The organism is Kocuria sp. (assembly GCF_030538595.1).
Classification (GTDB): Bacteria; Actinomycetota; Actinomycetes; order Actinomycetales; family Micrococcaceae; genus Kocuria.
Genome location: NZ_JAUNTS010000017.1, coordinates 1 through 57671, shown reverse-complemented (window position 1 = coordinate 57671; position 57671 = coordinate 1). Strand labels below are relative to the sequence as shown.

General features: G+C 62.3%; 57 protein-coding genes (1 of these 57 running past the window's edge). 17 read left to right on the top strand and 40 right to left on the bottom strand.

Annotated features, from left to right (window positions below; all coding sequences use genetic code 11):
- The 4 genes in view from Q4G32_RS12785 to Q4G32_RS12770 are tightly spaced (each overlapping or abutting the next) and all read left to right on the top strand, a layout consistent with a single transcriptional unit that may run on beyond the window.
- Positions 1–19, top strand: partial view of a complex I subunit 5 family protein gene (locus tag Q4G32_RS12785; protein WP_303351941.1) — the end only. The gene continues 1487 nt to the left of window position 1, outside the view; the window shows 19 of its 1506 coding nt (coding positions 1488–1506); its start codon lies beyond the left edge, outside the window; the stop codon is at positions 17–19.
- On the top strand, positions 16–1536 hold the full coding sequence (locus Q4G32_RS12780) for a proton-conducting transporter transmembrane domain-containing protein (protein ID WP_303351939.1): 1521 nt from the start codon (positions 16–18) through the stop codon (positions 1534–1536). The genes Q4G32_RS12785 and Q4G32_RS12780 overlap by 4 nt, the downstream gene beginning before the upstream one ends.
- The gene (locus Q4G32_RS12775; protein WP_303351937.1) at positions 1536–3320 is read left to right on the top strand and encodes a proton-conducting transporter transmembrane domain-containing protein; all 1785 of its coding nucleotides are present in this window, start codon (positions 1536–1538) and stop codon (positions 3318–3320) included. The genes Q4G32_RS12780 and Q4G32_RS12775 overlap by 1 nt, the downstream gene beginning before the upstream one ends.
- Positions 3317–3814 (top strand): Na+/H+ antiporter subunit E, encoded by a 498-nt coding sequence (locus tag Q4G32_RS12770; RefSeq protein WP_303351935.1) that lies wholly within the window; start codon positions 3317–3319, stop codon positions 3812–3814. The genes Q4G32_RS12775 and Q4G32_RS12770 overlap by 4 nt, the downstream gene beginning before the upstream one ends.
- 18 nt (positions 3815–3832) lie before the next feature.
- Here the strand turns inward: Q4G32_RS12770 and Q4G32_RS12765 are convergent, their stop codons facing one another.
- From Q4G32_RS12765 to Q4G32_RS12725, 9 genes are all read right to left on the bottom strand, one after another.
- On the bottom strand, positions 3833–4090 hold the full coding sequence (locus tag Q4G32_RS12765) for a hypothetical protein (protein WP_303351933.1): 258 nt from the start codon (positions 4088–4090) through the stop codon (positions 3833–3835).
- A 50-nt stretch (positions 4091–4140) separates the two neighbouring features.
- Positions 4141–4629 carry a hypothetical protein gene (locus Q4G32_RS12760; RefSeq protein ID WP_303351931.1) on the bottom strand — a complete coding sequence of 163 codons (489 nt, stop codon included), beginning with the start codon at positions 4627–4629 and terminating at the stop codon, positions 4141–4143.
- Entirely contained in the window at positions 4626–5090 is a 465-nt protein-coding gene (locus Q4G32_RS12755) for a pilus assembly protein TadG-related protein (protein ID WP_303351929.1), read from the bottom strand. The genes Q4G32_RS12760 and Q4G32_RS12755 overlap by 4 nt, the downstream gene beginning before the upstream one ends.
- A complete protein-coding gene (locus tag Q4G32_RS12750; protein WP_303351927.1) occupies positions 5087–5563 on the bottom strand; it encodes a hypothetical protein in 477 nt (158 codons plus the stop codon). Before Q4G32_RS12750 ends, Q4G32_RS12755 begins: the two co-directional genes overlap by 4 nt.
- Complete coding sequence (locus Q4G32_RS12745) at positions 5544–5948, bottom strand: TadE family protein (protein WP_303351926.1); 405 nt, start codon at positions 5946–5948, stop codon at positions 5544–5546. Before Q4G32_RS12745 ends, Q4G32_RS12750 begins: the two co-directional genes overlap by 20 nt.
- The gene (locus tag Q4G32_RS14045) at positions 5945–6181 is read right to left on the bottom strand and encodes a hypothetical protein (RefSeq protein ID WP_441327513.1); all 237 of its coding nucleotides are present in this window, start codon (positions 6179–6181) and stop codon (positions 5945–5947) included. The genes Q4G32_RS12745 and Q4G32_RS14045 overlap by 4 nt, the downstream gene beginning before the upstream one ends.
- 228 nt (positions 6182–6409) lie before the next feature.
- Complete coding sequence (locus tag Q4G32_RS12735) at positions 6410–7351, bottom strand: type II secretion system F family protein (RefSeq protein WP_303351924.1); 942 nt, start codon at positions 7349–7351, stop codon at positions 6410–6412.
- Complete coding sequence (locus Q4G32_RS12730) at positions 7348–8208, bottom strand: type II secretion system F family protein (RefSeq protein ID WP_303351922.1); 861 nt, start codon at positions 8206–8208, stop codon at positions 7348–7350. The genes Q4G32_RS12735 and Q4G32_RS12730 overlap by 4 nt, the downstream gene beginning before the upstream one ends.
- Positions 8208–9602 carry a CpaF family protein gene (locus Q4G32_RS12725; protein WP_303351920.1) on the bottom strand — a complete coding sequence of 465 codons (1395 nt, stop codon included), beginning with the start codon at positions 9600–9602 and terminating at the stop codon, positions 8208–8210. The genes Q4G32_RS12730 and Q4G32_RS12725 overlap by 1 nt, the downstream gene beginning before the upstream one ends.
- Before the next feature lie 330 nt (positions 9603–9932).
- On the opposite strand from Q4G32_RS12725, the gene Q4G32_RS12720 reads away from it, so the two are divergent.
- Positions 9933–10448 (top strand): GyrI-like domain-containing protein, encoded by a 516-nt coding sequence (locus Q4G32_RS12720; RefSeq protein ID WP_303351918.1) that lies wholly within the window; start codon positions 9933–9935, stop codon positions 10446–10448.
- On the opposite strand, the gene Q4G32_RS12715 is transcribed toward Q4G32_RS12720, so the two are convergent.
- The 10 genes from Q4G32_RS12715 to Q4G32_RS12670 form a co-directional block, all read right to left on the bottom strand.
- Positions 10417–11103 (bottom strand): CoA transferase subunit B, encoded by a 687-nt coding sequence (locus tag Q4G32_RS12715; protein ID WP_303351916.1) that lies wholly within the window; start codon positions 11101–11103, stop codon positions 10417–10419. The two genes, Q4G32_RS12720 and Q4G32_RS12715, sit on opposite strands and share 32 nt — an antisense overlap.
- Positions 11103–11900: a CoA transferase subunit A gene (locus tag Q4G32_RS12710; RefSeq protein WP_303351967.1), complete on the bottom strand. Its 798-nt coding sequence runs from the start codon at positions 11898–11900 to the stop codon at positions 11103–11105. Before Q4G32_RS12710 ends, Q4G32_RS12715 begins: the two co-directional genes overlap by 1 nt.
- Positions 11901–12054: 154 nt before the next feature.
- Entirely contained in the window at positions 12055–12828 is a 774-nt protein-coding gene (locus Q4G32_RS12705; protein ID WP_303351913.1) for a 3-hydroxybutyrate dehydrogenase, read from the bottom strand.
- 88 nt (positions 12829–12916) lie between these two features.
- Positions 12917–14485 (bottom strand): GntP family permease, encoded by a 1569-nt coding sequence (locus Q4G32_RS12700; protein WP_303351912.1) that lies wholly within the window; start codon positions 14483–14485, stop codon positions 12917–12919.
- Between the two features lie 209 nt (positions 14486–14694).
- Positions 14695–15876: a helix-turn-helix domain-containing protein gene (locus Q4G32_RS12695; protein ID WP_303351910.1), complete on the bottom strand. Its 1182-nt coding sequence runs from the start codon at positions 15874–15876 to the stop codon at positions 14695–14697.
- Positions 15877–15909: 33 nt separating this feature from the next.
- Positions 15910–16875, bottom strand: a complete 966-nt coding sequence (locus tag Q4G32_RS12690; protein WP_303351908.1) for an ABC transporter ATP-binding protein — start codon at positions 16873–16875, stop codon at positions 15910–15912.
- A gap of 6 nt (positions 16876–16881) precedes the next feature.
- Complete coding sequence (locus Q4G32_RS12685; protein ID WP_303351906.1) at positions 16882–17754, bottom strand: ABC transporter permease; 873 nt, start codon at positions 17752–17754, stop codon at positions 16882–16884.
- Positions 17751–19718 carry a glycosyltransferase gene (locus Q4G32_RS12680; protein WP_303351966.1) on the bottom strand — a complete coding sequence of 656 codons (1968 nt, stop codon included), beginning with the start codon at positions 19716–19718 and terminating at the stop codon, positions 17751–17753. The genes Q4G32_RS12685 and Q4G32_RS12680 overlap by 4 nt, the downstream gene beginning before the upstream one ends.
- A 68-nt stretch (positions 19719–19786) precedes the next feature.
- Positions 19787–20974: a UDP-galactopyranose mutase gene (gene glf, locus Q4G32_RS12675; RefSeq protein WP_303351903.1), complete on the bottom strand. Its 1188-nt coding sequence runs from the start codon at positions 20972–20974 to the stop codon at positions 19787–19789.
- A 165-nt stretch (positions 20975–21139) separates the two neighbouring features.
- Complete coding sequence (locus Q4G32_RS12670) at positions 21140–21580, bottom strand: hypothetical protein (protein WP_303351901.1); 441 nt, start codon at positions 21578–21580, stop codon at positions 21140–21142.
- Positions 21581–21823: 243 nt separating this feature from the next.
- Between Q4G32_RS12670 and Q4G32_RS12665 the strand changes: the two genes are divergently transcribed.
- Complete coding sequence (locus Q4G32_RS12665) at positions 21824–22072, top strand: WhiB family transcriptional regulator (RefSeq protein ID WP_303351900.1); 249 nt, start codon at positions 21824–21826, stop codon at positions 22070–22072.
- Positions 22073–22107: 35 nt separating this feature from the next.
- On the opposite strand, the gene Q4G32_RS12660 is transcribed toward Q4G32_RS12665, so the two are convergent.
- The 3 genes from Q4G32_RS12660 to Q4G32_RS12650 form a co-directional block, all read right to left on the bottom strand.
- A complete protein-coding gene (locus tag Q4G32_RS12660) occupies positions 22108–23691 on the bottom strand; it encodes a sensor histidine kinase (protein ID WP_303351899.1) in 1584 nt (527 codons plus the stop codon).
- Between the two features lie 122 nt (positions 23692–23813).
- Positions 23814–25241, bottom strand: coding sequence for an AAA family ATPase (locus Q4G32_RS12655; protein WP_303351898.1), 1428 nt, complete (start codon positions 25239–25241; stop codon positions 23814–23816).
- Positions 25238–25960, bottom strand: coding sequence for a hypothetical protein (locus Q4G32_RS12650; RefSeq protein ID WP_303351896.1), 723 nt, complete (start codon positions 25958–25960; stop codon positions 25238–25240). Before Q4G32_RS12650 ends, Q4G32_RS12655 begins: the two co-directional genes overlap by 4 nt.
- A gap of 268 nt (positions 25961–26228) precedes the next feature.
- Between Q4G32_RS12650 and Q4G32_RS12645 the strand changes: the two genes are divergently transcribed.
- On the top strand, positions 26229–26447 hold the full coding sequence (locus Q4G32_RS12645; protein ID WP_303351894.1) for a helix-turn-helix domain-containing protein: 219 nt from the start codon (positions 26229–26231) through the stop codon (positions 26445–26447).
- Positions 26448–26470: 23 nt separating this feature from the next.
- On the opposite strand, the gene Q4G32_RS12640 is transcribed toward Q4G32_RS12645, so the two are convergent.
- Positions 26471–27043: a hypothetical protein gene (locus Q4G32_RS12640; protein WP_303351892.1), complete on the bottom strand. Its 573-nt coding sequence runs from the start codon at positions 27041–27043 to the stop codon at positions 26471–26473.
- A 402-nt stretch (positions 27044–27445) separates the two neighbouring features.
- On the opposite strand from Q4G32_RS12640, the gene Q4G32_RS12635 reads away from it, so the two are divergent.
- Positions 27446–27964 (top strand): LysM peptidoglycan-binding domain-containing protein, encoded by a 519-nt coding sequence (locus tag Q4G32_RS12635; protein ID WP_303351890.1) that lies wholly within the window; start codon positions 27446–27448, stop codon positions 27962–27964.
- A complete protein-coding gene (locus tag Q4G32_RS12630) occupies positions 27942–28397 on the top strand; it encodes an Rv3235 family protein (RefSeq protein WP_303351888.1) in 456 nt (151 codons plus the stop codon). The genes Q4G32_RS12635 and Q4G32_RS12630 overlap by 23 nt, the downstream gene beginning before the upstream one ends.
- Before the next feature lie 7 nt (positions 28398–28404).
- On the opposite strand, the gene secA is transcribed toward Q4G32_RS12630, so the two are convergent.
- The 10 genes from secA to Q4G32_RS12580 all read right to left on the bottom strand — a co-directional run bounded on the left by secA (position 28405) and on the right by Q4G32_RS12580 (position 42378).
- A complete protein-coding gene (secA, locus tag Q4G32_RS12625; protein ID WP_303351886.1) occupies positions 28405–31251 on the bottom strand; it encodes a preprotein translocase subunit SecA in 2847 nt (948 codons plus the stop codon).
- A gap of 187 nt (positions 31252–31438) precedes the next feature.
- Positions 31439–32119 (bottom strand): ribosome hibernation-promoting factor, HPF/YfiA family, encoded by a 681-nt coding sequence (hpf, locus tag Q4G32_RS12620; protein WP_303351884.1) that lies wholly within the window; start codon positions 32117–32119, stop codon positions 31439–31441.
- Positions 32120–32255: 136 nt separating this feature from the next.
- Positions 32256–33182, bottom strand: a complete 927-nt coding sequence (locus Q4G32_RS12615) for a ComF family protein (protein ID WP_303351882.1) — start codon at positions 33180–33182, stop codon at positions 32256–32258.
- A 134-nt stretch (positions 33183–33316) separates the two neighbouring features.
- The gene (locus tag Q4G32_RS12610) at positions 33317–35050 is read right to left on the bottom strand and encodes an LpqB family beta-propeller domain-containing protein (protein ID WP_303351880.1); all 1734 of its coding nucleotides are present in this window, start codon (positions 35048–35050) and stop codon (positions 33317–33319) included.
- Complete coding sequence (gene mtrB, locus Q4G32_RS12605) at positions 35047–37632, bottom strand: MtrAB system histidine kinase MtrB (protein WP_303351877.1); 2586 nt, start codon at positions 37630–37632, stop codon at positions 35047–35049. Before mtrB ends, Q4G32_RS12610 begins: the two co-directional genes overlap by 4 nt.
- 44 nt (positions 37633–37676) lie before the next feature.
- Positions 37677–38363, bottom strand: coding sequence for an MtrAB system response regulator MtrA (gene mtrA / locus Q4G32_RS12600; RefSeq protein WP_303351875.1), 687 nt, complete (start codon positions 38361–38363; stop codon positions 37677–37679).
- A 53-nt stretch (positions 38364–38416) separates the two neighbouring features.
- The gene (locus tag Q4G32_RS12595; protein WP_303351873.1) at positions 38417–39502 is read right to left on the bottom strand and encodes a hypothetical protein; all 1086 of its coding nucleotides are present in this window, start codon (positions 39500–39502) and stop codon (positions 38417–38419) included.
- Entirely contained in the window at positions 39495–39836 is a 342-nt protein-coding gene (locus Q4G32_RS12590; RefSeq protein WP_303351872.1) for a chorismate mutase, read from the bottom strand. Before Q4G32_RS12590 ends, Q4G32_RS12595 begins: the two co-directional genes overlap by 8 nt.
- A complete protein-coding gene (mnmA, locus tag Q4G32_RS12585; protein WP_303351870.1) occupies positions 39833–41065 on the bottom strand; it encodes a tRNA 2-thiouridine(34) synthase MnmA in 1233 nt (410 codons plus the stop codon). Before mnmA ends, Q4G32_RS12590 begins: the two co-directional genes overlap by 4 nt.
- Positions 41066–41118: 53 nt before the next feature.
- On the bottom strand, positions 41119–42378 hold the full coding sequence (locus tag Q4G32_RS12580) for a cysteine desulfurase family protein (RefSeq protein ID WP_303351868.1): 1260 nt from the start codon (positions 42376–42378) through the stop codon (positions 41119–41121).
- Positions 42379–42469: 91 nt separating this feature from the next.
- On the opposite strand from Q4G32_RS12580, the gene Q4G32_RS12575 reads away from it, so the two are divergent.
- From Q4G32_RS12575 to Q4G32_RS12560, 4 genes are read left to right on the top strand one after another with little or no spacing between them, the layout of a single operon-like run.
- Positions 42470–42877 (top strand): arsenate-mycothiol transferase ArsC, encoded by a 408-nt coding sequence (locus Q4G32_RS12575; protein WP_303351866.1) that lies wholly within the window; start codon positions 42470–42472, stop codon positions 42875–42877.
- A 50-nt stretch (positions 42878–42927) separates the two neighbouring features.
- Complete coding sequence (folP, locus tag Q4G32_RS12570) at positions 42928–43869, top strand: dihydropteroate synthase (protein WP_368660400.1); 942 nt, start codon at positions 42928–42930, stop codon at positions 43867–43869.
- Positions 43862–44650 carry a dihydrofolate reductase family protein gene (locus Q4G32_RS12565; protein ID WP_303351865.1) on the top strand — a complete coding sequence of 263 codons (789 nt, stop codon included), beginning with the start codon at positions 43862–43864 and terminating at the stop codon, positions 44648–44650. The genes folP and Q4G32_RS12565 overlap by 8 nt, the downstream gene beginning before the upstream one ends.
- Positions 44651–44698: 48 nt before the next feature.
- The gene (locus Q4G32_RS12560) at positions 44699–45181 is read left to right on the top strand and encodes a tRNA (cytidine(34)-2'-O)-methyltransferase (RefSeq protein ID WP_303351864.1); all 483 of its coding nucleotides are present in this window, start codon (positions 44699–44701) and stop codon (positions 45179–45181) included.
- Positions 45182–45185: 4 nt separating this feature from the next.
- Here the strand turns inward: Q4G32_RS12560 and Q4G32_RS12555 are convergent, their stop codons facing one another.
- From Q4G32_RS12555 to Q4G32_RS12525, 7 genes are all read right to left on the bottom strand, one after another.
- A complete protein-coding gene (locus tag Q4G32_RS12555) occupies positions 45186–46607 on the bottom strand; it encodes a S1C family serine protease (RefSeq protein WP_303351863.1) in 1422 nt (473 codons plus the stop codon).
- A gap of 139 nt (positions 46608–46746) precedes the next feature.
- Complete coding sequence (locus Q4G32_RS12550; protein ID WP_303351862.1) at positions 46747–47772, bottom strand: DUF6177 family protein; 1026 nt, start codon at positions 47770–47772, stop codon at positions 46747–46749.
- Entirely contained in the window at positions 47769–48281 is a 513-nt protein-coding gene (locus Q4G32_RS12545) for a hypothetical protein (protein ID WP_303351860.1), read from the bottom strand. Before Q4G32_RS12545 ends, Q4G32_RS12550 begins: the two co-directional genes overlap by 4 nt.
- Positions 48278–52351 carry a type VII secretion protein EccCa gene (gene eccCa / locus Q4G32_RS12540; RefSeq protein ID WP_303351858.1) on the bottom strand — a complete coding sequence of 1358 codons (4074 nt, stop codon included), beginning with the start codon at positions 52349–52351 and terminating at the stop codon, positions 48278–48280. Before eccCa ends, Q4G32_RS12545 begins: the two co-directional genes overlap by 4 nt.
- Positions 52348–53619, bottom strand: coding sequence for a hypothetical protein (locus tag Q4G32_RS12535; RefSeq protein WP_303351857.1), 1272 nt, complete (start codon positions 53617–53619; stop codon positions 52348–52350). The genes eccCa and Q4G32_RS12535 overlap by 4 nt, the downstream gene beginning before the upstream one ends.
- Entirely contained in the window at positions 53616–54914 is a 1299-nt protein-coding gene (gene eccD, locus Q4G32_RS12530; RefSeq protein ID WP_303351856.1) for a type VII secretion integral membrane protein EccD, read from the bottom strand. The genes Q4G32_RS12535 and eccD overlap by 4 nt, the downstream gene beginning before the upstream one ends.
- A gap of 2 nt (positions 54915–54916) precedes the next feature.
- Positions 54917–55240, bottom strand: a complete 324-nt coding sequence (locus tag Q4G32_RS12525; protein ID WP_303351855.1) for a hypothetical protein — start codon at positions 55238–55240, stop codon at positions 54917–54919.
- A gap of 337 nt (positions 55241–55577) precedes the next feature.
- Here Q4G32_RS12525 and Q4G32_RS12520 point away from each other — a divergent pair, with 337 nt between their 5' ends.
- From Q4G32_RS12520 to Q4G32_RS12505, 4 genes are all read left to right on the top strand, one after another.
- Entirely contained in the window at positions 55578–55910 is a 333-nt protein-coding gene (locus Q4G32_RS12520) for a hypothetical protein (RefSeq protein WP_303351854.1), read from the top strand.
- A 65-nt stretch (positions 55911–55975) separates the two neighbouring features.
- A complete protein-coding gene (locus tag Q4G32_RS12515; protein ID WP_303351853.1) occupies positions 55976–56284 on the top strand; it encodes a pore-forming ESAT-6 family protein in 309 nt (102 codons plus the stop codon).
- 108 nt (positions 56285–56392) lie between these two features.
- Positions 56393–56755 (top strand): DUF6507 family protein, encoded by a 363-nt coding sequence (locus tag Q4G32_RS12510; RefSeq protein ID WP_303351852.1) that lies wholly within the window; start codon positions 56393–56395, stop codon positions 56753–56755.
- 47 nt (positions 56756–56802) lie between these two features.
- Positions 56803–57671, top strand: an 869-nt coding sequence (locus Q4G32_RS12505; protein WP_303351851.1) for a hypothetical protein, incomplete at its 3' end; no start/stop codon positions are given.

The window sequence follows — 57671 nt, the reverse complement described above, 5'->3', positions numbered from 1 at the left end:
GGGAGTGAGTGGCCCATGACGACGTCGAACCTCCTCACCCTGGTACCGCTGGTGCTGCTCACGCTCTCCGCAGTGCCCGCTGTGCTGATCTTCATGTTCCCGGAGCGTGCAGTGCGCCCTCGGATCGCCATCAACATCACGGCAGCCACCACCAAGGTGCTGCTGGTGGCTGCGCTGATTCCATTCATTCTGGATGCCAGCATTGCCCCGGAACTGCGCTTCCCGTTCCTGCCCGGTGTGGACCTGGTGCTGCGCGTGGATTCGCTGTCTTTGCTGTTCACCATGCTCTCCGCCCTGCTGTGGCTGGTGACCACCATCTACGCCATCGGTTATCTGGATGGCAGACCCAACCGTCGCCGGTTTTTCGGCTTCTTTGCACTGTGTGTCACGGCAACGGTGGGAATTGCCTTCGCGGGGAACCTGGTCACGTTCCTGTTGTTTTATGAAATGTTGAGTCTTGTCACCTACCCCTTGGTGGCACATTACGGCACGGTGCCGGCGTTGAAAGCCGCCCGGCTGTACCTCTACTACGCCCTGGGTGGGGGCCTGCTGTTCCTGACGGGCACGGTGTGGCTCACCGCGTTGATCGGGCCCGTGGAGTTCTCCGTGGGTGGCGTCCAGGCCGTGGCGGACCTTGCAGCTGAACAACCCGGGGTGGCAGCGGCCATCTTCTGTTTGTTCGTAGCCGGCTTGGGCGTCAAAGCAGCTTTGTTCCCTTTTCACGGCTGGCTGCCCCGGGCCATGGTGGCGCCAGCGCCCGTGAGCGCGCTGCTGCACGCCGTGGCCGTGGTCAAAGCAGGTGCCTTTGGGCTCATCCGCATCATTGACGATCTCTACGGCGTGCAGGTGGCCAGTTCACTGGGGGTGTTGAAGCCTCTGCTGTTCTTGGCCGCGTTCACCGTGATCTACGGATCCGTGCGGGCCCTGCTGCAGGAGGACATCAAGAAGCGCCTGGCCTACTCCACCGTCAGCCAGGTCAGCTACATCGCCTTGGGCCTCTCCATGCTCAGCGTGACCGCCACCACCGGTGGCCTGGTCCACCTGGTGCATCAGGGACTGTCCAAAATCACGCTGTTCTTCTGCGCTGGGTTGGCAGCGGAAGTCTGGGGGATCAAGAAAATCAGCCAGTTGGACGGTTTGGGCAAACGTATGCCGCTGACCTCAGCGGCCTTCACCGTGGGCGCTCTGAGCATGATCGGGATACCCCCCATGGCCGGGTTCATCACCAAATGGCAGTTGGGCACCGGTGCCATCAACGCCGATGAATCCTGGGTGGTGGGCGTCCTGATTTCCAGCGCGCTGCTCAACGCCGCTTACTTCCTGCCGGTGGTGATCCGCATGTGGTTCCGGGAACCCGCGCAGATGCCGGACGGCCCCGTGTTGGAACGCACCCGTGCTGTGCTGGAGGCACCGCCCGCGCTGCTGTGGCCCGCAGTGACAACAGCGGTGTTCGCCCTGGCTGTCGGACTCTTTGCCGGGGTGCCCTACTCCCCCTTGGACGTGGCTTCCTATCTGGCGGAAAGGGTGTATCAGTGATGGGACTGTTGTGGATTCTGGCTGCTGCTCTCCCTGTGCTGGTGGCAGCCGTGCTGGCGGGAATGCACCGCGCCCGGACCCGCCGAGCTCTGAAAGTGGTCACCGGGCACTTGAACTTTGCCCCGTTGGCCCTGGTACCGGCAGCCGTGCTGACGTTGATGGGCCCCACCGAATCTGCTCACGCCCCGTGGCTCATGTTTGGGGTGACCGTGGGGTTCGATGTGGTCTCACGGGCCCTCACCATGGTTGCGATTTTGCTCTATGCAGCTGCTGTCTGGGCCGTGACCTGGCGTTATGACCGGCGTGCCCCTGAGTTGGTGGCGTACCTACTGGTGTGTTTTGTGGGCAACGCCGGTGTGTACGTGGCCCAGGATGCCGTGACTTTTTACGCCAGCTTTTCCCTGATGAGCCTGGCTGCCACCGGTCTGGTGCTGCACGACCGAACGAACAAAGCCTTCCGTGCCGCGCGGATCTATCTGATCCTGGCCGTGATCAGTGAAATGGCGGTGCTCTCCGGGGTGCTCGTGGTGGCCCAAGCCGGTGGTTTTCTGCTGGTGGATGCCCCGTCAGCGGTGGCGCAGTCACCGCACCGCCTGGTGATTGTGGTGCTCTTGCTGATCGGGCTGGGCATCAAAACGGGGCTGGTAGGGCTGCACATGTGGCTTCCCCTGGCCCACCCCGCAGCTCCCCCGGCAGCCAGCGCTGTGCTGTCCGGGGCCATGGTCAAAGCCGGTCTGGTGGGAATGATCCGCTTCCTGCCCCTGGGTGAGGTGTCCATGGAAGGGGTGGGGACGGTCGTCGTCGTTCTGGCGCTGGTGGGTGCCTTTGCCGCGGTGCTCCTGGGCGTGGTGCAGCGCGACCCCAAGGTGGTGTTGGCCTACTCAACCATCAGCCAGATGGGCTTCCTGGGTGTGCTCACCGGAACCGCCTTGGCCGTTCCGGACTTGGCGGCTGCCTGCATCACCGCCGCTGTGATCTATGCGGTGCACCATGGTCTGGCCAAGGGTGCCTTGTTCATCGGCGTGCCGGTGTGGAAACACCATGCTGAAGGGTTGCGGCGGTACGTGGTGATCGCGGGCATTGTGGTGGCCGGCCTGGTGGTGGTGGGCGCGCCCCTCAGCTCAGGTGCCGTGGGCAAGTACGCCGCCAAGGAAGCCATAGCTTCCACCGCCGTGCTGGGGGTGGAGTTGGCTGATCTGCTGCCCCTGGTGGCCACGGGCTCCACGGTGCTGTTGGTGCGGATGGCCTGGATTCTGCTGCACACGGACCTTGAACCACACCATCCCAAGGACGATCCCGGGCTACCCGCCTGGCTGTTTCTGGTGGCCCTGAGTGCCACCGTGCCGTGGGTTCTGACCAACCGCTGGGTTCCGCTGGATTCGGTGCCCGGGCTGGAGCCGGTGACGCTGTGGGATGCCACGTGGCCGGTGCTGATCGGCCTGCTTCTGGGCGCTGCGGTGTGGCGCTGGCTACCGCAGAAGTCGCCGCGATTGGCCACCCGCCTGGGAGAGGTGGTTCCTCCCGGGGACCTGGTGGTTCCGGTGGAGAACGCGGCCCGGCGCTTGGGCCGGGTGGCCAGTGGCGGCACCGACTTCATCGGTTTGGCCCGGGACAAGGCCACCGCCACCATGGCCACCGGATGGCTGGGTGCCGTGCGGGCCACTGTCTTGGCCACCCACACGGAAGAACGGTTGAGCCGCTGGCGCGTCAGTGGATTACTGACGGTGGCGGTCATGGTGGTGCTGATAGTGCTCAGTGCCCTGGCTTGGGGAGGTACCCCGTGAATCACGTTCGCTCTGCTGCCGTCCGCACCGTGCTGTTTGCCCTGCTGTGGTGGGTTCTGGTGGAAGGCAACCTCTCCTACGGACTCTACGCTCTGGTGGCTGTTCCTGCCGCCGTGGCGTTGAGCCTGGTGCTGGCCCCGCCGCGATCCACTCCGGGGAAGTGGCGTCCACAACGGGCTGTGGCCGGGGTGCGGCTGGTCTTTTGGGTGCTTCATCGCGCCTTGTTGGGCGGCACCGACGTTGCCTTGCGCGCCATCAGCCGTTCCCCCGGTGGACGCACCGATCCGCAGGTGGTCACCGTTCCCATGCGCCTCACGGGCACAGCCCGCGCCTTTGCCTTGGGGACCTTCAACTTGATGCCCGGCACGTTGGTTCAGGGAACGCAGAACGACGACGCCGTGGTGCACGTTCTGGACCCGGAATTTCAAGCGGAGCGCAGCTGGGCCGAGTTGGAGCAGCGAGTGGCTGCGGTGACGGGTCAAGCTCTGGTGTGAGCTCAACCTGCGCCAGCGCTACCGGCGACCGGAACGGCGCTTCATGCGAGTCTGAATATTCCTCAGAACACGGTCGTAGTCGGCCATCTCCGCAGCTACCTGGGGTGATTCCACATAGACGGTGGCGCCCTGAGTGTGCAGCGTGACCGGGAACTTGCGCACCCTGGAAGGACGTTTCAACGTCTCCAGGACCTTTGGAGTCACCAGCGAATCCATGTGCTCTTGACCTTTATCTTGCGGAACAGATTGACCGGGAACGCGGTTCAGCAAGCTCATGGTCCAATCCTCCTGTCGATATGATCCGGTGCTGAGCCTTTGCGGATGCTTCACGCATCCGCACCTGATTCAGGATCGTTGTGGAAGCTATCCACCATGGTAGCTTCCAGACCGATGGTGAGCAGGGCCGAGAAGAGACCGATGTCCTCGCGTGGTGTCAGGCGCATGGAACTCAGTTCATTGAGCGCAGCACGCCCCAGAGCGCGATGCGCTGCCGATTCGCTGACTGAAGCATCCAGTGCCCACTGCGCCCTTTTCCACCAGCGGTCCGAGGCAAAAACCCGGTAGGCCACGTAGGCGACCACCAGCGGAATGACCAAGGCAAAGGTCCACATCCGCTCAATGCTGTGGTCAAAGACCACCCAGGAGGCATCCACCGTCACGCGCGTGGTTTCATGGCCCAGCAAGTAACTCACCAGAATCGCAGCCAGCGCCAGCCCGACCACGACCACGCCGGCACGGGTGAAGAGAGCCAGCCAGGAATAACGGTCCGCCCTGTCTGGACCAGGCAGGGCGTCTGCACCGCTGAGTGGACTCATTGTTCAAACTCCGCACGGGCATCTCCGGTGGCGGTGATGGGAACCCCGGCCGGGATGATCCACGCAATCACAGGCGGATGCGCCACGGCTTCCAACCTCACCTGGGCGGTACGCCCATCGGTGGTACCCGTTCCCGCAGCAACGCTGAGCCCGTCCAGATCGAACTCGGCACCAACCTCTGTCAGGTAGGCCGTTGCCGAACCGTTGACGCTGGCATCGGTGAGTTCAGCAGATGGGCGACCACCGCCGTCGTCGGGGAGTTCAAGACCCCGAAAACTGTCCGCGGCAGCCAGGGCAGCGTTGTCCGCATGCGCCTGCAATTTCCGTTCAGCCAAGTAGACAGAGGTGATGGCCATGATCACGATCAGCGCCATGAGACAAATCAACATCATGCCGATCATGAGGATGGAAATTTGACCGTTGTCTTCTTCGGGTGTCAGCCCTGGCTTGGGGATTGTCATGCGTATCGCCCCACCACCACAGTTGACGTGTGCTCCATCTGAGCCACCCGAAAAGTCCCCAGCAGGGGGATGCGCGGCAACTCCACCGTGGTCACTGCGGTCACAGTGGCCACCGCGCCCGCGTCCTGGCAGGTGCCATCGGAGCAGGAGACGCGAATCTCGATTTCCTCCGGGGCCAGCCCTTGGTCCATGGCCGGCAACCGAGCGGCCGACTCCACCGCAGCCAGATCCAATTCATCCGCAGGGACATTGGCAATCACCTGTGAGCCCTGCTGGGCAGCAGCCACGGCGGCAAAAGACGCGGCCTGAGCCTGCGCCAGGACAGCCACAAAAATCACAAGAGGCACCAGCAGGATCACAGACAGCGCGGAAAACTCCACCAGTGCGGAGCCGTCATCGGCATTGTCATGGCCTGTGTTCGCTCCATCGCTGTGGAGAGCACTGCGCGGCCGTTCAGGAGGTCTCAACCGCATGACCGGTCACCTCCAAGGTGCCCGCGGGGCCGAACGGGCCGACAATCGGCAACGGCGCCACCACAGTGATCTCCAGGGTGGGTACACCGTTGACTGTGGCTGGATTCGCACTGACATTGCCTGCAAACCGGGCACCCACCGTCTGGGTGATGAGCTGATTGGTTCGTTCCACGGCGTCCCCCGGGCCGCGGTCAGCCAGTGTTCCGTAGCGGGCACCATGAGAGGCCGCATCAATCAGTACATTGCGGACGTGCAGGGCAAAGATGACCTGCAACGTCACGGCGAACAGCACCGCGGTCACACCGGCCACCATGGCCCATTCGGCAACAACCGAGCCTGCATCCCGGTCCTGGTCATCACCCCGTTCGCCACGGGGCTGACTCATTGGCCCGTCACCCGCGAGATGGCATCGTTGAACAGCCCCTCCAGAGCAGGCTGGGCGATCAGCAAGAGCCCAGCCACCAGCACGGCACTCATCAAGGTCAACATGACCCAGCCGGGCACATCCCCGCGATCCGGATCGTCCAAGGCTACGGGTGAGGGCGTACCGGCGGGTGCTGCCTTGTGACCCTGTTGGAACTCCACAGTTTGAAAGTCCTGGTTGAGATGGGTGTTCATGATGTTGACCTTTCGGTGATTCTGCGCCGGAATCGGCGGCTTTCTGTTGCGGCCCGTACGGGGCCGGTTGAAACCGATGACGAACAGGTGATTGGCCTGGTCACCCCTCGGGAGGGTCTGGTGCCCCTCCAGGGTCTGGTGCCTCTTGGGGAGGGTCTGCAATGCGTGTGCGGTGCGGCGGCGCATGGGCTGTCCATTCAGGCGCATGGGCGCTCCATTCAGTGGTCATCACAGCTCCAACCTGAGAACCGCAATGCCGGGGAACACGGCGAACAAGACCGACAGCGGCAAGACCAGGAAAACCAGGGGCACCATCATGGCGATCTCTTTACGCCCCGCTATCTCCATGAGTTCGCGTTTGTCTTCATCCCGAACGTCTTGAGCCTGGGCGCGGAGCACCTCCGCCAGTGGAGTGCCGCGCTCCAAAGCCACCACAATGCCGTCCACAAACCGGGAGATGTGAGAAACACCCACTCGATCCGAGAACTCTTGAAGCGCCACCACCAGTGGCACTCCAGATTGAGTACGTACCAGAACGGCACGGAACTGTTCAGCCAGGACTCCATCAGCCACCCGGCTCACACGTTCCAAGGCGCCCAGCGTGGACTCCCCTGCACCCACGGACAGGGCAAGCAACTCCGCCACAGCCGGGAACTCCGCCAACATGCGGGCTTCGCGGGTGGCTATGCGGTGGTTCAGCCACCAACCGCGACACCATGCACCTGCCACAGCTGCGGCCACGGTGAGCAGGGCAACCGCAGCAACCGGCGCACCCCACCGCAGGACCGCGGCAACAGCCCACACCAGACCGAGCACGGCACCGATCACCACGGCCAGCACCTGTTCCGCCCGGTAGTCGGAGATGGACCGCTCGGCACCTTCCCGTTCCAATTTCATCCGCAACTGCCGCCGCGCTTCCCCGGAGGACCGGCGATCCCACGCATTGGTCAACGGTGAGACCAAATACGCAGCAATGCCCAAAGCCCCTTGGTCGCGACGAGCGCGAGCCTGTTCGGCGTGGCGCACCGTGGCATCTGTGGCCCGCATCTGCGCCATCACACGCCGGGTCAGTTTCCGACCGGTGTCCTGCGGTGCGGGAACCACGATCAACCAGATCCCCCAAGCCAACAGGGAACCCAAAAGAAGGGGTACAGCCAGTGGCATGTTCATCGCAGCACCCGCTCCGGTTCCGGCAGGGCGCCCAGCCGCAACATCAGCCGGTAGGCCACCGCCGAGATGGCCAATCCGCCCAAGAGCACCAGCGCACCGGCCGGCGAGTCATAGGCCTGCACGGCAGCCGGTTGGCTGGTCATCAGCAGAAGGATCAGCCAGGGTGCTGCCACCGACAGCCGAGCGGCATTGACGGTCCAGGATTGCCGCGCCTCCAATTCACTGCGCGTGCGCGAGTTCTCCCGCAAAAATTCAGACAGGGTGCCCAATAACCGCCCCAGGTCCGTGCCGCCCACTTCACGTGTCACCCGCAGTGACTCAACAATGTTGTCCGCCACCGGGTCAGCCAGTTCCGCTTTGAGCGCGTCAAGAGCCGGTAGAAACTGCCCGGTGGCTCGGTAATCCGCAGCGAATCTGGCAAACGCCGGTTGAACGGCCTCCGGTCCGCGGTGCTGCAGCTGGGACAGGGCTTCAGGTAGGGACATTCCTGCTCGGATGGCGGAACGCAGCAAGTCAACGACGTCGGGCCAGACAGTGCGCAGCTCTTTGGCTCGTTTGCGCATCCGATGGCCCAGCAACGCCCAGGGCACAAAAGTGGCCACGATGGCTGCGCACACCGCAAAAACTGTGCCACCCGTGACCGCCCAGGTCACCAGCCCACCAATCACTGCACACACGGTGGACAGAGCCACCAGTGACCCCACGCGAACATCGTGCAAACCGGCTCGGTCCAATCGGGTACGCAGCACCCCGTCACGGTGCGCACGACGACGGCGTTGGGGCGCGGGCCGCTCCCAGAAAGACCACCAGATCAGAAACAGACCGGCGCCCAAGCACAAACCCAGAATCACAGCCATCAGCGTCCCCGATGATTTTCAGCTGTGGCGATCTGCGGACCTGTGGTGTTGCGTGCCTCCGTTGCACAAGGCTCGGGTACTTCCAAGACCCCTGCGGTGGCCACACCGCTCACCTCAAATTTGTGGCGGGCAGGAATCTCACCGGTCACTGCCACCAAATCACCGTCAACGCGTTGGAACACGGGGTAGGTCTCAATGATGCCGTTCTCCACACGGTTGCCCAGAGCCCGAATCTCCTCCACCTCCCGGAGGCCGTCGTGGCGTCGCCGGCAGTGGACCACCAGATCAAAAGAGGATGCGACCGTGGGCACCACAAAATTGGAGGAGATGTTCTCTCCGGCGAGTAGCGGCAGAGTGCAAATCTTGGTGACAGCGTCCTTGGCCGAGTTCGCATGAATACTGCACATGCCCGGCAACCCGGAGTTCAAAGCGATCAGCATGTCCAAGGACTCGGCTTCACGGACCTCACCCACGATCAGCCGGTCCGGGCGCATGCGCAAAGCCTCCTTGACCAGGCGCCGCAAAGCTATTTCTCCCGTGCCCTCCAAATTGGGCTGGCGGCACTGCATGCCCACCACATCGCGCAGCGGTACTTGCAGTTCAAAGATCTCCTCCACCGTCACCACACGCTGACGCGGGTCGATTTCTGCACACAGGCAGTTGAGCATGGTGGTTTTCCCGGCCTGGGTGGCGCCCGAAACCAAGATGTTGAGCCCGGCGCGAACGGAAGCTCCCAAGAAACCGGCAGCAGCCGGGGACAGCGACCCCAGTCCGATCAGATCGGAAAGCCTACGGGCGGCCACAATGAACTTTCGGATGTTGACCGACCAATGCTCACGTGTGACATCTGGAATCACCACGTGCAAGCGCGAACCATCGGGTAGGGAAGCATCCACAAACGGCGAACTGAGATCCAACCTGCGCCCGGATCTGCGCAACATGCGCTCCACCAAACGCCGAATTTCCTCAGTCTCCACGCGAAGACCCGTCAGCTCGGACTCGCCGCCGCGAGCCACAAAAATCTGGTCGGGGCCATTGATCCAGATTTCCTCCACGGAATCGTCGTCCAGCAGAGGTTGCAGCACGCCGAATCCAGCCACCGCGTCCATGATTTCCGTGCGGGTGGCATCCAGATCCAGGAAGGAGGCCAGCCCGGTACGCGCGGAGGCTTGGTCATAGTCCTGCAGGACAGCCTCAATGATGCTGGCCGCCTCCGCGGGAGCCTCCACGGGGTCCAACCCCTGAAGCCGCACCCGTTCCCGCACGGTGTCCAGCACCCAGGAAAATGCCTGTTCCTCGGAGCTGATGGCATCCTCCGCATGCAGACCCACCACGCCAACTCCACTGGTACGTGTGACGTGGCGGCGTGAGCTGCGGGTGGTCAACTGCGCCATGGTGCTCCCCCTGTAAGCGTTGGGATCCCCATCCCAACCGCGGTGCAACGCTTCCCCGGCTGAAATCGGGACTGTTGCCTTTGAAGCAAAAATCTAGACCCACTCCACCCGGCCGCAACACTCCTATGACCCAGCCTGTGGATAACTGAGATTGACTAGGAGATTCAGTGACTCCACTAGGTGCAACGCAACGTCGCAGTATGCACTGCCATGAACTTGTGGGTTACTTGGTGCTGCAACTTCTTTCAGTCAACACGCGGCCTGTATCTGGAAAGATACGGCCCAGACCCATTGGAACGTTGCCTAGATTCTTCAGACAGGGGAACACTCATGAACCAGCCGCTGACCCCGGAACCCTTCCACGGCGTCGTCGTTTTTGAAGCCGCGCCAATTCCCACCGTGGTGGCGCGTGAGCACAACCTTCCCCTGGCACCGAAGGCGATGTCCGCGTTTTACGATTCCACCTACGGCACGCTGTATCCCGCTCTGGCGGCAGCCGGAATCAGCCCCGCTGGCCCAGCTTTTGGCCTCCACACGCGTCTGCCGTCCCAGACCGTGGACATTGAAGCTGGTGTCACGGTGGACAGGGCTGCACCGAACCTGCCTGATGGTCTGGTGAACTCAGTCCTACCGGGCGGAAACATTGCGGCCACCACCTATGTGGGGTCTTATGACGGCCTGGGCTCTGCTTGGGGTGCCTTCATGGAAGCAGTGGCAGCTGCCGGGCACACCCCGGGCCTGCCCCTGTGGGAGGTGTACGTCAGTGAACCCACCCTGGATGCTGATCCCAGCACAATGCGTACCGACCTCTACGTCAAACTCCAGGAGTCAGCGGCACGCCCGTGAGTTCCTGGACCTGATCAGCGGTCACGCCCGGGGCGGTCTCCACCAGGGTCAGTTGCGGCTGGGTTTCGGTTCCGGTCACGTCAATCACCGCCAGATTGGTGATGATCCGGTGCACCACAGCTTTTCCGGTCAGCGGCAAGGTGCACGTGGGCAGAATCTTGGGCTCGCCGTCCTTGGAGCAGTGGTCCATGAGCACCACCACCCGGCTTGCACCGTGCACCAGGTCCATGGCCCCGCCCATGCCCTTGACCATTTTGCCGGGCACCATCCAGTTGGCCAGATCCCCGGCTGCGGAGACCTGCATGCCGCCCAGCACCGCGACGTCGATCTTCCCGCCCCGGATCATGCCGAAGGAGGTTGCCGAGTCAAAGAAGGAAGCCCCAGGCAGTACTGTGACCGTCTCCTTACCCGCATTGATCAGATCTGGATCAACGTCTGCTTCTGAAGGGTAGGGGCCAACTCCCAGAATCCCATTTTCAGATTGCAGCACAACCGTGCGCCCGTCCGGAATGTAATTGGGAATCAACGTGGGCATGCCAATCCCCAAATTGACATACGCGCCATCCGGCAGTTCCTGAGCTGCCCGTGCGGCCATGTCCTGACGGGACCAGCCCGTGATTGCTTGTACGTGTGCTTGTTTGTTGCTCTGGCTCATCACTTCTGCCCCTCCGCTGGTACCTGTACAGTGCGTTTCTCCACGGGTTTTTTGATGTCAGGTCCCACCTCCACAATGCGATGGACGTAGACACCCGGTAAATGCACCAGATCAGGGTCCAACTCCCCCGGTTCCACAAGCTCCTCCACCTGGGCAATGCACACCCGACCAGCCATGGCCGCCGGTGGCGAAAACTGACGGGCAGCTTTGTTGAACACCAGATTGCCGTGCCGGTCCCCCTTGACCGCGTGCACCAGCGCGTAGTCGGTCACAATGGCTTCTTCCAGAACATAGGTCTGCTCCCGCTGGTCCGCAGCCGGCCCCGGAGCAAAGGCACGGGTGTCCTTGGGTGAGGAGGCCCGGGCCACGGAACCATCGGAGTCGTAGCGCATGGGCAGTCCGCCTTCAGCCACCTGGGTGCCCACGCCCGTTCGGGTGTAAAACGCCGCAATCCCAGCCCCTCCGGCCCGCAGCTTTTCGGCCAGCGTTCCCTGCGGCACCAGCTCCACGTCCAGCTCCCCCTGCAAATATTGGCGGGCGAACTCCTTGTTCTCCCCCACGTAGGAGGAAGTCATCTTGCGGATACGTCCGGCCTTGAGCAATACCCCCAGGCCCCAGTCATCCACTCCGCAGTTGTTGGACACCACGCTCAACTGCCCGGTCCCCTGCTCCAAGAGTGCTTCCAGCAGTTGGATGGGGTTGCCGGAAAGTCCAAAACCACCCACGGCAAGGGAAGCCCCTTCCGGAATACCGGCCACCGCCTCAGCCGCCGTGCCCACCGTTTTGTCCAGTGCCATAGATTTCACGCCCTTCGCCTGCCGCTTGATGTTTCATGTCCCGCCAAATCCGCCGTGCCCTGCCAATCAGCCTCACCTGCCAATCGTCGTCACCTACCAATCGGCCGTGCCCTGCCAACGACGACGCCCCGAGAGGCCACCGCCGCTGCCCGCCTCACCGCGCGGTCCAGGCCCCATCCATCGTGTAGGAGGAACCCGTCACCATGCCCGCGGAGTCTCCGGCCAGCCACAACGCAAGGGAGGCCACTTCTTCCGGTTCCACCAGCCGTTTGATGGGCGAATTAGTCAGCATGATCTGCTCCAAGACCTGTTCCTCCGGGATGTTGTTGACCCTGGCCTGATCGGCAATCTGCTGCTCCACCAACGGGGTACGCACGTAGGAGGGGTTGATGCAGTTTGAGGTCACGCCATGTTCCGCGCCCTCCAATGCAGCCACTTTGGAAAGCCCCTGCAAACCATGTTTGGCGGTGATGTAGGCGCTCTTGTAGGGAGAGGCCACCGGCCCGTGGATGGAGGAAATGTTGATGATCCGGCCGAAATTGCGGCGGTACATACCCGGCAGAGCCGCCCGCATGAGAAGAAAAGGGGCTTCCACCATGAGTCGCTGGATGAACCGCCACATCTGGGGATCGAATTCGTGGATGGGACTGACTCGCTGGACACCTGCGTTGTTGACCAGAATGTCCGTATCCAGTTCAAGATCTTCCAACGCTGCGGTATCGGAAAGATCAGCAACCCACGCCGTACCCCCGATCTCTTCCGCCACGGCTTGCGCCGCTTCCGCGTTGACATCGGCAACGGTCACCGCCGCACCTGCCGCGGCAAAAGCCCGGGAACAGGCAGCGCCAATTCCGGAGCCACCACCCGTGACCACAGCGCTGCGTCCCGCCAAGGTCTCAGTGGGATGTGAGTGGTCTTGTGCGTTCATGGATGATTCCTCATTCCTGATCCGTGTCCAGCAGCTTGCAATGGCCCCATGGGCTGGGTACCAAAACTTGAATTTCCGGGTACTCCCGTCAGAATGATCCGACCAGGCTGACCAGAACCACCAGCACAGCCACCGTGACCACCGGCGCAATGATGGTCACCATGGCCAAGTCCTTGTAGGACTGCCTGTGCGTCAAGCTGCACACCAGCAGCAGGGTGACCACCGCACCGGAGTGCGGCAGGGTGTCCAGACCGCCGGCGGCCATGGCCGTGAGCCGGTGCATGGCCTCCAAACTGATGCCTTGATCCACGGCCATTTGCCGCAGTTCTTCACCGAAGGCATTGAGGGCAATGGTCATGCCCCCGGAGGACGAACCCGTGATGGCTGCCGTCACGGAGGTGGAGAGCACGGAAGTCACCAAGGCGTTTCCACCCACGTTGAAAATGGCATCCCGAACCACCGCAAAAGCGGCAACAGAGGCTACGACGGCGCCGTAGGCCACTTCCGAGGACACACTGAAGATCGGCAGCAGGGAGTTCTTCACGCCATCAACAAAACCCTGTTTGAGAATGCCGAACTCTTTGAAGTTCAACGCCACAATGCTGAGCACGGCAGCTGTCAGAGCCACGATCACCGCCCAGATCCCAGCGCGTGTGGTCAAGGCGATGCCACCGAACTTCTCCTCCTCCAGATAGGACCAGTCCAATGCCGGGAACAGCAGCAGCGTGCAGCCGAAGTTCACCACGACCACCACCAGGAGCGGAACAAAAGGCATCCAGGCATTGGGTGGGGTCATCAAGGCCACACTGGAGGACTCTGCCTTCTCCCCCTCCGGTTCCAGTGCGTCCTTCCCGTGGTCTTCCCCCGGAATCTGGGTACGCAGGCCGCCCTGAGCGTCGTCGTTGGTCAGCGCTGTGGTTGTGGAGGCGCTGGCAGTGCCACTGCCTGCAGAAGTTGCAGCAGCCGCAGTTGCCCGACGCCGTGAGAAGAACCCGGTACGCACGGGCACCTCAGATCCAAAATGCTCACCGCTGCGGATCATGACCTTGCGCCGGTACTCCAGCCAGCCCATCCCGATCCCAAAGATCATCACGCTGCCCAGAATGCCCAGCCCGGGAGCAGCAAACCCATCCGTGCCAAAGAACTGACCGGGAATCAGGTTCTGTACCTGCGGGGACCCGGGCAATGCCGTCATGGTGAAGGTGAAAATGCCCAGTGCAATGGTCGCCGGGATCAGGCGGCGCGGAATGTCAGCCACCCGGAAGAGTTCGCGGGCCAGCGGGTACATCACAAAAGCCACCACAAACAAACTGATGCCGCCGTAGGTCATCAAAGCGGAGGTCATCACGGTGGCCAGCAGCGCGCTACGCGCCCCCAGCACCTTGGCCACGGCCTTGGCTATGTATTCCGCATAGCCGGTCATGGTCATCAAGATGCCGAAAATGGCCCCCAGGAGGAACACCGGAAAGTACGCCCCCACAAAACTTGCCAGCGCTGGCATGAAGATCTCCGTGTAGGAGGCCAGGATGGGGGCACCGGAGAACACCAGGGCCACGATCGCGCTGATGGGTGCTGCAATGACCACGGGTACGCCCCGGTAGGCCAAAGTCATCAAAAGGATGAGGGACAGGATGATCCCAAGGATGCCCAAAAGCATGTAACGCCCCCTGGTTGGTGGGCCCGCGGGGTATCTGTACCCGGGCCGTGGTGATGGTCAGCGCTGCTCCCGGAATCACCCGCAAGCAACCAGACAAGCTTGGCCCGCACGTGTGGTCCACGCCACGTAGCGGGGATCAATCATCCGACCATCTCTTTGTAGCCAGCTACAACCACCGCGCGGCCGGGCGCGGGTCCGCGGCTGGGCTGTCAGCCTGTGGCCGGTCTCCAGGACGCCCCAGGAGCCAGAGCCCAGGCGACTTCAATGAGGCAATCCACATCCTGAAAATCGGCTCCCGTGAGGTCTTCAAAGCGTCGCAATCTATAACGCAGGGTGTTGACGTGCACGGGGATGGCAGCGGCTGCTCGCGGGATGTTCTGGCCGTTGTTGATGTAAGCCGCCACCGATTCCAGTACGGAGGCACCGAACTCGCCCTGGTCCAAGACTGGAATGAGCCAGCGTTGCTGCATCCAATCCGTGGTTTCCGGGCTGGCGGGAATGGCCATGCGCCAAGACATGGCACGTGCATCAACCAAGCCTGTTCGTCCGGTGGCCGCTGCAGCACGCTGAACGCGCACGGCATCGGCATAAGATTCGGGAAGTTGACCCAGGACCACCTGATGCCCCAAGGCAAGTGTCAGGTTGGTGTCTGCCGCGCACAACTGACCCAGGTCCTGATCTTCCGTGCCCAACACGGCTCCCACCACCCCGGAGGCATGAGGGGCCAGCCACAAGCGGAGCCCACTTCTTGCGGCGCGCTGCTGCAGTTCGGACATGGTGGCAGTGGCTTCGGAGGCCTGCGATCCAATGGCCACCGCACGCATCCACTGGTCATCAGGTACCCCGTAGGTTGCTGCACCATGCAGTAATTCCACCCGCGGCAACCCTTGGGTCACGGCATCGGCAATCCACTGGTGCCGCCGCGCCGAGTTGACCACCGCTTCCCTGATGGCCGCCCGCTGGTAGACGTCCATGGCTCTTGCCGAAAAGGAATCCCCCAGATCCCACAACACGGTGCTACAGCCCAAAGCCTCCTGCGCAGACACCTGGTAATCCGGAGCCAGCTGGAGCACTCGGCGCAAGATCGTGGACAGGGACACACGGAAACCCGCCAACAGGCTGCTCAGCGCAACGCCCTGGGACAGGCGTTCCGTGGCCAGGGCATCAGCCTCCGGGATTTCAGCATCGCGTGGCGACCATTTGCCCTGAAGAGCCCGAATGCTCATCTGAACATTGCGACGCACGGACCGTTCCAAGGATTCCCTGCTCACGCCGTCGTAGCCTGGAACGGTGCTCAAGATGGTGGAGACGGTCTCTTCCACAATGCTCTGATCGGCGCGTAGCTGCCGGAGGAGATGCTCCAGACCTGCCCGCTGGTTGTCCTGCGTCATGGAAGCACCGTAGCCGCCCTGTCTACAGCGGGCTCAACGCCCCTTGGTGCGCTTGACCTTGTCCGGATCATCCAAATCGGCGGGGTCATCCAATTCGGGGTCGTATTCGGGGACGTACTTCTCCCCGCGTTCGGCAGCTTCTGCCGCAGCCTTCTGGCGCTCTTCCCGCTTCCAGTACAGGCGCCGCTCCACCCGCTCGTTCTGCTCCCGTTGGACATCCTCCAGGGGCCGGTCACGCAAGCGTGCGACGGCGCCCACTGAGGAACCGTCGTACACAATGTTGCCGTGCTCCAGCACAATCCCGCGTTCACAGATGTCCATGATCAAGTCCAGGTCGTGGGAAACCACCACCAGGGTTTTACCCCGGCGCACCAAATCCTTGATGCGGCCAATGCACTTCTTCTGGAACGGCTCATCCCCCACGGAAAGGATTTCATCCACCAGGAAGACTTCTGGGTCCGTGTGAATGGCCACCGCAAACGCCAGGCGGAGGTACATACCGGAGGAGTAGAACTTGACCTCCGTGTCAATGAACTCACCGATTTCGGAGAACGCCACGATGTCATCGAACTTGGCGTCAATCTCCTGTTTGTCCATGCCCAGGATGGCGCCGTTGAGATACACGTTGTCCCGACCTGTCAGATCCGGATGGAAACCTGCACCCACTTCAATCAAACCGGCCACTTTACGGCGAGTGCCCACGTAACCGTCATCCGGGTGCATCACACCGGAGATCATCTTCAAAGTGGTGGACTTACCGGAACCGTTGAAGCCCAGCAGAGCCACGGTCTCGCCGTCGTGAATGTCAAAGGTGACATTGTCCAAGGCCTTGAACTTGTCCGACAAGTCCCCCTTGCGCCCCTTCACCAACCAGACGAAGGCTTCCTTGATGGAGCGGGTGTGGCGCAACACAAACCACTTGGTCATGTCCTTGGCGCGGATGGCCACGGTGTCCTCGCTGTGAACAACACCTGGCTTCTTGAACGGAATAGTGGTCATCTGCGCTCAGAGCTCCTGGGCAAAGTTGCCCTCATGGCGGCGGAACATGGCATCCCCCAGGAACAGGGTCAGCACGGAGATCACCAAGGCAATGGGGGTCCACACGGTCAACAAGTGCGGGGGCACGTGCCACAGCTCAGGGTTGTTGACCGTGGGGTACCAGAAACCGTAGTGGAACAGCTCCACGGCCACCGTGATGGGGTTCAGGAAATAGACGTAGTAGACCCAACCCCACAGCTGGTCACGCACCATGGTCCAGGCATAGAGCACCGGGGAGGCCCAGGTGGCCACCATCAGGATCATGTCCACAAAGTTCTCCGCGTCCCGGAAGAACACGTTGAACGTGGCAAAGATCAGCCCCAACCCCAACGCAAAGGGCGCAATGATCATGATGGCCACCGGAATGGCCAAGATCTGTTTGACATCCACCCCCGTGAACCACCCCGTGGCCACGGAGGCCACAATCAGAATCAAGATCTGTGGCACAAAGTGCACCAGTGCCACAAACAAGTTGGACACCGGGAAGAGTTGTCTGGGGAGATAAATCTTCTTGAGCAGCCCCGCGTTGTCCGTGATGGAACGGGAGGCATTGCCAAAGATCTCACTGAAAAAATTGATCAGCACGATCCCCGCGAACAAGTACACGGCAAAGTTGGTCAATCCACGGTTGAGTCCCAGGAAAACGCCCATGGCAATGTAGAACACCGCAAACTGAACGCCAGGCTTCAGATAAGACCACACCAGGCCCAGCACCGTCCCGCGGTACCGGATCTGGATTTCCTTGTCCACGATCAACCGCAACAGATAGCGGTTGTGGAAGACGTCCAGTAACCCCCGGCCCTTGCCGGGGGTCACCAACTCAGGTGCTGCCGAACTCATCCTTGCTCCTTGCGCGGGGCTGCTGGATTGTTCTGGAAGGTCTGGGCCCAGGACTCTGCGGAGGTGATCTGCGGCAGCGCCTCACGGTATTGCTTGGACAAGGACTCCCACTTGGAGAACAGCTCCGCGTGCAGTTTGGCGCTGCGGGCCAGCAGGTCACGCACGGCCTGCGGGTCGCGCTTGTGCCAGGCGGCACCCGTGCCGTCAGCGTTGGAGACCACCGCGGAATCCAGAGTGGACAAGTGATACCACTTGCCGTCCTGGTGGGCCACGTACTCCTCCGGGTTGGACTTGGCCAGATCCCGCACGGGCAGGCCAATCTGCTTGACCACGGTCTTGGCGGCCCAGGGCAGCAGCGCGCGGTAGGTGGGAGGCTTGGGCGGCCCCTGGCGCTTGGATGGCTTGGACTGCTTGGCCACGGGATAAGCCCCCAGATCATTGCTGAACTGGGCATCCGAGAACTGGTCCTTCAACGCTCGGATCTCCGGCATTTTGGTACCGAGCATCCCGTGCAGGTGTTCAGGCCCGCTCAGCACATCCTCTATGGCCAGCAGCACCGTGGATGCGGCGTAGTACTGCATGGAGATGGTGTGTTTGGTGTCCACGTTGTAGGACTCGCGGATGATGCGGCCACCCCGCGGGAAGGGCGAATGCAGCAGGGCTGCAATCAGACGGTTGCGCTCATGGAAGTAGGCCTGCCAGTCAACGGCGTCGTCCTTGTCCATCCAGGACACGTGCCACACGGCTGCACCGGGCAGGGACACCGTGGGGTATCCGGCCTGCCCGGCTCGCAGCGAGTACTCCGAGTCATCCCATTTGATGAACACCGGCAGGGAGAGTCCCACTTCTTCCAGGACCACCCGCGGGATCAGACACATCCACCAGCCGTTGTAATCGGCATCCCACCGGCGGTGCAGATTGGCGCGTGAACGCAGTCCGGCTTCGGAGAAGTCCACGCCGCCCAGGTCCTCGATGGGACCCCACAGGAAACGGTACTTGTTGATGACCTCCGCGTAGCCGTTGAGCAGCGGTCGGTTGTACATGTCAAACATGTGCCCACCCACAATGGTGGGGGTGCGGCAGAAGTCGGCGAAAGCCACTGCTCGCAGCACACCTTCGGTTTCCAGCAAAATGTCATCGTCCAGGATCAGAACGTAGTCCGACTTGCTGCCGTCCTCCCGGCCCTGGACCACCTCATACATGTTCCGGGAGAAACCACCGGAACCACCCAGATTGCCCTGACGGATCACCCGCAGCTTGCCGTTCATGGCAGCCTGGGCCTGCGCAAAGTCAGCCTCGTCCTCCACCAGCTTGTTGCCCTGATCCACAATGATCAGTTCATCCAGGACGTGGTCAAAACCATCGGCCTGGACAATGGTGCGGATGGTGTTGACGCAGTAATCCGGACGGTTGAAGGTGGTCACACCCAGCGTGACAGTTCCCGCGGGACGGTCATCCGGCACAGACCATGCAGCCTGGGTGAGCACCATGCCGTCGTCGTCGGCAATCAAGTCGAACCAGTACCAGCCGCCGTCACCGAACGGCGCCAAGGTGAGATCGAACTCGCTGGTCTGTGTGCCCTTGACCCGCCGGTCCTCCACGCGCTGGGCAATACCACGCGCATTGGAGCGGTAAACGATCAGTGAACCTGCGCCCTCTGTGGCAACGGAGAGCACGACCTTCTCCGCGGTGGTCCAGCGCCGCCAGTAGGAAGCCGGGAAGGCATTGAAGTAGGAACCGAAGGAAACGCGCCGCCCCGAACGGATGCGCATGGACCGCCGGGACAGGATGTCATCCGGGTGCTCAACGGTGTCCCCGCCGGAGGTGGTCTGCCCTTCCTTGAGGACCGGGCCATCCACGTAGAGCGGCAGAGCATCCAAGTCCTGGTTGGCGGGAAGCACCACGCGAGCAACCTCACGCAACTTCTGCCCGTCGGCTTCCAGGGAATGGGAAATCTTGGACAGGAAGCCCTGGGCGTCCTGGTGGTTCTGACCGGCGGGCTGCTGCCCTTCCGAGTTCTGAGTCTCTGCGCTCACGCGTCAATTCCTCCGGACTGGATCTTGTTGCCGCCCGTGAAGTGCGGTGCGATCTTGTTGTCCACCATGGACAGCGCTGCACCGATGGCCATGTGCATGTCCAGGTACTTGTAGGTTCCCAACCGCCCACCAAACAGCACGGAGGACTCCCCCGCCGCCAAATCGCGGTACTTCAGGAGTTTTTCCCGGTCCACCGTGGTGTTCACGGGGTAGTAGGGCTCATCGCCCTTCTCCGCAAAGCGAGAGAACTCCCGCATGATCACCGTGGCGTCCTTGGTGTAATCGCGCTCCGGGTGGAAGTGACGGAATTCGTGGATACGGGTGAATGGCACATCCGAATCCGGGTAGTTCATCACCGAGCACCCCTGGAAGTCCTCCATCTCCAAAACCTCTTCTTCGAGATCGATGGTGCGCCAGGAGAGGTCGCCTTCTGCGTAGTCAAAGTAGCGGTCCACGGCACCTGTGTAGACCACAGGCACCTGCCCCACCACATTGGCTTTGGAGTACTCATGAGAGTCGTCAAAGAAGTCCGTGTTCAGGTGAACCTCAATATTTGACTGCTCGGCCATGCGCTCCAGCCACGCGGTGTAGCCATCCACCGGCAAACCTTCGTACTTGTCATTGAAGTACCGGTTGTCATAGGTGTAGCGGACCGGCAAGCGAGTGATGATGGAGGCAGGCAACTCCTCCGGGGAGGTCTGCCACTGCTTGGCGGTGTAATGCTTGATGAAGGCTTCGTACAGCGGACGCCCGATCAGCTGGATGCCCTTGTCATTGAGGTTCTGGGGGTCAGTCCCCGCCAACTCACCGGCCTGCTCCTGGATCAACGCTTTGGCCTCTGCCGGGCCGTGAGCGGAGCGGAAGAACTGATTGATGGTGCCCAGGTTGATGGGCATGGGGAAGACCTCCCCGTTGTGGCGCGTGTAGACCTTGTGCACATAGTTGGTGAACTCTGTGAACCGGTTGACGTAGTCCCAAACCCGCTCATTGGAGGTGTGGAACAGGTGAGCACCGTAACGGTGGACCTCAATCCCCGTGCGCTGCTCCTTCTCAGAGTACGCATTGCCACCAATGTGATGCCGGCGATCAATGACCGCCACCTTCAATCCGAGTTCGTTGGCAGCGCGCTCCGCGACCGTCAGACCAAACAGGCCCGATCCGACCACCACAAGATCAGCGTTCACGTTCTCTCCGTTTCCTTAGAGTCCCAACACCCTCACCAGCATCCGGTGAAGTAACGGTGCTGAGCACCACTGCTGGCGCTGCACCGACGACGGCATGATCCCCAAACTACCGGAGTGCACCCTACCCGCCGGGAAGCCCACGCAGTTTACCGGCCGTGAGCCCCTTCACTGAAGGCGCGCATCCACATCTTGGGTGGTCCAATCAACCACTGTCGGCACAAACAAGCAGATCATGGCGATCAGGGCAGCAACTACCAAGGCAATCGCCCCCACAACGGTGTACGGCAGAACAATCGCCCCGGCAGCCACCAGAGAAAACAGTTGTGCGGTGAAGGCAGCAGCGCGCGGCCAGCGTTTACCGCGCCACAGCCCCCGTGCCGCATTGCTGAGCCACAAAAAGCCCCCACCGAAAACCACGGTGAGGAAAATTGCCCCCGGAACCGACCAGACCTCACCGGTGATCATGGCGAAAACCATCACCGCGGCCCCGATTCCCAAGATCAGTGCTTGTGCGCCCACAATCAGGACCAGGGGAACCAGCGCAGTTGGGCGCACGCCGCCACGCTGCGGTGAGGACGGATTGACAGGGCTTGCGGCAGCGGGCACTTCAAGACTCCTCAACGATTTTGACCAGTGGCACGGGCACAGCGCAGGAATTACACAGGAAGTCATGTGATGAACCTCCCAAACCCCTTGTTCACGCGGTGTTCACATGCGAAAGTCTAGGCAAGTTTTTGTGACGCCGCCGGTCCTCGACGGACGTCACACCTTGCCACTGTCGCACAACCCGCTGAGGGGCTGACGCTGTCATGCCCACCGGACACGTGCATTTGAAAGGAGCCATCGCTGATGGATTGGCGCTCTCGCGCAGCCTGCCTTGAGAAGGACCCTGAGCTGTTCTTCCCGGTCGGAAACACCGGTCCCGCACTTCTCCAAATCGAGGAGGCCAAAGCTGTGTGCCGTAGCTGCGCCGTCATGGACGAGTGCCTGAGCTGGGCCATGTCTTCCGGTCAGGACGCCGGTGTCTGGGGTGGCATGAGCGAGGACGAGCGCCGCGCTCTCAAGCGCCGCAATGCTCGCGCTCGCCGGGCGTCTTGATCCAGCTTTAGCGACCTCACGCCCCCGGCAACGCCCTACCTGTCAGAGGAGGGTGCTGCAACGGGGTCAAGGTAGAGCGGCACGGTTGTTTCCACCACCGTGCCGCTCTTTTCACCCCTGGCCCAGGAGATGGAACCATCCAGCTCCCCCAACACCAGATTCCGCACAATCCGCGTGCCCAATCCGCGTGGCGCAGGTTCATCTGCATCCCGTTGATCGGCTGCCCAGCGGCCGATGGGAAAGTCTGCAGGCAGGCCAACGCCGTCGTCCTCAACCACCACCACCAGTTCTTCCACCGGAGGGGCTGGGTGGTCGGAGGCAAGCCCCTGGGCCGGTCGTCGGTGCGCCGTGACGGTCAGGTTCCCGCCATCCACCGCCAGTCCGTGCTCCACCGCGTTGGTCACCACCTCATTGAGGACCAGTGCCAGCGGAGTCACCAGGTGGCCTGGAACTTCACCGAATTGGCCTTGAAGCTCTGCGGTGACCCGGACTTCCGTCTTGGCAAGATCCACAATGGTTCGTAGCTGGCGGGCAAAGTAGGCATCAAAGTCAACTGCGGAGTCCGGAGTTTCAGAGAGCGCATCGTGCACCAGCGCCACGGTGTCCACGCGCCGCATGGCTTGGGCCAGCGCCCGGTGCTCGTCCTCAGTGTCCGCACGCCTGGCCTGCATGCGCAGCAACGCCGCCACCGTTTGCAAGCTGTTCTTGACGCGGTGGTGCGTCTCCCGGATGGTGGCGTCCTTGGAGGAAAGCTCACGTTCGCGGCGTCGCAGTTCAGAGACGTCCCGGCACAGAATGATCGCCCCGGTGCGTTCACCATTCAGCCTGACTGGAATGGAGCGGAACATGATGGCTGTACGGCCGCGGCGCAATTCTGCGTAATCCGCAACACGCCCCCGCAGAACCCCCATCAAAACCTCGTCAACCTGCTGTCCCACGGGCAACACGGAGCCCACAACATCGGTCAGGGACTCTCCCATGGCCTTGGCCACGGAACCGACTCGATTGAGCGCAGACACCGCGTTGGGGGACATGAACCGCACGCAGTCCTGAGCCGTCAGGCAGATCACGCCGTCCCCCACCCGCGGGGCACCGCGGCCCGGGGCGGTTGGTACACCGCTGGCAGGCCACTGACACGTGAGCGCCATTTTCATCAGATCCATGGCACAGTCACGGTACGTCAGATCCATGCCGGACAGCCGATCATCGCCCATCTCGGCGTGGAGGGACAGAACTGCCACGGTCACGGTCTCGTACACAATCGGCACGGCGAACACCTGGCGCCGCGCATGCCTGTCCCGGTACACGGAGACGCTGTGGTTCTCCCAGGCTTCCCGCAGAAACTCCCCCAAGCCGTCCCCCACGGCCCGCCCAATCAGATCTTCCACGTACGCAGTCTGGGCGGTGGCCGGGCGGGTGTGTGCCGCAATCACCATTGGCGTGCCCACCACGGGCCTGAGCACACCTTCAACGGAGTGCAGGTGATCTTCCGGGACCGTGAGCAGCACATCCCCCATACCCAGATCCGCCAATATCTGCCACTCTGCCAACAGGAGATGCAGATACTCCATGGTGTGCTCGGTGACTTCCGGGCGACCCTGCAGGGCTGTGAGTGGCAACAGCACAACCTTTTCTAGTCGATGGTCAAAACTGGTTCTAACGCGTGGTCAAAACTGGCTGCACAGCAGCGTTGCTGCAAGCCAGCAGAGCCTTGGTGGAAAGCTGGTCCCGGTGCAGATTATCACCGGCGCAACCACGCACTCATGCGCCGACCAAAACTTGTTTCCCGCACCTGCTCCGGGCCGGCCCCCTGGGCCGTCTCTCCGGCCAGACGCCGGAGCACATTGTCCGCAACCGCTTTGAGCTCTGCCCGGACGGTGGACCCCGCAGCACTTTCAGCCAAAACGGAACCGTCCAAGGCAGCACGATCCACCGTGGTGGGATCAAAGGACACGTAGTCAGTGATCGCAACAGGTGCTCCCATGGATTCCCAGGCTTCGCGCACACCTGAACGCGGAGATCGGCCCGCCGCGGCTTTGCGCACCTTGTTGGCCACCACCATGACCGGTGCCTCCGTGCGCTCCAGGACGCCGGGGATGGATTTCACGGCCCGCGGCAGCCCCACCACATCGGCGGAGGCCACAGCCACCACCAGATCAGCTTCGGCCAAAGCTGTGATGGCCGCTGCATTGCGTCGCGGTGCCTGGGTGTCAAAGCTCAGTTCCTCGTCTTCTTCCAGACAAAAACCGACGTCCACCACCACAATGGGATGCTGTTCTCCCGGAGTCCCCGACACCTCGCGGCAGGCCCGCAGCAGGCGACTCACAGAGCCCCCGCGCAGCTCAGGCCATCGTTCGGATCGGGTCAGGCCAGTCAGAACATCCAGGTGAGCTGCACCGAGCTCCACACGAACCGCGGCGCGGTCCAAGGCAGCCGGGTCCAATTGATGACGGTCCGCCGCCCGGCACGCCAGTGCCACACCGGCCGTTTCATCCAACAAGCCCAGCAGATGGGCCACGGATGGCCCCCACGTGTCCAAATCCACCAGCATCACACGGTGCCCGGACACTGCCAGTTCCGCGGCCACATTCACCGCCACGGTGGTGCGCCCCGGTGAGCCATGGGCACCCCACACCACCACCAGGCCTGCCGCTGCAGGGTGCGCAGCTGTTGCTGCCGCTTCATCCTGGAACGCAGCGGCTGTCTGCGGTGTCTGTTCAGCGGCTTGCCCTGCGCCTGCCCCGGAAAAACCGGCATCGGGTGCGGTGGACCACTGTTCCAGCACAGCTTCAGCAGATTCAGCCGGACGACCACGGGGCTGCTGGTGAGCAGCACGTTCGGCTTCTTCCACCAGAATACTGGCGGCCTCGGCGGCCTGAAGATCAGCCGGAATGAAAATGGCCCCCAGCTCAACCAGGCGGTCGTCGTCGAAACCCTCCAGGACCGCCACCACGGCGCGTGCTTCCTGCAGCGCATCCATGGCCTCGGCACCGAACTGCTCAGCACCCTCAGCCACCAACACCGCGCGGGCCAAACCGGAACGGACAACGGAAAGCACCTCCACCAGATCTGTGGTGCGCCGCACCAGAGTCACGGGGCCGTGGAGGCGGTCAATGTCATGGGCCACAGCATCCGCGGAGGGGCCCAAACTGGTGAGGGCGACGCTCACCGGCCACCGCCCATGTGCGGCACCAGGGTGATCCTGGATTCGGTGGCCAAAGCGTCCACCACGTCGGCCACGTCATCCTGGTCCACCAAAACCTGCGCCGTCATCTGTTGACCCGCGCCCAAAGTGCCTGTTGCTTGATCAACGGAGGCCAACTCAGCCCCCTCCAAAATCTGTTGGGGTTCAGACCAGCCGCGTCCGCTGGATTCACGGTGGGAGACCCACACGTCCACGCTGTCCCCGGCGCCAGTGCCTCCGGGCAGCGCGGTGGCCAGTGGAATACCCATGGGACGGCGGTCCAGATCCGCCCCTTCACCAACGGAACGTGTGGGAACGAGCTGCCCGCCGGGTACCCGACTCACGATCACCGCATCCTCGGACAAGTCGCTGCCGGCACGCAGATAATTCTCCTCCGCGCCTTCCAACCGCACGTCCACCGTGCGAAAGTCTGCGGCACTGATCCGGGTTCCCACGTCCAAGTCTCGGGCGGCCACCACATACTCTTCCGTGGTGCTGGACCACGCCATGGTGGCAGTGGTTCCTGCCACGGCCACCACCACCAACCCCACACCGATCAGCAGCCGCGGCTCCCTCCATCCCGGCCTCCGGAAGCGCCCACCGGAGTGCACACCTTGCCCCGGGGCAGCTGATCCACCGGCTGCGCCCCCACGCGCCCCCTGCGGCGTCGTAGCACCGCCATACTTTCCGAGCCCACCAGCCACAGCTGTCTCCTCAATCCCCCGTACAGCTCCACCTGCGAACTGTTGGCTTGCCGTCCACAGGTCATGGTGACCCACGGAGCCACCGAGTTTCGAGGGCGTCGGTCGATCTGTGGACGAAGGAGCCGCAACAAAACGCCAAAAGACCCATTTGCATCAGAACCTGTGGATAACTCCACCGCGCGTGGCTGCGGTGGCACACTGGTAGCGGCGTCGGACACGGCGTCGTCCAAGCACCACCGGCGGCTGGCCGGTTGCCGAAGGAGCGCACGTGGCTGACGCCCAGTTCTACACATTGTCGGATGTGGCAGAGGTTCTCAGTGCCTCTCCCGCGCAGGTTCGCGCCATGGTTCGATCCGGCGAGTTACCCGCCATTCAAATCGGAGGGCGCGGGCAATGGCGCATCCAAATCAGCGTGTTTGACGAATGGGTCCAGCAGAAGCACCAGGAAACGGCCCAAGCCATCCGAACCGGCACCCCCGTGGACTGAGCGCAGCAGCCACAACACGCTGCTCAGACGGCAGACTCAGCCCCCGTCTGCGCCACAACACAGGCAATGGCCGCATACGGCACCGTTCGCACGGCACGAACCGCGCGGCGCCGCCTGAACTCCTCCCCCGGATGTAGAGCCAGATCAAGGTGATCGCGCCCCGCCCGATCCACGGTCCCCTCCAGCACCACCGTGGGACCGGACCGAAGATGCACTCGGGCCCCCACCCGCGCCATGGCCAGCGCCCGCAATGCGTGCGGCAAACCCAAACGACGCCGATGCTCCGGTGACTGCCTACCCATCCCCAAGCCATCCACCCAGTCCACCGCCTCCAGTGGAATCAGTGTCTCCCGGCCAATTTCTTCAATCACCACCCATCCGCTGCCAGCCGAGGTGATGGTGCCCTCCACCCGCAGACCGCCACGCAAGCTGACCCGAATCGGCACACCGCGGTGAGCAGCACATCGGTCCTCCAAAAGAGCCTGCGAGGTTTCCGCGCGCGTCAATTCAGCTGCTTCAGCCTCCACCTCCCGGTAGCGCTGCGAAGCCAACTGGGCCTCCATGTCCGCAAACAGGTCATCCCACCGCACGGGCATCCCCCCACACTTCAGCACTGCACATCAAGCCCACTCGGGTCATTTTCTGTCACTTTACGCGGACCGCAGGTTGAGTCAGGCGGAGATCTTGACTGTGACGCAGACATCACTGAAGATCATTTCAAGGTATTGAATTGCACCAAACGTCATCAAAAAGCATCATCTGAGATAGCTGTGGCCAAGAGACCATCCAGGAGCAGTGAGACCATGAGCCCCGAATACGCCAGGCGGTTCACCCCGGGCAGGACCGCGCCAGCGCAGGTCAGACGCTTTGAGCATGTGGTGCGCATGAGGCATCCGAGGGGCTTGGTGCGCTCAGATCGGACGGCGGCACCGTCGCCGCCGGTACACGCAAGTCATTCGGGAAGCGCAGGTGTGCCGTGGGGCGTGAGCGTGGCGGCAGTGAGCCTGAACATCTTGGCAGGGGCCACTGGTGCCGCCGCACAGGCATCACCACCAAGCCCCTGGACAGACATCTCCCCCGCAGAGGTGGGTGGTGGACACGGGGCCGTGGATGCCGGACACGGACCCGCAAGCTCTCAACCCAGCGCCTTGTTCACCGCACCGGAGTCAGAGCAGTCCGCCCGTGACGTCGTGAGTCCACAAGCTCCGGGCACGGCCGGTCAGACACCATCGCCGTTCTGGGCAGAGAGCCAGCCCCAATCCGCTCCGCCCGAAACCAGCTCACGAGTGGTCGAAGGCACTGTCACGGTGCGGGCCGGTGAATCCCTGTGGTCCATCACCCAGGAGCTCATGGGAGCGAACGGCACGGATTCCCAGGTGGCCAACACCTGGCCGTACCTCTGGCAACTCAACGCCCACCTGGTCGCAGACCCGGATCTCCTTCAACCCGGGACCGTACTGAACGTCCCCGCCCAGCTACTACCAGGAGCAGGTCATGTCGATCATCGCCCGCAGTGAAACCGCACCCCCGGCACCCTCCGGATACCGGTGGCGTAATCAACAAACCACCGAACCGGCCACCTTCACACCCGGGGACGAACGCGAGCGCATCACGGCATTGAGCCGATCCCTGACCGTGGCCGCACTGGAGGTTCTGGACGGCAATCGGCCAGCCCACCAACTGGCCCGCTGGACCACCTACGACATCGTGGAAAAACTCAGACGTCGCGCAGAGCTCATTCAACGACGCCGCTCCATGGAGCCGGCCGCTGCCACCGTCCAGGCCATCCACCGCCACTCGGAGGTGCTGCGGCAACGAGTGTGCCAGGTGGCCGATGGCATCTATGAAGTTGCCCTGGTGGTCCAGGACGAGTCCCGGGTCCGCGCCGTGGTGCTACGCGTCGAGCGCCCGGAACGTGCGTGGCGCATCACGGTATTGGAAATCGGTTGAGGCCCCGTCAGGGACGGTTTTTCTTCTTCCGGCGTTTGGCCGCGGCCTCCGCCGCCCGGCGCTCCGCCCGTGAACGGTGCTGCTGCGGTGCTTCCTCCGCAGTGTCCGTCACCTGCGAGTCCCGCACACCACCATCTGCGGGTTCGGCGTCGTCGGCTACGGGATCCTGGGTCCCCGTGGGTGAGTTCCCCTGGTTGCGTTCGGACCGGGTTGCCCCTGCGTCCTCCTGCTGCTCCCTGGGAGCCGTGGTGTTGCGTTCCGTGTGAACGTCCACCTCGCCTTCTTCGCCCGGGGCGGAGAACTGCAAGAACTTGGGCTGTTTGGGCACATTGACCTTCACCGCTCCACCCGCACCCGCTCGCTGCTTGGAAAGGTCCAAGCTGAACAGGTAGGAGACGGTCTCCTCCCGGATTCCACCCATCATGCTCTCGTACATGGTGAAGCCTTCACGCTGGTACTCCACCAGCGGATCCCGTTGCGCCATGGCCCGCAGCCCAATGCCGTCCTTGAGGTAGTCCATTTCGTACAGGTGTTCCGGCCACCGCCGGCCCAGCACGGACAGCAGCACTCGGCGTTCCAGATTGCGCATGGTGTCCGCACCAACGGATTCCTCACGCTCCTCGTAAACCACCTTGGCATCGGAGACAATTTGTTCGCGCAGGAAAGCGGTGGTCAGCTTTTCACGCCCGCCGGCTTCCTCCATGAGCTCATCCGCGGTGAGACCCACGGGGTAGACCGTGCGCAGCGCCTCCCACATACCGTCCAGATCCCAGTCTTCCGGGTGCCCCTCCCTGGTGCGGTCCACCACAATGGACCCCACCACTTCCGTGAGGAATTGCTGGATCTGAGCCTGGAGGTCATCGCCTTCCAAAATACGACGCCGATCCGTGTAAATCGCCTTTCGTTGACGATTGAGGACGTCGTCGTATTTCAAAACATTCTTGCGCTGCTCCGTATTGCGCCCTTCCACCTGGTTCTGTGCGGAGGCAATGGCCCGGGAGACAATGCGGAACTCCAAAGCGGTGTCATCTGCGGCATTGGCCATCAGGCGCGCAGCACCACCTGCGTTGAACAACCGCATCAAGTCGTCAGTCAGGGACAGGTAGAACCGGGATTCACCGGGGTCTCCTTGGCGGCCGGACCGGCCCCGCAGCTGGTTGTCAATCCGGCGGGATTCGTGGCGCTCCGTGCCCAGCACGTACAAACCGCCCAGTTCCAGAACTTCCTGGTGCTCATCGCCGATCTCCAGTTCGGCTTCAGCCAGAACGGCCGGCCATGCGGCCTCATAGCCTTCCCGGTCACGCTCTGGGTCCAAGCCCTTTTCTTTCATGCGCTCAATGGCCATGGCCTCGGCGTTGCCACCCAGGATGATGTCCGTACCGCGGCCGGCCATGTTGGTGGCCACCGTGACGGCACCTTTACGTCCGGCCTGCGCCACAATGGCTGCTTCCCGGGCGTGATTCTTGGCGTTGAGCACCTCATGGCGAACTCCGCGTTTGGCCAAAAGCTTGGAGAGGTATTCAGATTTCTCCACGGAGGTGGTTCCCACCAACACGGGCTGTCCGGCCTTGTGGCGTTGCTCAATATCAGCCACCACTGCCGCGAATTTCAAGACCTCGTTCTTGTACACCAGGTCAGTCTTGTCCTGCCGCACCATGGGTCGGTTGGTGGGAATGGCCACCACACCGAGTTCATAGGTGTTCATGAATTCGGCAGCTTCGGTTTCCGCCGTGCCTGTCATTCCGGCGAGTTTGTCATACAACCGGAAATAGTTTTGCAGAGTGACCGTGGCCATGGTCTGGTTCTCCGGCTTGATCTCCACCTTTTCCTTGGCTTCAATCGCCTGGTGGACGCCTTCGTTGTAGCGCCGTCCCGCCAGAATACGGCCTGTGTGCTCATCCACGATCTGGACTTCGCCCTTCATGACCACGTAGTCCTTGTCCCGTTGGAACAGTTCTTTGGCCTTCAGTGCGTTGTTGAGAAAACCGATCAGCGGAGTGTTGGCGGTGTCGTAGAGGTTTTCAATCCCCAACCAATCCTCGACTTTGTCAATGCCGTCTTCCAGCACGGACACGGTGCGCTTTTTCTCATCCGCTTCATAATCCTGGTCCAACTCCAAGCGTTGAACCAGGTTGGCAAAGACTGAGTACCACCGGTTGGCATCCCCGGAGGCGGGTCCGGAAATGATCAGCGGTGTACGAGATTCGTCAATGAGGATGGAGTCGACTTCATCCACCACCGCAAAGTTGTGGCCGCGCTGCACCAACTCGTCCACGCTCCAGGCCATGTTGTCGCGCAGGTAGTCAAAGCCGAATTCATTGTTGGTGCCGTAGGTGATGTCCGCGGCATAATGCTTGCGCCGGGTGGCAGGATCCTGGCCGGAGAGAATGGTCCCGGTTTCCAGGCCCAGGAAGCGGTACACCCGCCCCATCTGTTCCGCCTGGGACTCCGCCAGGAAGTCATTGACCGTGACCACGTGAACACCGCGTCCGGAGAGCGCATTGAGGTAGGCCGGCGCAGTGGCCACCAAGGTCTTGCCCTCACCGGTTTTCATCTCGGCAATGTTGCCCAGGTGCAGGGCGGCACCGCCCATGAGCTGAACGTCGTAGTGGCGTTTACCCAGGGTCCTGGAGGAGGCCTCTCTGACCACCGCAAAAGCCTCCGGCAGCAGCCGGTCCAGCGTTTCGCCGTCCTCCAGGCGGGCGCGGAACGCATCCGTTTCCGCCCGCAGCTCGGCATCCGAGAACTTGCGGTAACCATCTTCCAGCGAATTGATCGCGTCCGCGTAGTCCTTGAGGCGCTTCAGCACCCTTTTGTCCCCGGTCCGGAGCACCTTCTCCAGGATTGAGGCCACGTGCTCACGCTCCTTGTGCATCTGTTGGGTTCAAGCACTTGCACCGCAGGCCGGCGGTGCATCACGTTCAGGTGATGCACCGCGCCGCGGTCTGGTCATCCGAGTCAGTGTACGCCAGTGGACACAGCAACGGTGCGGGGAAGGAACACCTCCCCCGCACCGCGGCGATCATCTCACTGGGCTCTGGCTAGCTTGCTTGGTAGGCCCGTGCCGGTTCCGATTCGGCCCCGGTGACCTCCGTGCTGAGGCCAATCACACCGTACTCCCAGCCCTTTCGCCGGTAAGCCACGGACGGTTCACCGGTCTCAGCGTCCACGAACAGGTAAAAATCATGGCCCACCAGTTCCATCCGGTCCACGGCCTGATCCACTGTCATGCGCTCTTCCGGGAATCGCTTGCGGCGAATCTCCACGGGAGCAACGTCGTCCTCCAACGGATACTGGGTGTCCAAGGCTTCTGTTTCAGCTGCGGCCAGTTCGTCGGCCGAGGCGAACAGGGGGCTGTCACTGGAGACCACCGGCAGGGAGGCCGTGGCCTCCGACACCGCCGTGGGACGGTGGTTGCCGCGGTGAATCTTGCGGCGGTCACGTGCTCGGCGCAGCTGCTCGATCAACTTGGCATAGGCCTCGTCGAACACCGCAAATTTGTCATCGCCGCGAGCTTCCGCACGGACCACGGGCCCGCGGCCGATCACCGTGGTCTCCACACGCATTCCGTCGCGGCCAGGGGTGGGATTGTCCTTGACAACCTTGATCTCAATCCTTTGGACCCTGTCACCCAGTTCCTCGAACTTCACGACCTTTTCGGCCACGTATTCCTTGAACCGCTCCGGCACGCTGACATTACGTCCCTGGACGATGAGCTCCATGGTGTCCTCCAGTCTGACTGGTAGATGCGGAGATCAGGCGGGTGCTGATCCCCACCCCGGGAGGCTGTCCCGGTAGCCATCACGTTACCTTGCTCACACCGTGAATTCATCTTGACCACCCGAATCACAGCGCACTTCAGCGGGTGTTTCCTGTGGGCGTATGCGCCGCGGCCAGAACCACCGCACCCACCACGACGGCGCCGGCCCCCTCCAGGGTGCTCCGCGCCCGGTGCAGGGTGGCTCCCGTGGTGACCACGTCATCCACCAAAATCACCCTGCCCGGTTGCAGCGCAGACCCCGAGCGCCCCCGGCGCCCCTTGGCCACCCGAAAGGGTGCGGGTCCGGCGAGGGATCGCTGGTCAGCAGTCTTGAGCTTTTGGGGCTGCCCGTCCCTTCCACTAAATGTGGACTTCACACGGTGCCACATCCCCGCAAGGTCTGTGCTGGTGTGCACCAGCCACGGCACAGCGTGCAATCCCAGTGGGGTGACGGCCTGCGAGTGATCCTGCGCCAGTGCAGCCTTGAGCAACACTCCCACGGGGTCGAACCACCGCCGTCGGAGAGCGGCTGCCGAGCTCGGCACGGGTACCAGTTCAATCCGTTGGTTTCCCTCAGAGGGGTTGCTGCCCACCGATGCGTGTAGGGCTCGGTTCAAGATCCTTGCCAGGTGCTGAGTCAGATCTGTGCGCCCAGCCTGTTTGAAGGCCAGCAGGCACGTGGCCAGTTCATGTTCGTAAGCACCCGTGGCAACAATGGGCAGCCCGTGGGCATGCCGAGCGTGTGCCTCCACCCGCCGTGGGCGCGCGGTACAGCGGTGCAGCAAACGCCGACAGGATCGGCACAGGGCAGTACCCGGTGCACGGCACACAGCGCATTCAACCGGGAGGACTGGTTCCAGAGCCTCACCCACCAGATCCCACGCGCAGGCGGCCCACCGGTCCGCTTCACGGCCCCACCACAACCCGGGCGACGAGTTCGACGACGACCAGGTTGACGACGATGGCAGCAACCGAGAATCCAGCGGGCTTGGATGTTCGGGAGGTGTGAAGCCAGGCTGATTCATGACGCCATGATTCAGCTGCGTGGTCTCAGGCGCCAGAGGACCGTGGTGATCTGTGGATGCCGCGGCCAACCCCGTCGTGGTTCATGGCGGTGGTGGAGGACCAAACACCGGGTCCACCACCAGTACGCAGGGTCTCAGCCGGCAAAAGCCGTGGATTCCACGGAATCACTTTGAAGGGACCAGGACTCGCCCGTGAGCATCCTCAATTGACCGTCGGACACCACAAAAATCTCAGTCTCGCCATTGCCGCCGGCCACGTTGCTCACCCCACCCTCCAGGAAGGGCAAGTCCCGGTAGCGCCCGGACACGTCATAGAGCCGCGGGGCGGTACTGCGATCGGTCACGGCAGCCGCCACGAATTGGCTCTCGCTGATCCACTGGGCATCCCCCATCATGGCCGCGCCCTGACCGGAATCAATCACATAGGGCTCGTTGAGGGACCGTGGAGTGCCATCAGCATCCCGGCGGACACCGCTGATCAAGACCTGGGAGGAGTCGCCGTCGTTGACCACCATGAGCGCACGCGTACCGGCTCGGGAGATCTTCAGGGAGGCGACGGCGCGGCCGTCCAGCCAATCAGCGCTGACCGTCACGGGCTCGGCATCTGGCTGCGCGATCCGAGTGGCCCTGACCTCCCCCGTGTCATCACCGGAGAACACCCAACCGTCGTTGTCCACGGACGGCGCGGACAAGCCGCTACCGGTGAAACGCTCCACCGGATCCGGTGCCGCCGCAGAAAAAGTCACCAGTGCCGATCCGTCCCCGGTCAGCGCCGCGAACTGGTTGGTCTCCGTGTTCATGGCCGGATGGCTGGGGTCTGTCCCCACCAGAGAATCCGCCACCCCATCCACGGGACTGCTCTGCCCACCCTGCTGGAACACCAGCTGATCACCGTCCAGGCCGATCTGGCGGGGCGGAACTTCACGCGGTTCCATGGAGAGCAGACCTTGGTCGCTGGAGCCAAGATCAACTTGCCCGCCCCCCGCCAGCAAATCCACCCGGTCCACGTTGTCCAAAGCCAAGAGGGTCAAGGTGAGCTGCGAATACATCTCCCGGTTGGTGGCCACATCCAGCGCACTGTAGTTCGGAACGTTCAAGGACACAGTTGCCGTGCCGTCCTGCACCGGAACGGAGGCCCCCTCCAACTCGGTGTCACCGGGGTAAGCCGAGGTCACTGCACCTTCCAGATACGGAGCAGGTCCACCGAGCAGAGAGCGCACCAAAGACGTGGAAACACCCGGGCGGTCGGGGAACCATCGGGGGTCCGGGATCATGGTTTCGCCGTCGTCAGCCAAGAAATAGACATTGTGCGCTCGGTACAGCTCATCCAAATTGGAAGCCGGAATCAACACGCCATCGGGGACGTTGGAGATGCGCCATTGGCCATCCACCTGTGTCAGTTCCACGTCCAGGGCTTCGCTGGAACCGGCCTCCTGACGCTGCATGATGCCGTTGTTGTCAATCATGGCTCTGGCATCCACGCTGACCCGGACTTGGTCTTCCTCAAGACCCTGTTGGATTCCCGCAGCACCGGAAAACACCACCGTGCGGGCGTAGGGGCGCCAGGTGGAGGCCAGATCGTTGGTGAGGAACTGACGGGCCACCGCGTAATCGTTCTCTTGGCCTGCACCGGCAGCCAAGAAGCCCCGCACGATCTCCTCCGGGGACATGTCCTCTTCTGGGCCGGCCACGGTGGGGCCTGCACTTGGCTGTGAGGGCGTGGCCAACGGAGCTTCCACCTGATGCACGGGTCCGGAATTGGGGATGGTGGCACACCCCGTCAGAGCCAGCGCGCCGGTCAGCACCACACCGGCCCAACGCGCACCGGTTCCACCCTCACTACCACGCAGGTGCCGTTGACCGGTCATGATCGGTCCTCCTCCTGGTGTGTGGTCTCGGATGCAGCGGGTGGGCTTTGGTCTTGGATGCCGTCCCGGAAGGCCGGTAGCTCACCGGTGTCATCCAGGTACAAGTCCTCATAGACCACGTCCAGATCATCAACCTCGTCCTGGGCAGCAACCGTGCCTTCCGGTGCAGCAGCTGCCTGCTCCCATGCGGCGGCCGCCGCACCGAGCTGGGACTCGTCACCGAGCACCTGATCCGTGGGCTCCACCAGGCCGCGGTCCTCTGCAGGCAGGTGAAAGTCCTGTGTCGCCTGCGGTTGGTGCGCATCCGAGGGGTACGCGCCCTCCACGCCCTCTTGGCTCACGGCAGTGTTGGTCAAGAACTGACCGCCAATGGCAGTGCGCAAGATCGGATGACGTGCGGCCGGTCCATCCAATCCAGCCACTTCCAGAATGCTGGGATCGGGGCGCTTGACCTGACCCTGCGCGGCGTCGGGAGCCTGCGTTCCGTCCAGAGACGGTGTGGGTGCAGAAGCCTGCTCGGTGGGGTCCCCGGTTCCGTGATCTTCTTCAACCTGGGACGGCACGGCCGGTTCCTGCACCCCGTCCGGGTCGTGGGCGGTGTCCAGATCCGCAGCGCCCTCCACTTCTTCCAGAGCCTCCACTTCGCCCAAAGCCTCCGCTTTTTCCAGACTCTCCGCCTCGTCCACAACCTCCGTTGCCTCCGCAGCTTCGGCCGCCCTCACCACGGTCAATGCTTCCGTGACGGGTGCCATCACGGAATCACGATCCAGCGGCACGGCGGCAAATGTGCCGGTGTCGGTCACCACGGCCACGGAGGGAAGTTCGTCGTCGTGGGGCGGCAGGTCAACGGGACTGAAGTCCTCATCCGTCAGGGGCCGCGAGCGCAGCAGTGGCAGGGTCAGGCGGAAGCAGGCACCCTCCCCGGGTGAACCCCACGCGTCCAGGCGCCCACCGTGCAGGCGGGTGTCCTCCACGGCAATGGACAAGCCCAAACCAGTGCCACCGGTGGTACGCGCCCGGGCGGGGTCCGCCCGCCAGAACCGGTCAAAGACTTTCTGAGTTTGTTCGTGGGTCATGCCAATGCCGTGGTCGCGGACCGCGATTCCCACCGCAACATCGGAGGCTCGGACCACCACGTCGATCGGTCCGCCCTCTCCGTGTTCCAGCGCGTTGACCAGGAGGTTGCGCAGGATTCGATCTATGCGGCGCTGATCTACTTGGACAATGCAGCGCTGCAGGTCTGAGTGCACACGCACCACGGACCCGGAGTTGGCCGCCAGCGGTGCGCTGGCTTCCAGCACTTCATTGATCAGGGCAAAGACATTGGTCCCGGAAATGTCCAACCGGGCCGCGCCGGCGTCGAATCGAGAGATTTCCAACAGGTCCGCCAGCAACGTGTCAAAGCGGTCCACCTGGTTGTACAGCAGCTCGGCGGAGCGGCGGTTGACGGGGTCAAAGTCATCGCGCGCGTTGTGCAGCACTTCGGCAGCCATGCGCACCGTGGTCAATGGTGTGCGCAGTTCGTGGGAAACATCCGACACAAAGGTCTGCTGCATGCTGGACAGGCGCTCCAGGCGGGTGATCTGATGTTGCAGGTTGTCTGCCATGCGGTTGAAGGATCGTCCCAAGCGGGCCACCTCGTGGGAGCCTTCCACTTCCATGCGCACACCCAAATTGCCGTCCGCCAGGGACTCGGAAACGCGTGCCGTGGTGGAGACCGGACGGACCACTTCACGGGTCACGTAACCCACCACCCCGGAGACCAACAGCGCCTGGACCAGGGTGGAGAGAATCAGCACCGCGTGGATGGCCTCAAGGGTCTCCTGTGGCTGGGAGAAGTCATTGACCAGATACAGCCCGTAGCGCGCGCCCGGTTGCGGCTCCACCACACGTCCCACAATCACCACGGGCACGGGCTGACCGCCGTCGTCCATGCGGACAGATGACGACTGCCAGTAGGTGCTGCCGTCATTTCCCACGCGATTTTGCAGTTCTTGCGGCACCGTGGCCGAGGTCATCCAGTCGCTCTCGGCTTGGGCCGGCAACATGCTCTGGCCCGTGGAAGAGGACAGAGGAATCAGCAGCCATCTGCGTTGACTGGTACTGGCATCTGAATCCAGCGCATCCAAGGTGGCCGTCACCATGGTTTGCAGCTGGTCCCGATCCGCGGCGTCCGAAGCATCAAAACTGGCTTGAACTTGGGTGAAATCGGTCTCCGACTGGGTCAGCACCTGCTCCAATCGGTCATTGAAGAGCCGTTCGGAAATTTGGTGGGACAAGAACGCCCCGGTGACCAAAAAGATCACCAACGCCCCCACCATGGCAATGGTGACGGCGCGGAACTGCAGCGACTGCCGCCACCTGCGCACCAGCAGTCCCACCCGGAACCGCAGCATCTTCACCGGTCCCCGACGACGACGCCCCGGCCTCACCTGCCGCAGCGTGGCCCCCTCCGTTCCGGCCTGAGCCGCAGTGGCCACTCGGGCGCGTGCCAATTGAGCGGGGGCGTGCTCCGTGTCCAGCACGCCCTCGTCAACAGTGGGGCCCTTGGTGGCGGGCTCGGCGTCGGCGCGTTCAGTCATACCTGTGTTTCGGTGGGAACCATCAATCGTGTCAAGACCGCACCTCAGTGACGTTCAGGGTGACCGGCTCGGTATCCCACGCCGCGCACTGTGACCACAATGTGAGGGTTCTCCGGATCGAGTTCCACCTTGGAACGCAGGCGCTGGACGTGAACGTTGACCAACCGGGTGTCCGCGGCGTGCTGATAACCCCACACTTCCCGCAGCAACATTTCTCGGGAGAACACCTGCTCCGGAGCGCGGGCCAGAGTTGCCAGCAGCTCGAACTCCAGCGGGGTCAGGGCAATTTCTTCCTGCCCGCGGGTCACCCGGTGACCGGAAATATCAATGGAGACATCCCCCACGTCCAGGACGTTGCTGGTGGCGCGGGAGCCGGGGCGCAGCCGGGCCTTGACCCGAGCCATTAACTCGGCTGGCTTGAACGGCTTGGGGATGTAGTCATCGGCACCGGCCTCCAAGCCGCGCACGACGTCGTCGGTGTCCGACTTTGCTGTGAGCATCACAATGGAGGTGTCAGAGGTGGCCCGGATTTCACGGCAAATCTGGATGCCGTCCTTGCCGGGCAGCATCAGATCCAGCAGCACCAAGTCTGGTTGGGCATCGTGGAACGCCTGCACGGCCTGGGCACCGTCCGCGCAGAAAACGGTCTGGTAATTCTCCGCGTTGAGGATGATGCCGATCATTTCTGCCAAGGCGTCGTCGTCGTCAACCACCAGGATGCGTGCGTTCATGGATACTGCCTCGCCATCAATCTCGGATCAACACATAGCTGATAGGCATGTTCTCACGCCTCCAGTGCCGTTTGGTGCAGAGCATGGGCCAGATCAGTGCTGATTTTCAAGGCGTGGCGCACACCGTCCGGACTGGAATGCTGCAATCCACGTCCCGGAGCCACCGTGACACGGTCCAGCAGTCCTGTGCTCAAGCCCAGGTCCTGCCACGGGCGGATGATGCTGCGGGCAAGGTCTCCCGTGCGGGATTCCCGGGGCGTCCCGGATTCACTGCGCTGACCGTCAACCAGTTCTGGCAGCAGCAGCCCCGCGCCTTGCCCACGTTCCACCAGTGCTGCCACCGGCTCCCAGTCCCGGGGATCAGGACCGGGACGGTTGCGGAACACCGTGTCTGCCAGTTCCGGCCCAAAGTCTCGGGGGTCTTCCCCGCGGGGTAAAACCAGCTCCACGGCGGCCCCCACGGCGCGCGCAGCATCTGCCACCAGCCGTAGGGCTTGGTTGATCTCAGGGCGAGCCACCGCACGCAACGTCCGGTACCCGCTGGCGGTTGGAATCTGCCCGAACGCAACGCGGTGCACAAGCGGCTCAGCCAGGCGCAGCACCACCTGGCGGCCACCCACACTGTGCGTCAGCCCCCGGATCAGGGGCACCACGCCATCGGCCATGGCCTCTGCAATGTCTCTGCGGGCGCCGTGATCCTGGAGCACACGTTCCCCGTTGTGGAGGGAAAGCTGCGCCGCCAAACTCATGGGTCCGGTGATTTCAACGGTGACTGCGCCGCGATCACCGTCCTGTTCCGCCCCCACAACATCGGCCAGTGCATTGATGTCGCTGGTCAGCAGGGAGGCTGCGGCGCGTGACTCTTTTCCCTGATGCCGGGTCAAGCGCCAGCCGTGGGGTTGCAGGTCACACCACAGATCGGTCAGCACCGCCACCGAACGTGGGACGGTCCCCGCAGTGTCCGAACGGTCAGCCAGAATAGGCAGCACCGCGCGATGCGGAGAACCCAGTTCGCCGCGCAGCACGGTGATGGTCTCCATCATGTCCGTGCCGGGCAGCTGCGCCAAAACGGTGGAGCAGGTTTGGGACTGAGACTGATCCGGTGCCTTCTGCGCCCTGGACGCCGTGTGTTCAGGCATCCGGTTCCGTGCGCAGTTCTTCTGCAATACGTTCGTGACGCTGGATGACTTCACTGATGATGAAGTTCAGGATCTTCTCCGCGAACTCCGGGTCCAGCTGGGCCTGGGCTGCCAGTTCCCGCAAACGGGTGATCTGCCATTGCTCACGGTCCGGGTCACCGGCCGGAAGTTGATTCACGGCTTTGAGCTCGCCCACGCGCTGCGTGGCCTTGAACCGTTCGGCCAGGACACCCACCAGCACCGCGTCCAGATTGTCAATGGTGCCCCGGATGGATCGCAGTTCCGCCAACGCAGATTCGGTGTTCTCCTGGGTGCGGTCCTGGGATGCGCTCATGCCAAAGATCCTAAGTCAGCAGCTATCTCCGCGCGCGCACTACTGATGGTGGCTTGGCCGAGCACCCGTGTGCCGTGATAGATCACTGCAGATTGCCCGGGGGCCACCCCGGACAGAGCGGTGTCCAGGATCATGACCAATTCAGTTCTGGTGGCCGTCTCCCCTCCGGGCTGCCGGTCAGAGTCGCTCGTCTCCGCCGCCACATCCTCCTCCGCCACTGTCTCCAGCCAGGCGGTGGCGGGTAGGGAATCACCGTGGGCGCGCACCTGGACCTCCACCCGCAACCGGGACGACGTCGCCCCCACCTCCCGAGCAGCCGGGTCAGCCAGGAACGTGCTGAACTCCTCGGTGGGCAACCCAGCCCAGGAGGTGCGGATGCCGCGAATGGTCCGCACAGCCAGATCTTCGCGTGCGCCAACCACCACCTCATTGGTCTTGGGGCGAATTTCCAGCACAAAGCGCGGCTTGCCATCCGGTGCGGGACGCCCGATCCGCAGTCCTTTGCGCTGCCCTACGGTGTAGGCCAAGGCGCCGTCGTGTTCGCCCAGGTCGCTGCCCTCAGCGTCCACAATCCGTCCCGACTCCATCTCAATGCGCTCGGCCAGCCATCCGCGGGTGTCGCCGTCAGGGATGAAGCAGATGTCGTGAGAATCAGGTTTGGCGGCCACGGACAGTCCACGCCGCGCAGCTTCCTCACGGATCAAGGTCTTGGACGGGGTGTCTCCCAGGGGGAACATGCAGTGGTTGAGCTGTTCGTGGTTGAGCACCCCCAGCACGTAGGACTGGTCTTTGGCATCTTCCGCCGCGCGGTGCAGTTGGGGGTGCCCGTCCACCGTGACCACATTGGCGTAATGGCCCGTGCACACGGCATCAAAGCCCAGGGCCATGGCCTTTTCCAGCAGCGCGGCAAACTTGATCTTTTCATTGCAGCGCAGACACGGGTTGGGGGTGCGCCCGGCCGCATACTCGGCCACAAAATCATCCACCACGTCTTCTTTGAACCGCTCGGAAAAGTCCCACACGTAATAGGGGATGCCCAACTTCTCCGCAGCACGCCAAGCGTCGTTTGAATCCTCCACCGTGCAGCAACCACGGGATCCTGTGCGCAGGGTCCCGGGCATGCGATTCAGTGCCAGGTGCACGCCTGTGACATCGTGACCTGCCTCAACGGCTCGGGCGGCGGCGACTGCGGAGTCAACGCCTCCGGACATGGCTGCGAGCACTCGCACGGAAATCTCCTGAAACTAAAAAGGGTCAAATACGGACCGGGACCGGCCACGTCCTAGCTCAACGATGAAACCTGTCCGGCCATTCCCGCGCTCTTGGCGCGCTGATAAACCTCCGGCAGAACGGCAAGGAGGGAGTCGACGTCGTGCTCCGTGGAGCCGTGGCCCAAGGTGAAACGCTGGGCACCGCGCGCGGTGTCTTCATCCAACCCCAAGGCCAGCAAGACTTTGGACGGGCGGGGAACTCCGGCGGAGCAGGCCGAGCCTGTGGAGGTGGCAATGCCCGCCCCGTCCAGAAGAAACAGCAACGAGTCCCCCTCACAACCCGGGAAGGTGAAGTGTGCGTTGTTGGGCAGCCGCCGTCCCGCGTGGTCAAAATCTTCTGGACCACGCAGAACGGCCTCCGGCACAACCTGGCGGACTCCCCGAATCAAGGTGTCCCGCAACGTGGCAATGCGTTCGGACTCCCCCGGAAGATCGGAGGTCACGGCCTCTACGGCGGCGGCAAAGGCCGCAGCACCGGCTGCATCCAACGTCCCCGACCGCATGGAGCGCTGTTGGCCTCCGCCGTGAATGGTGGGGGTGAGAGTGACGGACCGGCCCACCACCAGTGCCCCAGATCCCACGGGTGCCCCCAGCTTGTGCCCGGAAACAGCCACAGTTGCAATGCCTGGCAATCCCGCATCCACCGGGACGGCACCCAACGCTTGCACCGCGTCAACGTGCAACGGAATGCCGTATTCGTTGCAGACCGCAGCAAGCTCGGCAATGGGCTGCACCGTACCGATTTCATTGTTGGCCCACATGACGGCCACCAGCGCCACCGTATCCGGGTCTGCCTCCAACAGTTCCCGCAAGCTCTGCGGGCTGGTGAACCCCTGACTGTCCACGGGGAGGTATTCAACGTGGGCACCGTGAGCACTGTGCAGATACTCCGCGGTTTCTGTCACGGCCGGATGCTCCACCGCGGAGACAATGATGCGCACCCTGCGCGAATCCTGCCCGTGGCGCTGGTGGTAGAGCCCCTTGACCGCCAGGTTGTCCGCCTCCGTGCCGCCGGAGGTGAAAATCACCTCCACGGGGTCCACGTTGACCGCGGCAGCAATCCGGTCCCGGCTCTCCTCCAAGACTCTGCGTGCGGAGCGCCCCCTGGTGTTGATGGCCGATGGATTTCCCCCGCGTTCCAGCTGCGCCACCATGGCCTCAATGGCCACGGGCAGTGTGGGATGTGTTGCGGCGTGATCCAGATACACCTGACCGTTGCGGTGTGCACCGCTGAGAATCGGAGCTGACTGGGATTGGATGGGGGTTGGCATGATCTCCAGTGTAGAAGCCATGCCGTGAAGTCGTTTTGGTGCTGCGTCTTGAGCGTCCGCCCAACCCTGGATCCACCACTGAGGAGTTCCGATGACCAACCCGTCCGTCCTGTTCGTGTGTGTCAAAAACGGTGGCAAGTCCCAGATGGCAGCCGCCTTGGCCCGCCACATGGTTCAGGACCCTTCCCGCATCCACTCCGCCGGAACCCGCCCGGGATCAGCCATCAACCACCTCTCCCGCCAGGTGATCGAGGAAGTGGGCGCCAGCATGGCTGGCGAGCACACCAAAGCCATTGATCCCGATCTGCTGCGCACCGTGGATCACGTGATCGTACTTGGCTCCGAAGCCGTGGTGGCCCCTGTGGAAGGCATGAAGGCTCAGATCTCCATCTGGCACACGGATGAACCCTCAGAGCGCGGGATCGAGGGCCTGGAACGCATGCGATTGGTCCGCGATGACATCCGTGCACGGGTTCGCCAGCTGCTGCAGGGGGACTGAAGCACTCGGTCGGCCCGCCCTGTCATGCCCTCCCCGGGTACCCTGAGCCGGTGACGTCACAGAAGACACCACCGGCCACCATGTTCCAACCGGATTTCCTGCATCCGGTGCGCACCATGGGCCGGCGAACCGTGGATTTCCGCACGGACCTGCTGGTCATGGCCGTGGTGAACCGAACCCCTGATTCATTCTTTGACCAGGGCCGCACCTTCGCACTGGACCGCGCCGTGGAAGCCGGTTCACAAGCTGTTCGGGAGGGTGCCGACTGGGTGGACATCGGCGGGGTGCCGTTCTCCCCCGGCAATCCGTTGCCCGCACGTGAGGAACAGGACCGTGTCCTGCCCGTGGTGGAAGCTCTGCATGAAACACACCCGGAAACCATCATCTCCGTGGACACCTTCCACGCCTCCGTGGCCGATTCCTGCCTGGCTGCCGGTGCCACGGTGGTCAATGACACCACCGGCCTCTCCGATCCGGAGATGCTCTCCGTGGTTCGCGAGCGCAATGCGCATCTGGTCATCACACATTCGCTGACCACATCCACCGCCACCACACGCACGGTGGTCCCACGGCCGCAGTATCACGACGTTGTGACCCAGGTGATCGAGTTCCTCCGGGCCCGCGTGGAGTACGCCGTGGATGCCGGTGTCCCACCGCAGCATCTTCTGCTGGACCCCGGCCATGACCTCAACAAAAACACCGTCCACTCACTGGAACTCACACGACGCCTGAGTGAGCTCACGGCCCTGGGACATCCAACCTTGGCAGCTGTGTCCAACAAGGACTTTGTGGGCGAATCCCTGGGCCTTGGCCGCGATCAACGGGGTGAAGGATCATTGGCTGCCGCCGTTGTCTGCGCCCTTGCCGGGGCACGGGTGTTCCGGATGCACGACGCCGCAGCCTCCCGCCGCGCGTTGGACATGACAGCCACCATCATGGGATTGCGAGCACCGGTTGAGTTGCGGCACAACATGGCAGAGCGCAATGACTGAGCCATTGAACACTCACGGAGCCAACAGCTTGGACCGGGTCCAGAGGTTGTGGCCGGAACCTGCTTGGGTCACGCCCGATGACTTGCGTGAGCACTATCGGGTGACCTGGCCGGATGTTGATCTCGGGGCGGCCGCCATGATGGTCACCTCCTTGGATGGCTCCGCAAGCCTAGACGGGCTCTCCGGCGGTCTGTCTTCCCCGGTGGATCAGATGCTCATGGATGTGTGCCGCAGCGTGGCAGATGTGGTGGTTGTGGGCTCGGCAACATTGAAGGCCGAAGGATATGGCGCACTGAAGGTCAGCCAGGATTCCATGGCTTGGCGCAGACAACACGGGCTGTCCGATCACCCAGTGCTGGCGGTGGTCTCCGGGTCCTTGGACCTAGACCCCGCAGCACCCTTTCTGGCAGACACCTCCATTCCGGCGTTGATTCTCACGGGCAGTACTGCCCCGCGCCACAAGGTGGAGGCACTGCAAGAGGTGGCGGAGGTCGTCGTCGTGGGTGAGGGTCCCCACGTGGATCCGGTGCGCGCACACCGGGCCTTTGCTGAGCGCGGTCACCGGCGGATTCAGTGCGAAGGCGGCCCCGGAGTGCTGACCCTGTGGTACACAGCCGGGCGGATCGCGCAACTGAACCTGACCGTGGCAGCAGCTGTGGCAGGCGGGGATGCTGGACGGATCCTGGCCGGGCGGCACGCGCCGGCACGCCGCACCGAACTACGTCAGGTCCTGCATGATGACTCCGTGCTGTTCCTGCAGCACGACATTCTGAGCGACTGACAAGACGCTCTGCGCGGCTGGCAGGCAACGGGCCCTAAGATCGTGGGCATGTTGCGCATCCTCTTTGTTGAGCCCGAAATCCCCGGAAACACCGGCAACGCCATCCGCTTGGCGGCCGTCACGGGGGCCGAGCTGCACGTTGTGGAGCCCATTGGTTTCAACTTCCAGGATGCTCACCTGCGCCGCGCCGGCCTGGATTATCACGACCTTGCCGTGCTCACCGTGCACCCCACCCTGGAGGCAGCGTGGGAGGCTCTGGCGCCCAACCGGGTTTTCGCCTTCACCACCACGGCCTCCACAGCGCACACGGCAATCGACTGGCGCGATGACGACGTCCTGATGTTCGGCAAGGAATCCGCTGGTCTATCCGAGGCGCACAAGATGGACCCGCATGTCACAGCGGAAGTGCGGATCCCCATGCTTGCGGCCCGACGCTCCTTGAACTTAGCCAACGCCGCCTCCATTGCAGTGTATGAAGCCTGGCGGCAGCTGGATTTTGCGGGGGCGGCAGTAAACGTTCCGGAAAGTTGAGTGGTCAGTTGGCGGCGTCCTTGGCGTTGCCCACCGTGACATTGACGGTCTGCTGATTGCCGCCACGTATGAAGACCAGCTCACCCTCACCTTCAGCAGGCAGCTCACGAACCGCGGCGGTGAGTTCGCTGGCATCCTGGATCCGGTGCCCGTTGAAACTCAGAACGACGTCGCCCTGGCGCAAACCTGCATCACTGGCAGGGGAACCGCTTTCCACGGACTGGACTTCCGCGCCCTCGGAGAAGGACTGACTCTGCCCATCATTGGCAGCAGACGCTGACACCGTGGCACCCAGGTATCCGTGAGTGGCCTCACCGGAATCAATGATCTCCTCAGCCACCCGCTTGGCATGATTGATGGGGATGGCGAATCCCACGCCAATGTTGCCCGCACCGGTCTCACCGGAACCGGAGGAACTTGCGGAGGCGATGGCCACGTTGATGCCCACCACCTGACCGTCCGTGTTGACCAGAGGACCTCCCGAGTTACCCGGGTTGATGGCGGCATCGGTCTGCAACACGTTCAGGAACACCGATTCGGTTTGGCCCTGGGAAGATCCCTGCCCGTAGTCGAAGAAGAAGTCACTCCAGCCGCCACTGCCGCTGCCCTGGTCCTGGGTGTTGCCCTCAGTGGGAGTGTCCGGCACGGCAGAAGACGCCACCGTGATGGTCCGATCCGTGGTGGAGACAATGCCGTCCGTGACGGTCCCGGACAGGCCCAATGGTGCCCCAATGGCAATGGTGGTGTCTCCCACGTTGAGCTTGGAAGAATCCCCCAGCTCGGCAGGCACCAGGTTGTTGGCCTCAATCTTGATAACCGCCAAATCAGACAGCGGATCAGTCCCCACCACCGTGGCGGACGTGACCGTCCCGTCCGAAAGCTGAACTTCCAGGGTGGGATCATTGGTTTGCCCATCCAGGGTCACCACGTGAGTGTTGGTCAGGATGTGACCCTCCTCATCCAGGATGATCCCGGACCCAGAACCTGACTGATTGCCGGACACAGAAGAAATGGTCACCACTGACGGCGAAGCCTTGGCGGCAGCCCCGGTCACGGCGTTAACCGAGTTCTCGTTGTTGACAATCAACTCGGTGCTGGCGCCCTGCGTGGAGCTAGTCAGCACGTTGTCCGAGCCCGTGGCCATGTCCACCAACCCGTAAGTACCGGCCCCCACCAGAGCTGCCACGAGCATGCCGCCGATCAGAGTCTTGCGCCCCACCCCGGTGTGGGAGGTGGTGTCAGAGGAGTTTTCCTGCGTGCTCGGTGCCGTTGGCGCGTATGCATAGGGGTTCTCATTGACCATCTGGGGTGCCTGATGACCATAGCTGGGCTGGCCGTACTGCCCCGGCTGATTGAGGTTGGGGTCGTAATGCTGGGAACCGTACGGCTGTTGATTGCCACCGTTCGGCTGGTGGGCGTCGCTCATGCAACGAACTCCTTGATGATCACATCTGTGGACTGCATCCAGTATCCCCCCGGGCCTGTGTCCAGCCTGTGCGTGAGCCGTCCGCTCACTGCATGAAAAGGTTCAGCCGTGTCTTTGTGACCTGGTGAGCGCAACCGCATCAGTCCGGTGAGTCACGGCGAGTTTGAGAATGCGCAAGAAAGTCGGTCACCCGGTTGTATTCGAGTACGGGGTGCTCACGCCCAGACGATGGCTGGTTGTCGAACTGGATGATCAGCGAACTGCGCCCAGGTGAACCGATCAGCTCAACCTGATCCATGGATTCCTCACCTGCGAGTCGCTGGGCAAAATCCAGAGCCTCGTGTGCCCCGCGGTGGGACAAGGCTTCTGGACCAAACACAGCAACGCTTGGCACCGGAACTCCCGCGTAGTGAGCAATGCGATAAGCGGGATCAAAGCCGAGGACGTGTTGACCTACTGCCCACCGCACACCATGTTCATGCATCTGATGCGCAAAAGCCAAGCGTTCCTCTGAGCCCCAGGGTTCAGCTGTTCTGAAACCCGCGGTGACCCGCTCAACCACTCCGCGCTTGGGGCGCTCAATCTGCGCGACTGCCGCAAGGTGGTTTGAGCCCGCTGTGGAGGCTGCGTGCATCACATTGATGGGTGAGCCATCGTGGCGGTAACGCCGTGTGATCTCTTCCGGTGACCAGGGTTGGGACACCGGTTCCTGGACACCCCATGCCTGCGGAGCCTCTCCCGTCAGTACGTGAGCAGCTGTTTCAGTCAACGTGCCCACCACTGTGCTGCGCCTTGCTGGATAGAGAGTTTCCGCAGCAATGACCACACCGCCTGCACTGGGCCTGATCCCCTCTTGGAAGGCCACGGAGATTTCCTGGGCTTCGCGGTACGCCTCACCATCCCATTGCACCATGGCACCGTTGAACCCGTTGTAGGGCAAACCATCCGGCCCGGAGATCACCCACAGCCCTCCGGTGAGTTCAAGCATGCGCGCCAAGCCCAACGTCAAGCGCGTGGTGGGAGGCGTGACCAACACAAAACGCAACCGGGACTTGCCACACTCGCTCATGGCGCGCGCGATCCAGGTTCCGTGGTGAACGATCGCGGCATCATTGAGCATTACTCCTACCGTGGAGGTGGTGATTTCACACCCCAAAACACTCATGCCTGCCACTCCTTTCTCAGCTTCTCCTGTTCTTCACCAAGGTGTCTGAACTCCGGGCCATGTTGAATGCAGGTGCCCACGCCAAGGTGCGCCATCAACTTGGCAAAGGTGGCTGCAGCTGACTCCGCCTCTGGGACCGGACTCACGGCGTGAACGTCCTGCCAGTACGTGGAAGCTATCGGAGGCTGAGGCCCTGTCTCTGGCATTTCACTCTCCGCAGGCTCCTCAGATTGCACTTGGCGCAGGGCCCCAGCCATGGCCTCTTGCGCAGCCGTCGCATCCAGACCTCCGTGTGTACCGAACAACCGCAATGCTTCGTCCCGAGCCTGCACGAACAGGGGCGTTTCAATCACCATGATGGGCATGTCCTGATCAGGTGAATCCACTCGCCAGACCTGAGCGCACTCATCCACAGTGACCCAATAATCTGGGCTGATCTCTGCAATCGCCCACGCCATGGCCACGGGGTCTGGCTCCTGTGTGGTGATGATGGTGAATGTTCGACTCACGTGTCCCTCTCCTCAGTGCTCGCATCCGGGGCATATCCGTCAGGACTGGTTGCCTCCGCCAAAGCTGACTGAATCGTCTCCGCTGACCGGCCGCCACGCACATACAGACCACGGCCGGGCGGGAAGTGCCGGGCACGAACGTTGTTGACCAGGCCACCTTCCGAACGTTCCCCATCCATGATGAACGTTGCAGCGCCTGCTTCCCGGATAGCACCGGTCAAAGGCTCATACATGGCCCGTGCTGCCCCGGCCACACGGCGCGTCATCACCACGTGGAAACCAATCTCTGAACCCATGGTCACGTATGGGAGCAAAGGCGTCAGAGGAGAGCTACCGCCGGCAGTCAGGACGTCATAGTCGTCGATCATCATCACGATCCGTGGACGCGGAACCTCAGCAGGTCCCTTACTGGCGGGATCATTGGGCATGCGCTTCTGCAACTCTTCGGCTATGCCATTGGCCAACCCGGCAGCCATCTGCGAACTGGTGGCACGTCCACCCAGCATCTCCGGCGGAACCGCGTCCGCAAGTTCTTGCCGTGGATCCACCAAGGCGATAGTCACGTCATCGCCCGTCTGTCCGTCACACAATTGCTGCGCCATCATACGGATGATGTTTGTTTTGCCGGAACCAGTGTCGCCCAACACCAGCAGATGCCGGTCCCGTCCAAAGAGTTCGAGTGTTCTGGTGGCAAGGTTGCGTTCCACTTGCCCAAAAGAAATCATCCCGGATCGGCCACTTCTCTCAAGATCGCTGACGGGAAGTTCGGTGGGCAGAACTCGAATTCGAGGCGCAGTTTCTCCCTGGTGTTGCTCTTCCAGCTGTTGACCGATGGCCCACAGTTGGTCCCCCAAATACTCTGTGGTGGCTTGTGAATCCATCCGGGGCAAGGCAAAGTGACCCATCAGCTTGTCGTTCATGAGCGCACGTCCTGGACGTTCGGTGGGGACCGTGTCAGCGAGCTTCTTGCCGAAAGCGGATTCTGCAGGTTCGCCCAGTCGGAATTCCAAACGATGACCAAAGAAAGACTGCTGGGCAATACGAATGTCATTCCATCGTGTGCCAGTGGTGATCACATGCACGCCGTAACTACCACCCCGTGCCACAATTTCTTGCACCATGGACTCGATTTCACCGAATTCGTCGGTGATCTGACCGTAGCCATCCAAGAGCAAGACGACGTCGCAGGTGTTCAACTCGGGCATCTTGCCCTCAGCAAACCACTGCCGCATGGTACTGAGGGAGTCCACCGCGTACTTCTCAAAGATGGATTCCCGATCCCTGACCATGTCCAGGATTTCCTCCACCGTGCGGCGGATGATCTCGCGGGAGGCACGCACGCCAATGCCACCCACGTGCGGCAACGCCTCCAAAGGACGCAACCCACTACCCAATAGATCAATACCGTAGATGGCCACATCGCGCGGGCTGTGCGTCAAGGCCAGAGAGGTGGCAATGGTTCGCAACGCCGTGGACTTGCCGGTTTGGGGTGCGCCGATCAAGGCCACGTTGCCGCCAGCACGTTTGAGGTCCAAATACCAGGTGCCTTGCCATTGTTTGGACGGATCATCCAACAGCCCAAGGGGCACCAGCAGGTCCCCACCACGAGCAACAGCCAAGCCTTGGTTGGTGTGCGTGAGATCGCCGATCACCGAGTCCAGTGGAAGATGATCAGGCAGCGGCGGCAACCAGATTTCTGATGTGACTCGGGGGAATTCACGCATAACCTCAACCATTGAGTCCATGACAGTTGGACCACTCTTCCGACGCTCAGCGAGTTGAGCTGCTTTGCTCTCTGCACCGTCGCGTCCCTCGACCTCCTTGGCTCCAGTACTGGGCAAGTGGAGTTGGCCGTACATAGGAGTCCGAACCGGTTGGGGCAGCGCGGGTTCCACATCACCATCGGCAGCGTCGTCGTCGTTGGGCCGAGGACCGGAGACGTAGCCGGCCCGGAACTTCTGATACACCGTGGTGTCGACTTTGAGATAGCCGTACCCCGGGACCGAGGGCAGATGGTAGGCATCGGGGGTCTCCAAGACGGTTCGAGACTCAGCCTCGGAGAGTGTCCGCAATCCCAGGCGGTAGGAGAGATAGGTATCCAGTCCGCGGAGTTTCCCTCCCTCAATGCGCTGGCTGGACAGAAGCAGGTGCACGCCGATTGAGCGCCCAATGCGGCCAATGGACAGAAACAGATCAATGAAGTTGGGCTGAGCTGTGAGCAACTCACCAAACTCGTCAATGATCACGAGCAGGTGTGGCAAAGGGTCCATCTGCATCCCCTGCTCGGAGCGCTCATCCCGAATCGCCTGATAGTCGGTGATGTTGGCAATGTTGCCGGCTTGCTTCAACACTTCCTGACGTCTTTGGATCTCACCGGCCAGACTGGCGTGCACACGATCCACCAAGGAAACGTCGTCGGAGAGATTGGTGATGATGCCGGAGACGTGCGGCGCACCTTCGAAGGGCGCAAAGGTTGCCCCGCCTTTGTAGTCCACCAGCACCATGTTCAGCTGTTCCGGTGGGTGAGTGACCATCAGAGACAAAACCATGGTTCGCAGGAGTTCAGACTTGCCTGATCCGGTGGCACCCACGCACAGCCCGTGCGGTCCCATACCGAATTGAGCAGATTCCTTCAGGTCCAGCAAGACAGGTTGCCCCTTGTCATCGGTACCCAGAGGAACACGCAGGAAATCGACGTGCGAGCGCGGTTGCCACGCTGATTCGATGTCTGCTCGATCAAAAGTGTTCAGCCCAATGATCTCCGTGAATTTCTGGGCATCAACAGCATCATTGTGCTCCAACGAATCCGGTGACAACCGCAAGGGCGCCATCGCTCGGACCAGTGCCTCCACCGTGGCTGCAGGGACATCATCGAGCGTGGACGTACTGCGCTGCGGGTCCAACTGGTCTTGCGCGTAGTCCTCGATCACCAGCTCGCGGTCTTCCCTGTCCTCCCCACCTTGCGACAGCCGCATGGAGACCACATCTGGTTCATCGACTGTGGCGCGAAGTAGCCGAATCACGGTGATTTCAAGGGCCGCAAGTGAACTGGATTGGTCAGGGATGGCAAAGTCCATGGCTGCGCCATCGTGGCTGGCATCCACAATCAGCAGGCGTGGCAGCTCCATCACCTGCGTCCGCGTGCCTGAGCTTCGGCGCGCCTCGGCCACGGCCAGAGCACGGCGGCGGAACTCTGCCTGCAATAAGTCATTGAGCTCCGGTACGGAGCCCGCGACCCTTCTCATGGGCCCATAGCTCTGCGGAATCTCCTGGTCGGCCAAGTGCGGGAGGTGATTGATCCAGGACCAGTGCCCGCGGCGTTCGGGAGGCACCACCGCAGCCACGAATAAATCTTCAGGTGCATGGAACGCTGCGGCTTGGATCACCAGTGCTCGTGCCAGGTCCTCACAGAAGCCCAGGTCTCCCACAACACTGACCTCACCGCGTCCATTCAGGTCCACCGTGACCGGCATGTCAGGCGACTTCTGATACCGACGCCGGACCAGTTCAACCTCGTTCTGCAGGAATCGGTCCGGCCGCTGCGTTCCGCTTTCGTCGGACTGCACCGTGACCGACCGTGTGGACACATCCCCCACCCCCACGCGAACCCGCAAGAAGTCTTCATGCGAGCGTCGTCGCTCCCACAGCCTGCTGGGGTTGAGCACAATATTCAACAAAGCATGGGGTGAGGGATTACCACCCAGAGCGCGGGCACGAATCTCTGCCTCTGAACTCAAGAGTTGCGCACGCTTTTCTTCCAAGTACTCCAAATAGGTATCCCTGGAAAGCGTTCGCTGACGCCGCGCCTTGCCACGTTGGGAGAAGATCATGAACACGGACGCAATCACGGTCAGGACCATCATCATGGCTCCGACTGCTGCCAAGGAGGAGCCGCGGAAGATCATCATGACGGTCATGGACGTAGCTGCACCCAACAGGGGCACCAGGGCCATGAAATTCGCCTTGTTGCCGCCATCCACGATGTCTGGGGCACCTTCCAAGACCACCGGTTCCGCTTGACGTGCCGGCGTAGTGGTACGGGCGGGCCTGTGGATGATGGTGGTGCTCATGGTGTGACCCCGTATCCACGGGCCAAGGTCAGTGCGGTAGCGGCCAGTCGCACCCATTCCAACCGATGACGTTCATCCAAATGGTCAATCTCCACATCCCCACTCGTGGACAAGTGACGGTCGTAGGACATGTTGTGATGAAGGCGTCCGTTGTGCTCCAACGTTCGGCGCAGATCGCGAGCGCTCCATGGGTTGTCGCTGATGTGATCGTTGATCACGGTGGCAAGCGGCAGGTGTTCTCTGTCAGAGTCTTCGGCCAGGAAATCATGCAAGGTCAAGGCATTGCGCAGCCCATGTCCTGTGGCCGACCCCACCACCAGAACGGCATGAGCTAGATTCAGGGCGATTTGGGTTCGGGGGTCTTCCAACACCGGTGGGCACTCCACCACGGTCACACCGCACTGACGTGAGACTTGGGTGAGTAGCTCTTCAACCTCCAACTCGCTGAGAGGTTCTTCTTGGGACTCGGCATGAGTCACCCAGACACCCGGTCGGGGCTGGGCGAAAACCTGGGCCATTTCCGCAGGAGTGGAGGGATGGTTCAACACCATGGACCCGATCACCTGTTGTGGGGACACATTTGTGTCCACGGACAGTCGGTCACCCAACGGGGATGGTGCCGATGTCAGGTCCACGGCACATACCCGGTCATGACGCAGTGCCCCGTAGATGGCGGCCAGTGCAGCTACGGTGGTGCTGCGTCCCGAGCCCCCTTGGGTGCTAACGACGACGATCCGCCGTCCAGTTGTGACGGGCTGCTGGACCCCCCGTGTGGCTCGCTCCAAATCCCCGGGGTAGGTATCAGATGTGACCCCGCGCGAGAACGCTCCGACCCATCGGCGGCTGACGCGCCGTCCTCGACGAGCACTTGGCAATTTCAGCTGTGTTCGCAGGGCAACCAGGTTTTCTTCGCGCCGCGTGGTTGCCACTTGAAGCTTCTCTGCCTGGCGCCGTTCACGCCGGTTTCTTGGCTCCACAGGTGCTACGGCCAGTTCAGTCCCAGCATCGCTTTCCACCTGTTTACCGGGCGGTGCACCGTCCGCAGGATCTCCCTGCGCCGCCGCGGGGGACTTTGCCGATAAGGAGACCACACCGTCGTCGGAATCCGGCTCAGGCGTGCCATGGGGATCTTGTGGTTGATCGGATGAGGACCCTGAGGGGTTCAGCAGCGCGTGAACCACCTCAGCATGCCAATCCCCAAAACTGGGATTGGTCTCAGGCGTGGGATCTGCACGGTGGGGACGTTGTTCTGAAGCGTTCTGGTTCATGATTGGAAAGTGGTCAAGAGAGTTGAATAGACGCCGAACAACCCGACCACCAGGGGGAACATTGCCAAAGTTGCCATGGTCTCGGTGCGGTCGGCCACAATGCGCAAACGGGCCCAGAAGTAGTCAGGCGTGGTGAGGACCAGGGGTGCGGCTGCCAGAAGGGAGGCCGCCAGAAGCAGCAGCCCCAACCACCAGTAGAACTGGGGGAAGTGCCCCACAAGGTCCAGTGCAATGACCACCGCCCCCACCATGGCGGCAGCCACCAATGACGTGCGCTGTGATGTCAGGGGGAAGGCCCGCGCTCTGAGCGCCACGGCCACCAACCACACGATGATCAACGGAAGGCCCCAAGGGTCCAAGGGTTGCTGCCACAAGATCAAGAACGCTGCCACAGCCACACTGATGCCGCACCACAGGGTGGCGCTGGCCATCCCACGATGAGCTTGCTCCAACCTCTGCTGGACGTCACTTGTGGCGATCACTCGACCCGCGGCACGGGAGTCATCCAATGCGTTGAGCCCGGCCCATCCAAGCGCTAGACGCGGCAGATAACCTAGCAATGCCACAGTCATGGTCCCGGTCACGGCCGCTGCTTGAACCAGAGTCTCAGTAACCAGCAACGTCAACGCCCAGCACCCGGCAAGTGCAACAGACACGATCAGGCTGGTCGCGGCAGCCTTCATGTCCCGCCCTGAGAGATGCTGACTCACCACGGCTCCCACACCCACACCGGTGAGCAAGCCGATTTCAGGGAGGTCCAGGCCTCCACCGGGCAAGGCAACCAGCGCAGTGATGGTCACAGCCAGTGCTGATAGCGCGGGCGTGACCTGAAATACCTGCCGCCGGATTGCAGCAGCAACCAGCAAAAGGGCCGAAGCCACAGCCACCGTGAGCCAGAAGATGAACTCAGCTGACAGTTGGCGAGTGAGCAACCAAAATGCTGCCGTGGCCAGCCCCACCAACGCCGAACCTCCCACCCAGAGGCGCCCGTCCCTGCTCCAGCGACCAGGATCGCGGGTACGCATCAGAGCAGCATGATCCGCAATGTCATAGACCACGGGCGAGGGCACGGAATCTTCACGCGCGGTCAGCAGAAGAACGGAACCATCCACCACATTCGACTCCGCGAGCGAACGCTGTTCATCAAGCGCAGCCTCACCCAAGGGGCTGAGCCCCATACGCCGCAGCTCCGGATCCGGTCCTTGTTTGAGCAAGTCCAGAACCGAGGGCATCAGGGCACCAACGGGGGTATTGGAGGGCAGCAAAAGCTCTACGTTACGCTTCTGGCTAGCCAAGGTCACACGTGTAAAGAGTTCGGCCACGGAACCTGATTCACCTCCGGGAATGCCTGGGTCTGGACTGGGACGGTCTGGGTCACAGTTGGTTGCGGTTGCTGCTGTTGATCGCGGCGCTCACGTTCACGTTCGAACAAGGTGGTTACAAAGGATGCCGCCACGCATCCCGTGGCAATCAACGCAGCAATAATCAAACCGATCAGAAAGGTACGGACCAGGTCCGTGAAATTCCTGCGCGAACGATTGGGCCCGTACAGCACAGCGGCCACCAGTCGGTTGCGGCGAACTCCTATGGATTCCAGGAGTTGCTGGTCATAATCATGCACAGAAATACTCCACAGTAACCTCTCCCAATTGCGGTCAACCCATAGATGCAACTGCATCATGTTTCACGGTGTTACGTCTTCAGCCCGAACGCGCAACGGTGCAAACATACCCGAGTTTTCGAGCAACCGCGCGCTGACTAGCTACTACTCAGTAGGTTGAGCCACATGGTGCCAGATGGTCAAACACACGAAAAGTGATTACCGTGTGGCCTCATGAGCGTTGCGGGAGTTGCTGGGCTGATATTCAACTCCTGCTCAGGCACCCCAGCCTCCGCCGGGTGCTCGCTCAACGGCCCGGGTCACGACCAAGGCGGAAACCGTTTCTAGGAGCACACTCGTGAAGTTTGATATGGGCAACACCACTCTGGGCACTTTGACCCAGCAGACCGGTGGATCACAAGACGAGCTGACCACGCTGATCCGCCAACTGGTGGACGCCGTCACTCCCTTGGAAGGTAAGTTCAATGGTGCGGGACGTGCCGCCTTTGACACCTTCAAGGGCCGCGTGGATGAGATCAGCAATGACCTCAACTCCGCGCTGGCTGCCGTGAACGTGGGGCAAAGTGAGATGGATCTGGCCACCCAAACAGGCGACCAGGAGACCTCGGACAACGCCACCCGTGCGGAGGGTAGCGCCAACTTTGACGCCGCCCGATTTGCCGCCCGCTGATCCACCCACATTCGGACCACATCACCCTGGGGCTGTTGCCCCACTGAAGATCAAGGAGCCACCCCATGGCTGCAAATGACCGCATCTCTTTTGACACTGACACTTCATCGCAGGTCCAGTCCGACATCGGCGGCATCATTGGCCGTTTGGAGGGTCTGCTCGGTGAACGTGACCGTCAGGTCTCCACTGCACTGTCTGACTTCCAGATGGACGGGGCCTCAGACGAGTACCAGCACGTGGAACTGCGGTGGAAGAACGCCTCAGATGAAGTTCGTAACATCATCAACCTGGTGAAGACCACCCTGGGAGAAAACGACCAGACCGCCACCACCACACAAGGCAAGACCCGCACCGCCATCGCCAATATCGGCTAATCCGTACTGGAACCTTTCGCGGCGTCGTCGCCAATGGTCTTGGGTGACCCTGGGCGACGACGCCCGCACCATGCTCACCTTGCCTCAAGCTTCAGGAGCTCTTAAGTCATGCAGTACGACATCAACCTGGCCAACGCCGGCACCGTTCTTAGGGATGTCGAGACCCGCAGTGCGGACTACCAGGATTTGGCTGACAACATGACCAGTGGCCTGCAACGCGCAGCCGAAGGCTGCCAGTCAGAAGAAATCGCCACTGCCCTCACAAACTACGGTGCGGAGGAATTTGGGCCGTCCCTTGAAGCAATCCTGAACCTCACAGGCACCGCCCTGACCAAGACCAACGAGGCGCTGACCTACTACTCCGAGGGCAACCTGGCCATGATGGATGAAAGCGTCAAGGCCCTGGGTGTAGCCGAGAACGCGCCCACCGAGTTCCGCCACGGCGGCCCCACCGGCCAACAGGCTGTCTGAGCCCAAACCCAGCCGGCACGGTTAATACACCCAAGGGATCCAGTTAGATGACTACTTCCGGAATCGATCTCAGCCAGTTCCCCACCCTGGCTGATGCAGACGCGGTTGAAGACGGCGCGGAGAAGATCCGTGACGCCGGACGGGATGTTGAAGACAAAGCAGGTGACATTGAAAGCACCTGGCGTGGCTTGGAGTACTCCTACTCGGCTCCGGAAACTGACACCCTCCTGGCGGCATTACTCCCCACCAAACGCGATGGGGAAACAGTCAAGGACAATGCCAAGGTGGTCTACGACGCCTTGAAGAGTTACGCAGACACGGAGCGTGACCTCAAGGATCAGATGCGCACCATTAAAGGTGCCGTGGGTGACTTTGAGTCCTCCATCTCAGGTGACGACGACTGGGAGAAGGATGAGAACAAGATCAATGAGCGCAATGGGCTGATCGATCGAATCAACGCACTGAAAGCCGCTCACGATGAAGCGGTGAATACCTGCGCAAACAAGATCAACGCGATCTTTGGTGGGGTCCAGTACCGCACCATGCCCGACGACGGCGCACCTGCCCCTGCGGGCGTTGAGTACAACGGCATGTCCAAGGACATGCTCAACTCAGCCACCGCTGCAGGGCAAACCCCCTGGGCCACCAACGTGGAGTGGGACAAGCCCTGGTACCGCGACGCCTGGGACGGGATCAAGGATTTCGGTTCCGGGCTATGGGAGTCCGTCAAGGGAGCCGTCACCGGCACCCTGGCTTTGGTGAATCCCTTTGACTGGGATACCTTCTCCTCCACGTGGAAGGGCATTGGCACGTTGGCCTTGGATGTGGCCACCGTGGCATCTCCTGCTGTGGGGTTGTTGCGTGGGGCTGATGCCCGCGCTGAGTCGAGTGAACGCCTCAAAGAGGTTGGCAAAGC

Excerpts from the sequence above, each read along its gene's own strand:
- Q4G32_RS12780 (WP_303351939.1), top strand. The coding sequence starts at position 16 with ATGACGACGTCGAACCTCCTCACCCTGGTACCGCTGGTGCTGCTCACG.
- Q4G32_RS12775 (WP_303351937.1), top strand. The coding sequence starts at position 1,536 with ATGGGACTGTTGTGGATTCTGGCTGCTGCTCTCCCTGTGCTGGTGGCA.
- Q4G32_RS12765 (WP_303351933.1), bottom strand. The coding sequence starts at position 4,090 with ATGAGCTTGCTGAACCGCGTTCCCGGTCAATCTGTTCCGCAAGATAAA.
- Q4G32_RS12760 (WP_303351931.1), bottom strand. The coding sequence starts at position 4,629 with ATGAGTCCACTCAGCGGTGCAGACGCCCTGCCTGGTCCAGACAGGGCG.
- Q4G32_RS12755 (WP_303351929.1), bottom strand. The coding sequence starts at position 5,090 with ATGACAATCCCCAAGCCAGGGCTGACACCCGAAGAAGACAACGGTCAA.
- Q4G32_RS12750 (WP_303351927.1), bottom strand. The coding sequence starts at position 5,563 with ATGCGGTTGAGACCTCCTGAACGGCCGCGCAGTGCTCTCCACAGCGAT.
- Q4G32_RS12745 (WP_303351926.1), bottom strand. The coding sequence starts at position 5,948 with ATGAGTCAGCCCCGTGGCGAACGGGGTGATGACCAGGACCGGGATGCA.
- Q4G32_RS14045 (WP_441327513.1), bottom strand. The coding sequence starts at position 6,181 with ATGAACACCCATCTCAACCAGGACTTTCAAACTGTGGAGTTCCAACAG.
- Q4G32_RS12735 (WP_303351924.1), bottom strand. The coding sequence starts at position 7,351 with ATGAACATGCCACTGGCTGTACCCCTTCTTTTGGGTTCCCTGTTGGCT.
- Q4G32_RS12730 (WP_303351922.1), bottom strand. The coding sequence starts at position 8,208 with ATGGCTGTGATTCTGGGTTTGTGCTTGGGCGCCGGTCTGTTTCTGATC.
- Q4G32_RS12725 (WP_303351920.1), bottom strand. The coding sequence starts at position 9,602 with ATGGCGCAGTTGACCACCCGCAGCTCACGCCGCCACGTCACACGTACC.
- Q4G32_RS12720 (WP_303351918.1), top strand. The coding sequence starts at position 9,933 with ATGAACCAGCCGCTGACCCCGGAACCCTTCCACGGCGTCGTCGTTTTT.
- Q4G32_RS12715 (WP_303351916.1), bottom strand. The coding sequence starts at position 11,103 with ATGAGCCAGAGCAACAAACAAGCACACGTACAAGCAATCACGGGCTGG.
- Q4G32_RS12710 (WP_303351967.1), bottom strand. The coding sequence starts at position 11,900 with ATGGCACTGGACAAAACGGTGGGCACGGCGGCTGAGGCGGTGGCCGGT.
- Q4G32_RS12705 (WP_303351913.1), bottom strand. The coding sequence starts at position 12,828 with ATGAACGCACAAGACCACTCACATCCCACTGAGACCTTGGCGGGACGC.
- Q4G32_RS12700 (WP_303351912.1), bottom strand. The coding sequence starts at position 14,485 with ATGCTTTTGGGCATCCTTGGGATCATCCTGTCCCTCATCCTTTTGATG.
- Q4G32_RS12695 (WP_303351910.1), bottom strand. The coding sequence starts at position 15,876 with ATGACGCAGGACAACCAGCGGGCAGGTCTGGAGCATCTCCTCCGGCAG.
- Q4G32_RS12690 (WP_303351908.1), bottom strand. The coding sequence starts at position 16,875 with ATGACCACTATTCCGTTCAAGAAGCCAGGTGTTGTTCACAGCGAGGAC.
- Q4G32_RS12685 (WP_303351906.1), bottom strand. The coding sequence starts at position 17,754 with ATGAGTTCGGCAGCACCTGAGTTGGTGACCCCCGGCAAGGGCCGGGGG.
- Q4G32_RS12665 (WP_303351900.1), top strand. The coding sequence starts at position 21,824 with ATGGATTGGCGCTCTCGCGCAGCCTGCCTTGAGAAGGACCCTGAGCTG.
- Q4G32_RS12640 (WP_303351892.1), bottom strand. The coding sequence starts at position 27,043 with ATGCCCGTGCGGTGGGATGACCTGTTTGCGGACATGGAGGCCCAGTTG.
- Q4G32_RS12630 (WP_303351888.1), top strand. The coding sequence starts at position 27,942 with ATGTCGATCATCGCCCGCAGTGAAACCGCACCCCCGGCACCCTCCGGA.
- hpf (WP_303351884.1), bottom strand. The coding sequence starts at position 32,119 with ATGGAGCTCATCGTCCAGGGACGTAATGTCAGCGTGCCGGAGCGGTTC.
- Q4G32_RS12615 (WP_303351882.1), bottom strand. The coding sequence starts at position 33,182 with ATGAATCAGCCTGGCTTCACACCTCCCGAACATCCAAGCCCGCTGGAT.
- Q4G32_RS12610 (WP_303351880.1), bottom strand. The coding sequence starts at position 35,050 with ATGACCGGTCAACGGCACCTGCGTGGTAGTGAGGGTGGAACCGGTGCG.
- mtrB (WP_303351877.1), bottom strand. The coding sequence starts at position 37,632 with ATGACTGAACGCGCCGACGCCGAGCCCGCCACCAAGGGCCCCACTGTT.
- mtrA (WP_303351875.1), bottom strand. The coding sequence starts at position 38,363 with ATGAACGCACGCATCCTGGTGGTTGACGACGACGACGCCTTGGCAGAA.
- Q4G32_RS12595 (WP_303351873.1), bottom strand. The coding sequence starts at position 39,502 with ATGCCTGAACACACGGCGTCCAGGGCGCAGAAGGCACCGGATCAGTCT.
- Q4G32_RS12590 (WP_303351872.1), bottom strand. The coding sequence starts at position 39,836 with ATGAGCGCATCCCAGGACCGCACCCAGGAGAACACCGAATCTGCGTTG.
- Q4G32_RS12580 (WP_303351868.1), bottom strand. The coding sequence starts at position 42,378 with ATGCCAACCCCCATCCAATCCCAGTCAGCTCCGATTCTCAGCGGTGCA.
- Q4G32_RS12575 (WP_303351866.1), top strand. The coding sequence starts at position 42,470 with ATGACCAACCCGTCCGTCCTGTTCGTGTGTGTCAAAAACGGTGGCAAG.
- Q4G32_RS12565 (WP_303351865.1), top strand. The coding sequence starts at position 43,862 with ATGACTGAGCCATTGAACACTCACGGAGCCAACAGCTTGGACCGGGTC.
- Q4G32_RS12560 (WP_303351864.1), top strand. The coding sequence starts at position 44,699 with ATGTTGCGCATCCTCTTTGTTGAGCCCGAAATCCCCGGAAACACCGGC.
- Q4G32_RS12555 (WP_303351863.1), bottom strand. The coding sequence starts at position 46,607 with ATGAGCGACGCCCACCAGCCGAACGGTGGCAATCAACAGCCGTACGGT.
- Q4G32_RS12550 (WP_303351862.1), bottom strand. The coding sequence starts at position 47,772 with ATGAGTGTTTTGGGGTGTGAAATCACCACCTCCACGGTAGGAGTAATG.
- eccCa (WP_303351858.1), bottom strand. The coding sequence starts at position 52,351 with ATGAGCACCACCATCATCCACAGGCCCGCCCGTACCACTACGCCGGCA.
- Q4G32_RS12535 (WP_303351857.1), bottom strand. The coding sequence starts at position 53,619 with ATGAACCAGAACGCTTCAGAACAACGTCCCCACCGTGCAGATCCCACG.
- Q4G32_RS12515 (WP_303351853.1), top strand. The coding sequence starts at position 55,976 with ATGGCTGCAAATGACCGCATCTCTTTTGACACTGACACTTCATCGCAG.
- Q4G32_RS12510 (WP_303351852.1), top strand. The coding sequence starts at position 56,393 with ATGCAGTACGACATCAACCTGGCCAACGCCGGCACCGTTCTTAGGGAT.